Source organism: Gemmobacter lutimaris, assembly GCF_003570715.1.
Taxonomy (GTDB): domain Bacteria; phylum Pseudomonadota; class Alphaproteobacteria; order Rhodobacterales; family Rhodobacteraceae; genus Gemmobacter; species Gemmobacter lutimaris.
In genome coordinates this window covers 111,888-156,974 of the sequence record NZ_QXXQ01000010.1, presented here as the reverse complement: position 1 = coordinate 156,974, position 45,087 = coordinate 111,888, and the positions used below count along the sequence as shown (strand labels likewise).

At 64.8% G+C, this 45,087-nt stretch carries 45 protein-coding genes and 1 pseudogene (1 of these 46 cut by a window edge); 27 read left to right on the top strand and 19 right to left on the bottom strand.

All coding sequences use genetic code 11. From position 1 onward, the window contains the following. A pseudogene (locus D2N39_RS16425) lies at positions 1-185 on the top strand (MBL fold metallo-hydrolase); the annotation flags it as partial. A 19-nt stretch (positions 186-204) separates the two neighbouring features. Here D2N39_RS16425 and D2N39_RS16420 read toward each other — a convergent pair. Then, positions 205-642, bottom strand: a complete 438-nt coding sequence (locus D2N39_RS16420) for a MarR family winged helix-turn-helix transcriptional regulator (protein WP_119135866.1) — start codon at positions 640-642, stop codon at positions 205-207. Positions 643-1,052: 410 nt separating this feature from the next. Between D2N39_RS16420 and urtA the strand changes: the two genes are divergently transcribed. The 5 genes from urtA (at position 1,053) to urtE (ending at position 7,126) form a co-directional block, all read left to right on the top strand. Beyond that, positions 1,053-2,351 carry an urea ABC transporter substrate-binding protein gene (gene urtA / locus D2N39_RS16415; RefSeq protein ID WP_119135876.1) on the top strand — a complete coding sequence of 433 codons (1,299 nt, stop codon included), beginning with the start codon at positions 1,053-1,055 and terminating at the stop codon, positions 2,349-2,351. Between the two features lie 52 nt (positions 2,352-2,403). Next, positions 2,404-4,341 carry an urea ABC transporter permease subunit UrtB gene (gene urtB, locus D2N39_RS16410; protein WP_119135865.1) on the top strand — a complete coding sequence of 646 codons (1,938 nt, stop codon included), beginning with the start codon at positions 2,404-2,406 and terminating at the stop codon, positions 4,339-4,341. Between the two features lie 102 nt (positions 4,342-4,443). Next, on the top strand, positions 4,444-5,667 hold the full coding sequence (gene urtC / locus D2N39_RS16405) for an urea ABC transporter permease subunit UrtC (RefSeq protein WP_119135864.1): 1,224 nt from the start codon (positions 4,444-4,446) through the stop codon (positions 5,665-5,667). Continuing rightward, a complete protein-coding gene (gene urtD, locus D2N39_RS16400) occupies positions 5,664-6,428 on the top strand; it encodes an urea ABC transporter ATP-binding protein UrtD (protein ID WP_119135863.1) in 765 nt (254 codons plus the stop codon). The genes urtC and urtD overlap by 4 nt, the downstream gene beginning before the upstream one ends. Positions 6,429-6,430: 2 nt before the next feature. Continuing rightward, the gene (gene urtE, locus D2N39_RS16395) at positions 6,431-7,126 is read left to right on the top strand and encodes an urea ABC transporter ATP-binding subunit UrtE (protein ID WP_119135862.1); all 696 of its coding nucleotides are present in this window, start codon (positions 6,431-6,433) and stop codon (positions 7,124-7,126) included. On the opposite strand, the gene D2N39_RS16390 is transcribed toward urtE, so the two are convergent. After that, a complete protein-coding gene (locus tag D2N39_RS16390; protein ID WP_119135875.1) occupies positions 7,127-7,849 on the bottom strand; it encodes a sulfotransferase-like domain-containing protein in 723 nt (240 codons plus the stop codon). 11 nt (positions 7,850-7,860) lie between these two features. Further along, positions 7,861-8,760, bottom strand: coding sequence for a D-amino acid aminotransferase (locus D2N39_RS16385; RefSeq protein WP_119135861.1), 900 nt, complete (start codon positions 8,758-8,760; stop codon positions 7,861-7,863). A gap of 142 nt (positions 8,761-8,902) precedes the next feature. On the opposite strand from D2N39_RS16385, the gene msrA reads away from it, so the two are divergent. Beyond that, positions 8,903-9,547 carry a peptide-methionine (S)-S-oxide reductase MsrA gene (gene msrA, locus D2N39_RS16380; RefSeq protein WP_119135860.1) on the top strand — a complete coding sequence of 215 codons (645 nt, stop codon included), beginning with the start codon at positions 8,903-8,905 and terminating at the stop codon, positions 9,545-9,547. Positions 9,548-9,568: 21 nt separating this feature from the next. Here the strand turns inward: msrA and D2N39_RS16375 are convergent, their stop codons facing one another. The 9 genes from D2N39_RS16375 to D2N39_RS16335 form a co-directional block, all read right to left on the bottom strand. Next, positions 9,569-9,877 carry an antibiotic ABC transporter gene (locus D2N39_RS16375; protein ID WP_119135859.1) on the bottom strand — a complete coding sequence of 103 codons (309 nt, stop codon included), beginning with the start codon at positions 9,875-9,877 and terminating at the stop codon, positions 9,569-9,571. Positions 9,878-9,977: 100 nt separating this feature from the next. Then, the gene (locus tag D2N39_RS16370; RefSeq protein WP_119135858.1) at positions 9,978-11,930 is read right to left on the bottom strand and encodes an oxidoreductase; all 1,953 of its coding nucleotides are present in this window, start codon (positions 11,928-11,930) and stop codon (positions 9,978-9,980) included. A gap of 162 nt (positions 11,931-12,092) precedes the next feature. Beyond that, positions 12,093-13,187 carry a flagellar basal body P-ring protein FlgI gene (locus tag D2N39_RS16365; protein WP_119135857.1) on the bottom strand — a complete coding sequence of 365 codons (1,095 nt, stop codon included), beginning with the start codon at positions 13,185-13,187 and terminating at the stop codon, positions 12,093-12,095. Continuing rightward, positions 13,184-14,188 carry a flagellin gene (locus D2N39_RS16360; protein WP_119135856.1) on the bottom strand — a complete coding sequence of 335 codons (1,005 nt, stop codon included), beginning with the start codon at positions 14,186-14,188 and terminating at the stop codon, positions 13,184-13,186. The genes D2N39_RS16365 and D2N39_RS16360 overlap by 4 nt, the downstream gene beginning before the upstream one ends. Then, a complete protein-coding gene (gene flgK, locus D2N39_RS16355) occupies positions 14,189-15,622 on the bottom strand; it encodes a flagellar hook-associated protein FlgK (RefSeq protein WP_119135855.1) in 1,434 nt (477 codons plus the stop codon). Positions 15,623-15,628: 6 nt separating this feature from the next. Further along, entirely contained in the window at positions 15,629-16,930 is a 1,302-nt protein-coding gene (locus tag D2N39_RS16350) for a flagellar hook protein FlgE (RefSeq protein WP_119135854.1), read from the bottom strand. Positions 16,931-17,014: 84 nt separating this feature from the next. Beyond that, complete coding sequence (locus D2N39_RS16345) at positions 17,015-17,827, bottom strand: flagellar motor protein MotB (RefSeq protein WP_119135853.1); 813 nt, start codon at positions 17,825-17,827, stop codon at positions 17,015-17,017. Between the two features lie 91 nt (positions 17,828-17,918). Further along, positions 17,919-19,094 carry an acetyl-CoA C-acyltransferase gene (locus D2N39_RS16340; protein ID WP_119135852.1) on the bottom strand — a complete coding sequence of 392 codons (1,176 nt, stop codon included), beginning with the start codon at positions 19,092-19,094 and terminating at the stop codon, positions 17,919-17,921. Then, positions 19,091-20,203 carry a 3-hydroxyacyl-CoA dehydrogenase gene (locus D2N39_RS16335; protein WP_119135851.1) on the bottom strand — a complete coding sequence of 371 codons (1,113 nt, stop codon included), beginning with the start codon at positions 20,201-20,203 and terminating at the stop codon, positions 19,091-19,093. The genes D2N39_RS16340 and D2N39_RS16335 overlap by 4 nt, the downstream gene beginning before the upstream one ends. 134 nt (positions 20,204-20,337) lie before the next feature. Between D2N39_RS16335 and D2N39_RS16330 the strand changes: the two genes are divergently transcribed. From D2N39_RS16330 to D2N39_RS16290, 9 genes are all read left to right on the top strand, one after another. Further along, the gene (locus D2N39_RS16330) at positions 20,338-22,623 is read left to right on the top strand and encodes a bifunctional salicylyl-CoA 5-hydroxylase/oxidoreductase (RefSeq protein ID WP_119135850.1); all 2,286 of its coding nucleotides are present in this window, start codon (positions 20,338-20,340) and stop codon (positions 22,621-22,623) included. A 10-nt stretch (positions 22,624-22,633) separates the two neighbouring features. Further along, complete coding sequence (locus tag D2N39_RS16325; RefSeq protein ID WP_119135849.1) at positions 22,634-23,371, top strand: SDR family NAD(P)-dependent oxidoreductase; 738 nt, start codon at positions 22,634-22,636, stop codon at positions 23,369-23,371. After that, complete coding sequence (locus D2N39_RS16320; protein ID WP_119135848.1) at positions 23,368-23,829, top strand: MarR family winged helix-turn-helix transcriptional regulator; 462 nt, start codon at positions 23,368-23,370, stop codon at positions 23,827-23,829. Before D2N39_RS16325 ends, D2N39_RS16320 begins: the two co-directional genes overlap by 4 nt. After that, entirely contained in the window at positions 23,826-24,644 is an 819-nt protein-coding gene (locus D2N39_RS16315; RefSeq protein ID WP_119135847.1) for an enoyl-CoA hydratase family protein, read from the top strand. The genes D2N39_RS16320 and D2N39_RS16315 overlap by 4 nt, the downstream gene beginning before the upstream one ends. Positions 24,645-24,695: 51 nt before the next feature. Further along, positions 24,696-25,832: an acyl-CoA dehydrogenase family protein gene (locus tag D2N39_RS16310; protein ID WP_119135846.1), complete on the top strand. Its 1,137-nt coding sequence runs from the start codon at positions 24,696-24,698 to the stop codon at positions 25,830-25,832. A gap of 14 nt (positions 25,833-25,846) precedes the next feature. Further along, positions 25,847-26,299: a cupin domain-containing protein gene (locus D2N39_RS16305; protein ID WP_054304338.1), complete on the top strand. Its 453-nt coding sequence runs from the start codon at positions 25,847-25,849 to the stop codon at positions 26,297-26,299. Further along, positions 26,299-26,709, top strand: a complete 411-nt coding sequence (locus D2N39_RS16300) for an acyl-CoA thioesterase (protein WP_054304337.1) — start codon at positions 26,299-26,301, stop codon at positions 26,707-26,709. Before D2N39_RS16305 ends, D2N39_RS16300 begins: the two co-directional genes overlap by 1 nt. Next, entirely contained in the window at positions 26,706-27,107 is a 402-nt protein-coding gene (locus D2N39_RS16295; protein WP_119135845.1) for a RidA family protein, read from the top strand. Before D2N39_RS16300 ends, D2N39_RS16295 begins: the two co-directional genes overlap by 4 nt. Before the next feature lie 70 nt (positions 27,108-27,177). Further along, entirely contained in the window at positions 27,178-28,800 is a 1,623-nt protein-coding gene (locus tag D2N39_RS16290) for an AMP-binding protein (protein WP_199725276.1), read from the top strand. Between the two features lie 15 nt (positions 28,801-28,815). Here the strand turns inward: D2N39_RS16290 and D2N39_RS16285 are convergent, their stop codons facing one another. The 4 genes from D2N39_RS16285 to D2N39_RS16270 form a co-directional block, all read right to left on the bottom strand. After that, the gene (locus D2N39_RS16285) at positions 28,816-29,271 is read right to left on the bottom strand and encodes a DoxX family protein (RefSeq protein ID WP_119135843.1); all 456 of its coding nucleotides are present in this window, start codon (positions 29,269-29,271) and stop codon (positions 28,816-28,818) included. After that, the gene (locus D2N39_RS16280) at positions 29,268-30,041 is read right to left on the bottom strand and encodes an HvfC/BufC N-terminal domain-containing protein (protein WP_158589857.1); all 774 of its coding nucleotides are present in this window, start codon (positions 30,039-30,041) and stop codon (positions 29,268-29,270) included. The genes D2N39_RS16285 and D2N39_RS16280 overlap by 4 nt, the downstream gene beginning before the upstream one ends. Next, positions 30,025-30,882 carry an MNIO family bufferin maturase gene (gene bufB, locus D2N39_RS16275; protein WP_119135841.1) on the bottom strand — a complete coding sequence of 286 codons (858 nt, stop codon included), beginning with the start codon at positions 30,880-30,882 and terminating at the stop codon, positions 30,025-30,027. The genes D2N39_RS16280 and bufB overlap by 17 nt, the downstream gene beginning before the upstream one ends. Before the next feature lie 91 nt (positions 30,883-30,973). After that, entirely contained in the window at positions 30,974-31,249 is a 276-nt protein-coding gene (locus D2N39_RS16270; RefSeq protein WP_199725273.1) for a BufA1 family periplasmic bufferin-type metallophore, read from the bottom strand. A gap of 174 nt (positions 31,250-31,423) precedes the next feature. On the opposite strand from D2N39_RS16270, the gene D2N39_RS16265 reads away from it, so the two are divergent. From D2N39_RS16265 to D2N39_RS16235, 7 genes are all read left to right on the top strand, one after another. Next, positions 31,424-31,996, top strand: coding sequence for a sigma-70 family RNA polymerase sigma factor (locus D2N39_RS16265; protein WP_199725272.1), 573 nt, complete (start codon positions 31,424-31,426; stop codon positions 31,994-31,996). Next, positions 31,993-32,628 (top strand): NrsF family protein, encoded by a 636-nt coding sequence (locus tag D2N39_RS16260; protein ID WP_119135839.1) that lies wholly within the window; start codon positions 31,993-31,995, stop codon positions 32,626-32,628. Before D2N39_RS16265 ends, D2N39_RS16260 begins: the two co-directional genes overlap by 4 nt. 63 nt (positions 32,629-32,691) lie before the next feature. Then, entirely contained in the window at positions 32,692-34,080 is a 1,389-nt protein-coding gene (locus tag D2N39_RS16255; protein WP_119135838.1) for an FAD-binding oxidoreductase, read from the top strand. Between the two features lie 321 nt (positions 34,081-34,401). Then, positions 34,402-35,376: a TRAP transporter substrate-binding protein DctP gene (gene dctP, locus D2N39_RS16250; protein ID WP_119135837.1), complete on the top strand. Its 975-nt coding sequence runs from the start codon at positions 34,402-34,404 to the stop codon at positions 35,374-35,376. A 141-nt stretch (positions 35,377-35,517) separates the two neighbouring features. Continuing rightward, on the top strand, positions 35,518-36,030 hold the full coding sequence (locus D2N39_RS16245; protein WP_158589856.1) for a TRAP transporter small permease: 513 nt from the start codon (positions 35,518-35,520) through the stop codon (positions 36,028-36,030). Beyond that, positions 36,030-37,340: a TRAP transporter large permease gene (locus D2N39_RS16240; protein ID WP_119135835.1), complete on the top strand. Its 1,311-nt coding sequence runs from the start codon at positions 36,030-36,032 to the stop codon at positions 37,338-37,340. Before D2N39_RS16245 ends, D2N39_RS16240 begins: the two co-directional genes overlap by 1 nt. An 11-nt stretch (positions 37,341-37,351) precedes the next feature. Next, entirely contained in the window at positions 37,352-38,038 is a 687-nt protein-coding gene (locus D2N39_RS16235) for an EthD domain-containing protein (protein ID WP_119135834.1), read from the top strand. Positions 38,039-38,041: 3 nt separating this feature from the next. Here D2N39_RS16235 and D2N39_RS16230 read toward each other — a convergent pair whose 3' ends face one another. The 3 genes from D2N39_RS16230 to D2N39_RS16220 are packed head-to-tail and all read right to left on the bottom strand — an operon-like array spanning position 38,042 to position 40,677. Continuing rightward, entirely contained in the window at positions 38,042-38,968 is a 927-nt protein-coding gene (locus D2N39_RS16230; RefSeq protein WP_119135833.1) for an NADP-dependent oxidoreductase, read from the bottom strand. After that, a complete protein-coding gene (locus tag D2N39_RS16225) occupies positions 38,968-39,726 on the bottom strand; it encodes an HpcH/HpaI aldolase family protein (RefSeq protein WP_119135832.1) in 759 nt (252 codons plus the stop codon). Before D2N39_RS16225 ends, D2N39_RS16230 begins: the two co-directional genes overlap by 1 nt. 33 nt (positions 39,727-39,759) lie before the next feature. Next, positions 39,760-40,677 (bottom strand): LysR family transcriptional regulator, encoded by a 918-nt coding sequence (locus D2N39_RS16220; protein WP_158589855.1) that lies wholly within the window; start codon positions 40,675-40,677, stop codon positions 39,760-39,762. Between the two features lie 96 nt (positions 40,678-40,773). Here D2N39_RS16220 and D2N39_RS16215 point away from each other — a divergent pair, with 96 nt between their 5' ends. The 4 genes in view from D2N39_RS16215 to D2N39_RS16200 are tightly spaced (at most 17 nt apart) and all read left to right on the top strand, a layout consistent with a single transcriptional unit that may run on beyond the window. Continuing rightward, a complete protein-coding gene (locus tag D2N39_RS16215) occupies positions 40,774-42,381 on the top strand; it encodes an AMP-binding protein (RefSeq protein ID WP_119135830.1) in 1,608 nt (535 codons plus the stop codon). Positions 42,382-42,398: 17 nt separating this feature from the next. Beyond that, on the top strand, positions 42,399-42,824 hold the full coding sequence (locus tag D2N39_RS16210) for an organic hydroperoxide resistance protein (protein WP_119135829.1): 426 nt from the start codon (positions 42,399-42,401) through the stop codon (positions 42,822-42,824). Between the two features lie 4 nt (positions 42,825-42,828). After that, positions 42,829-43,998 carry a thiolase family protein gene (locus D2N39_RS16205; RefSeq protein ID WP_119135828.1) on the top strand — a complete coding sequence of 390 codons (1,170 nt, stop codon included), beginning with the start codon at positions 42,829-42,831 and terminating at the stop codon, positions 43,996-43,998. Next, a protein-coding gene (locus tag D2N39_RS16200; RefSeq protein WP_199725271.1) for an SDR family NAD(P)-dependent oxidoreductase crosses the window boundary here: on the top strand, positions 43,998-45,087 show its 5' portion. 146 nt of this gene lie beyond the right edge of the window; the window shows 1,090 of its 1,236 coding nt (coding positions 1-1,090); it begins with the start codon at positions 43,998-44,000; the stop codon falls past the right edge of the window. Before D2N39_RS16205 ends, D2N39_RS16200 begins: the two co-directional genes overlap by 1 nt.

Below are 45,087 nucleotides of genomic sequence, written 5' to 3'. Positions count from 1 at the left end.
CCCTCAAAGAAGCATGGGACGCCGTCCGCGCCGCCTGCGACCCCAAATTCGCAAACTACGCCATCTACGAACACTGCCTCCCCTTCAACGTCGCTCGCGCATACGACGAAGCAAAAGGCATCGACACTCCACGCATCTGGACCGCAATCCGAGATCAACAAATGTGGCAAGAACTCCAAGCCTGAAGTGGCCTGAAACTGCCGGTCAGGCCTTGGCCTGACCGGTCACCGCGCGATGCAGGGCGGCAAGCCCCGTTTCCAGGGCCGCGCGTTCTTCGACAGACATGGCGCCAAGAATGGCATTCGCCCGTGCCTCGACCTGCCTGAAAGCCTGCGCAAATGTGCTCCGGCCCAGCGGCGTGATGGTGTAAAGCCGCAGCCGCCGATCCGTGGCGGGGATTGACCGCAGGATCAGCCCCTTGTCTTCAAGCCGCTGGGTTGCACGGCTTACCTGCACCTTGTCCAATGTGGTGCGCCGGGCCAGTTCCAGCGAATTGATCTCTTCCGCACCCTCGATGAGGAACAGAAGCCGCCATTCCTCGCGCGTCAGGCCATGGGCGTGGCCGTAAACCTCGACCAGCTGGCGGGAAAAGGCTTCGGCGACAACCGCCAGACGATAGGGGAAGAAGGATTCCAGTTGCATGGACTGCCATTTTGCTGCTTCTCCCCTCATTGCATATGTAATGAACCGGATCAAATGCTGCGTGCGACGCGGCGCTGCCGGAAAAACCGGCAACGGAATCATTCAAATTCGAAGCATTTCCGTGCAAAACCGCCATATTCGTTCGGCGCCCGCATAAATCTGTGGCGTGGGATGGCAGTCTGCCGTTTTTTTGACCGGAATTTCTGCATCGGCGAAGGCGAAGTTTCTGCGATGCGGCGTACGGCTTGCCGGAGGGGTGCCCCTGCGGCTTAGTTTCTCATGTGGCAGCATACCGCAGGCCCGGACGGCCGCGGACTCTGCCGCAAACGGACAAGAACAAACGTCGGACCGGCATTGCCGCGCCCTGTTCGCAGGCGCGGCCCGATCCCGGCATGCAACGGGGAATGGATATGAATCTGACACGTCGCTCGCTTCTGGCCACGGCCGCAGCCGCCCTCGCCGCGCCGCTGACCGCGCCGCGCTTTGCCTTAGCGCAGGAAGGGCCGATCAAGATCGGTGTCCTGCATTCGCTGTCGGGCACCATGGCGATTTCGGAAACCACGCTGAAAGACACCATGCTGATGCTGATCGAGGAACAGAACGCCAAGGGCGGCGTGCTGGGCCGGCAGCTTGAGGCGGTGGTGGTCGATCCGGCCTCTGACTGGCCGCTGTTCGCCGAAAAGGCGCGCGAGTTGTTGACCGTGTCCAAGGTGGACGTGATGTTCGGCTGCTGGACCTCCGTCAGCCGCAAATCGGTGCTGCCGGTCATCGAGGAGCTGAACGGCCTGCTGTTCTACCCGGTGCAATACGAGGGCGAGGAGTCCTCGAAGAACGTGTTCTACACTGGCGCGGCGCCGAACCAGCAGGCGATTCCGGCGGTGGATTACTTCCTCAACGAGTTGGGGATCGAGAAATTCGCGCTTCTGGGCACCGATTACGTCTATCCGCGCACCACGAACAACATTCTTGAAAGCTATCTGAAGTCGAAGGGTATCGCGGCCGAGGACATCTTCGTCAACTACACCCCGTTCGGGCACAGCGACTGGTCGAAGATCGTGGCCGATGTGGTGGCGCTGGGGGCCGATGGCAAGAAGGTCGGCGTGGTTTCTACCATCAACGGTGACGCCAATATCGGTTTCTACAAGGAGTTGGCGGCGGCGGGTGTCACTGCTGACAAGATCCCGGTTGTGGCCTTCTCGGTCGGCGAGGAAGAGCTTTCGGGGCTGGATACCACCAACCTCGTCGGCCATCTGGCGGCATGGAACTATTTCATGTCGGCCGATACGCCCGAGAACAAATCGTTCATCGAGGCGTGGCACAAGTTCATCAAGGATGACAAGCGCGTCACCAACGACCCGATGGAAGCGCATTATATCGGCTTCAACATGTGGGTGAATGCGGTGACAGCGGCGGGGACCACGGCGGTCGATCCGGTGATCGACGCCATGGTCGGGCAGAAGTTCCCCAACCTGACCGGCGGCATGGCCGAGATGCTGCCCAACCATCACCTGACCAAGCCCGTGCTGATCGGCGAGATCCGCGCCGATGGCCAGTTTGATATCATCAGCCAGACTGAGCCGGTGCCCGGCGACGCCTGGACCGATTTCCTCCCGGAATCGGCGGTTCTGGAGTCGGATTGGAAAGACCTGAAATGCGGCATGTATAACACCGAGACCAAGACCTGCGTGCAGCTGACCTCCAACTACTGATCTGATTCGCGGGGGGTGCCGTGGCGCCCCTCGCCCCATCGAAGGGGTTGGAATGTTCCGCTTCCTGCTGCCGCTTGCCATGGCGGTCTGTCTTGCCTTGCCTGCCCTCGCGCAAACCCTGCCCGAGGTGGTGGAGGCATCGCGCGCCCAGATCGAGAAACCCTCGCGCCAGACCATCGGCCCGGTGATCGACGCCATCGCCGCGACCGGCGATCCGTCGGCGGCGGCGATGCTACAGGCCTGGGCCGACCGCAAGCTCGGCGTGCGCAAGGCCGACGGCGCGATGTTCCTGCTGGAAAAGACGCCCGAGGGTTGGGCGTTGACCGGGCTGGACGGCCATGCTGCCGGAACTGCCCCGACCTCCGACATCACCGACCTCAAACCCAATGCCGGTGTGCGCGAGTTGATCGGCGCGGCACTGGTGCAATTCACCCTGACCGACCCAGATCCGGTGCAGCGCATGCGCGCGCTGGATGCCATCGCGCGCTCGCCCGCCAAGTCGCAGCTCGCCCCCTTGCGCGCTTCGATCGAGGAGGAGGCCGATCCTGTGCTGAAGGCGCGGAAGGAACGGCTCGCCAATTTCCTGACCCTGCAATTCGGAGACGACAGTGCCACCCGTGTCGCCGCCATAGAAAGCCTTGCGGGGGATACCGCGCTGGATGTCCGCGCCGCGCTGAACCCGCTGCTGGCCACCAGCCGCAAGGTCGCCGTGGCGCTGCCGCAGGGCGTGAACATTGCGGCTACCCTGACGCCGGGCAAGGACATCCCGCGCGAGGCCGCCTATGACCTGCTGGTCACAGCGGGTCTCGCACCCGCACGGCTTACGTTGGCCGATCAGAAGACCGCACTGGCCGCCCATGTGGAAAACGGGGCTGTCGGTGGCGTGCCGCTGGCTGAACTGGCCAGCCAGCCGCGTCGTGACGCGGCCTATGAGGCGCTGGAGAAATCGGGCCAGGTGCCTGCGGCCGCTACCGACGCCGAGGTCGCCGCTGCTCTGGCCGCGCATGTCTATTACGATCAATATGCAGAACCCGACCCGGCCGTCACCGATGCGGCCCGACGGACGCTTGCCAGTATCGAAACCCGCGTGGGCCTGATGACGGCCGCCGATCTGGGGCTCGATGCGCTCTCGCTCGCCTCGATTTACTTCCTTGCTGCTATCGGTCTCGCTATCACCTTCGGCGTGATGCGGGTCATCAACATGGCGCATGGCGAGTTCATCATGATGGGCGCCTATACCGGCTATGTCGTGCAGCAGATGATCCCGAACTATACCGTCTCGATCCTCGTCGCCCTGCCGCTGGCCTTCGCCGTCACCTTTGCCGCCGGTGTAGCGATGGAGCGGCTGGTGATCCGCCATCTCTACAAACGCCCGCTGGAGACACTGCTTGCGACCTTCGGCATCTCCATCGCGCTGCAACAGATCGCCAAGAACATCTTCGGCACACAGGCCCGGCCCCTGACCGCGCCCGCCTGGCTCGACGGTGCGCTTAGCTTCAATGACATCATCTCGATCAGCTATATCCGCGTCGCCATCTTCCTTCTGGCCCTGTTGTTCCTCGGTTTCTTCCTCTGGCTGATGAAGCGCACGCGGCTGGGGCTGGAGGTCCGCGCCGTGACCCAGAACCCCGCCATGGCTGCCAGCATGGGTATCGACCCCGACCGCATCAACATGCTGACTTTCGGCATCGGCTCGGGCATCGCCGGCATCGCGGGCGTCGCCATCGGGCTTTTCGCCAAGGTCACTTCGGAGCTTGGCTCGGATTATATCGTGCAAAGCTTCATGACGGTCGTGGTCGGCGGCGTTGGCAATATCTGGGGGGCACTCGCGGGCGCCGCCATGATCGGCGGCTTCCAGAAGGTGATCGAATGGCTGAACCCGTCGAACACGCTGGCCGCACAGACCTACATGATCCTTTTCATCATCCTGTTCATCCAGTTCCGCCCCCGCGGCATCATCGCCCTCAAGGGCCGCGCGGCAGGAGATTGAGCCGATGTTCAGACCGCCGCTGTCCTTCCCTTCATCTTGGCCCAAATATCCCACGGGGGTGCGGGGGTGTGAAACCCCCGCTGCAATGCCGGAGGCCCCGCAATGACCCGGACATTCCTGACCCGCAACCCCTCGACCCTGTGGTTCCTGCTGCTTCTGGCGCTGTTCACCCTTGGCGTGACCCTGCTGGCCGAGGGCTTTGGCATCGGCCTCATCCCCACCGCCTTCGTCAAGGTGCTGGGCAAGACCTTATGCCTCTGCCTCGTTGCCCTGGCGATGGACCTGATCTGGGGATACACCGGCATCCTTTCGCTGGGCCACATGGCCTTCTTCGCCCTTGGCGGCTACATGACCGGCATGTGGCTGATGTATGCCCGCACCGAAGAGATCGTGGTGCAGGCGCTGGCCGGATCGCCCATCCCGCCCACGCTCGAAGAGGTGGCGCAGGGGGTTGCCACACAGATCTTCGGCGTGGTCGGCGGCTCTGACCTGCCCATGGTCTGGAGCTTCGCCTACAGCGCCTTCCTGCAATTGCCTTTGGTACTGATCGTGCCGGGCGTTCTGGCGCTGATCTTCGGCTGGCTGGCGTTCCGGGCGCGGGTGAACGGGGTTTACCTGTCGATCCTGACGCAGGCCATGACGTTGGCGCTGGCGCTTTACCTGTTCCAGAACGACAGTGGGCTGCGCGGCAATAACGGGCTTTCGGGTTTGCAAAACCTGCCTGGCCTTGCCGAGATGCCGCAATCCACCCTGTCGATTCTGTTCTTCCTCGCTTCGGCCCTGTTGCTGGCGGCGGGGTATCTGTTGCTGGCCTGGGTCAGCTCGGGCAAGTTCGGCAGCGCGCTGCGCGCGATCCGTGATGATGAACAGCGGCTGCGCTTCCTTGGCTACCCGGTCGAGGGGTACAAGCTGTTTGTCTTTACCCTGACCGCGATGGTCGCCGCCGTGGCGGGCGCTTTCTATTACCCGCAGGCCGGTATCATCAACCCGGCCGAGCTTGCGCCCATTGCCTCGATCTACCTCGCCGTCTGGGTCGCCATTGGCGGGCGCGGACGGCTTTACGGCGCGGTGATCGGCGCGGCGGTCGTCTCGCTGTTATCCTCGTGGTTCACCGGGGGCATGGCGCCCGCAATCCCGCTCGGGTTCTACACAATCAACTGGGTGGACTGGTGGACGGTGCTGCTGGGTCTTGCCTTCGTTCTTGTGACCCTGTTCGCACCGCGCGGCATCGGCGGCCTGTTCGACCGGCTGCCCAGCCCGCGCCGCCATGGCGCCCAGCTTGGCCCCGATGACGGCGCCCTGCGCGAGAAGGAGGCCGACGCATGACCCCTTTCGCCCCGGCCCGCACAACCTCGCTGCTGGAGGTTTCCGGCGTCTCGGTCACCTTTGACGGATTCCGCGCCATCAACAACCTGTCCTTCGCCATCGGCCCGCAGGAACTGCGCGCAGTGATCGGCCCGAATGGGGCGGGCAAGACCACCTTCATGGACATCGTCACCGGCAAGACCCGGCCGGACGAGGGCACAGTGACCTTTGGCGAGGTGCCACGCTCGCTTCTGCGGATGTCAGAGGCGCAGATCGCGCGTGCGGGCGTCGGCCGCAAATTCCAGCGCCCCACAGTGTTCGAGGATCAGAGCGTTTCCGAAAACCTGATGCTGGCGCTAAAGGCCGCGCGCACGCCCTGGCGGGTGCTGTTCTGGCGCGAAACTGCGAAAGACCGCGCCCGCGTGGCGGAGCTTGCAGCACAGGTGGGCCTTGCCGACCACCTGCCCCGCAAGGCGGGTGAGCTGTCGCACGGTCAGAAACAATGGCTGGAGATTGCCATGCTGCTGGCTCAGGAACCGCGCCTGCTGCTGGTCGATGAACCTGCGGCGGGGATGAGCTTTCTGGAGCGCGAGCAGACCACCGCTTTGCTGGTGGAGCTGGCGAAAACCCGTGCCGTCGTCGTGGTGGAACATGACATGGAGTTCATCCGGAGGTTGAACTGCAAGGTGACGGTGCTGCACGAAGGCTCGGTCCTGGCCGAGGGCAGTCTGGATCACGTCACCAAGAATCCGCAAGTCATCGAAGTCTATCTGGGGCGCTGAACATGCTGACAACCGAAGGGCTGACCCTGCATTACGGCGGCAGCCAGATCCTGAACGGCATCGACCTTGAGGCCAAGGCCGGCGTGGTGACCTGCGTCATGGGCACCAATGGCGTGGGCAAAACCTCGCTTCTGAAGGCGCTGGCCGGCACGCATCCGCGCTCGGGCGGCACGGTCACGCTGGATGGCGAGGCGCTGCCGGTCCTGCCCGCGCAACAGATGGCCCGGCGCGGGTTGGCCGTGGTGCCGCAGGGGCGGATGATCTTTCCGCTGCTGACGGTGCGCGAGAACCTTGAAACCGGCTTTTCGCTGCTGCCGAAGGCGGATCACAAGGTGCCCGACGAGATCTATGACCTGTTTCCGGTGCTGAAGGACATGGGCCACCGGCGCGGCGGTGATCTGTCGGGCGGGCAGCAGCAGCAGCTTGCCATCGCGCGGGCGATGATCATGCGGCCCAAGGTGCTGTTGCTGGACGAACCGACTGAGGGCATCCAGCCCAATATCATCCAGCAAATCGGGCGGGTGATCGAATATCTGAAGGCCAAGGGCAATATGGCCATCATTCTGGTCGAACAGTATTTCGATTTTGCCTTCGATCTGGGCGACCAGTTCTATGTGCTCAAACGCGGCGCGGTGAACCTGTCGCATCCGAAAGAGGGCCTGACGCGCGAGGCGCTGCAAGCCGCGCTGAGCATCTGATTACGCCCCAAGCGCGTATTGGCGCAGCCGGTCGTAATGCGGCAGCGCGGCCTCGACCAGCCGCGCATATTCGGGCGCAAGGTCGGGCAGCGGGCCTTCCGGAGCATCAAAGCCGGTGGAGGCGTGAACCGCATTATACCAATGCGGCGCCCAAGCCCCGTCAAAGGGCTTCGGCCCCGCAGGCCAGCGCAGCATGTTTTCGGTGAACGGTATATTCAGGGCCGCGCAAAGGGCGCGCAGGCTGGTCGCCGGATTGGCGCGGATGTCCTCACTGTCCACCACAACCGGCGTCACGCCGGTCATGTCGGCTACCTGATCGAAAAGCTCGGTCTGCTGGGCAAAGCCAATGTCGGCCAGCGTCGGGCTTTCGCGCTTCCTGGAATAGCTTGCCACCACCCGCGCCGGATGGCGGATCAGGAAGACATTGGTCAGCCCGCGCAGGAAGCCGCGATCAAAGCCGGGGATCATGTGAAGCGTCATATGCTTTTGATACCACAGCGGTTTTCCGTCAGGGTTTGGCCCCAGACAGGCAGCGGCGACCTTTGCCGGATCGGTCTTGCCCGCCGCGATCACCTCTGCCGACATCGGATGGTCGATGCCGGTGGCAGCCAGATAGGCGGCATAGAAGGGTTCATCCCAGACCGCGCAATCACCGCGCGCGGCGAAGGCATACATCATGGCGGTCGAAAGATTGCGCGGGCCGCTCCACATCGCGATTTTCATGGTGCTGACCGTCATGCCAGCACGAGTTGCTTGTAAAGGCCGCGCAGGCGTTCGGTCATCGGACCCATCTGACCATCGCCGATCTGCCGTCCGTCGATGCTGCCGACAGGGGTTTGCGCGCCGAAGGTGCCGGTCAGAAAGGCTTCATCCGCCGAATAGGTATCGACGAGGCTGAAATTCCGCTCGAATACCGGAATGGCATTGGCCCGGCACAGGTCGATCACCTTGCGGCGGGTGATGCCGTTCATGCAATAATCGCCTGTTGAGGTCCAAACCTCGCCTTTCTTCACGATAAAGAAGTTGCAGGCATTGGTCGTGTTCACGAAGCCATGCACGTCCAGCATCAATGCCTCGTCCGCCCCGGCCTTTTGCGCGGCGATACAGGCGAGAATGCAGTTCAGCTTGGAATGCGAATTCAGCTTAGGGTCTTGCGTCATCGGCAGCCCGCGCAAATGCGGCACGGTGGCCAGCGTGATCGGGCGCGGGATTTTCGGGCGCGAGTGTTCCATGATAATGGTTACTGTCGGCCCCTGCTGCGACAGTTGCGGATGCTGGAACGGCCGGGTCTTCACCCCGCGCGTCACCATCAGCCGCGCATGGGCGTCGGTGGTCATGCCGTTCGCGGCCTGCGTGTCGCGCAGCGCCTGTTCCAGCTCTGCCGCGGTCATGCCGATGTCGAGGTCGATGGCCTTCGCCGCCTCGAACAGCCGGTCCAGATGTTCGCCAAGGAAGGACCAGCGCCCGTCGTAAAGCCGCATCCCCTCCCACACGCCGTCACCCATCATGAAGCCGGAGTCGTAAACCGAAACCACCGCCTCGGCCTTGGGCACGATGCGACCGTTCAGGAACAGCATCAGGTTTTCGTTGCGGGCGTCGTCTTCGGCCTGATGGGTGGAAACGTGATCGTTCATGGCGCTCTCCTGTTCGCGGCCCACGCTAGGGCGGCGCCCGACGGGGTTCAAGATGCCATGCCCTTGTCCGATCACGCAGGCTTGTGTTGTCCTGCGCACCTTCATCGGGCGAGCCTGTCTGAAGATATGATCGGAGGGGGCGATGCGACGGATCTATACGATTCTGGCGGTGGCTATCGTGCTGACGGCAGGTGCGGCTGTTGGCGCAGCGCGTGCGGCCGAGGAAAAGGCCGTGGTCGCCGGGGGCTGTTTCTGGTGCGTCGAGGCCGATTTCGAAAGCGTCAAAGGCGTGAAATCGGTCATTTCGGGCTATACTGGTGGAAAGGTGCAGAACCCCAGCTACAAGCAGGTTTCGGCCGGTGGAACCGGCCATTACGAGGCGGTCGAGATCAGCTTCGACAACAGCGTCATAAGCTATCACGACTTGATTGCGATGTTTCTGCGGTCAGTCGATGTCACGGATGCGGGTGGGCAGTTTTGCGATCGGGGCGACAGCTATCGCACGGCGATCTTCGCACGCGGCGGAGAACAGCAGGCGGCGGCAGAGCAGGCAGTGGCCGAGGCACAAGTCGCGCTGGGACAGAAGATCGTGACTCCCGTTGTGAAGGCCGGGCGGTTCTGGCCCGCCGAGGAGTATCACCAGAACTACTATCGGTCGTCCGACATCGTGCTGACACGGGCGGGCCCGAAGCAAAAGAAAAAAGCCTACAAGTTTTATCGCAAGGCCTGTGGCCGCGATGCACGGGTCCGCGCCCTGTGGGGCGAAATGGCCTTTCGCCACCCCTGAGCTTTCATCCCGTCTGATACGTCAGGCGGTGCGCAGGCCCTGTGTGCCAAGACGTTGAACATTGTCGCGGGTGCGGTCGCGCACAGGGGCCAGCGCAGCCATGGCAACCTGACCAGCACCCTGCCCACCCATGAGGGCCTGCCCCGCGGCCAACAGCGAATGCACCGCCGCTTCGGCCTTTTCCTGCACCATGCGGACAGGTTCGTCCGAGGTGACATTCCAGACCCCTGCCATCCCCCAAAGCCGCATCGCCACAACCATCTGCGCCTCTGCCAGCATCAGGCCGGTTTCCATCGACAGCAGCGTTGCCTCTTCCGGGGTAAAGAACATTACGGGTCTCCGGTTACACGGCTTTCATCAAGCCGTCACATCAGAATGACCGCATGTGATTGCGGCGCAAGCATGACGCTAGGTCAATGCGACAAAAGTCTTAATCCAGGATACCGCATTTCAGGCCCTCCAGCACCGCATCCTCGGCGCTGCGCGGGGTCAGCGCATCGCCGATAACCTCGATACGGCCGGGCCAACCGGCCAACGCCGCCGCCAGATCACGGTTGCTGTCATGACCCTGCACCAGCACCAGCGTATCCACGTTTTCCGCCAAGATGGCGTCGCCGCTGGCGGAATGGGTGAAATAAACGCTGTCTGTATCTGCCCCGAACAACCGCGCATAGGGCCGGATTTCAACACCCAGCCGGTGGAGTCGCGCGGCCATTTCGTCGCGCACATAGAAGGGGAGGGTTTCACCGGGCGCAATGCCCTCGACAAACAGGCGCACGGAACAGCCGTCACGGGCAAGCTTTTCCGCGAGCCCCATGCCAATCCAGTCGCCGCGCCAGTCGGCGATCACCACGCGACCGCCCGGATTGCCCTCTCCTCGCAGAACTGCCCAGGCATCCAGCACATGCGCCCCTTCGGTGTCGATCGCGGGCCAGCGTGGGCGGGCGCCGGTGGCGAGGATGAGCCTCTCCGGCGCCTCGGCCACCACCAGATCGGCTGTAACCGGCGTGTTCAGGCGAATTGTCACGCCCGCCTCACGCGCCTCGCGCAGCAGGTTGGTGACGATGCCACCGAACTCGGCCCGGCCCGGCAGCAGTTGTGCCAGAAGGGCTTGCCCCCCGGCCTGCGGCCCGGCCTCGCACAATGTGACCATATGACCCCGTGCGGCCAGAACTGCCGCAGCCTTCAGACCCGCCGGACCCGCCCCCGCAATCAGCACACGCTGCGGTCGCGCTGTCGGCGTCTTGCGCGCAGCCAAGGTGGTTTCCCGCCCGGTTTCCGGGAACTGGATGCAGGAAATCGGATAACCGCGGTGGAAATGCCCGATGCAGGCCTGATTGCAGCCGATACAGGCGCGGATCGTATCAGGCTTCCCGTCCCGCGCCTTGGCGGGCATCGCCGGATCGCAGATCATCGCGCGGGTCATCCCGCAAAGGTCGGCCTGACCCGCCGCAACGATGGCCTCGGCCTCCTGCGGCTGGTTGATCCGGCCCGTCACGATGACCGGGCGGCTGACCACAGCTTTCACCCGCGCCGACAGTGGTGCGGTATAGCCCGCAGCATAGAACATTGGCGGCACGATATGAATCGCCCCCGAAAGCGAGGCGGAATTTCCTGCGGTGATATGGAAGCAATCGACCAGACCTGCCGCATCAAGACGGCGGCATATCTCGACCGTTTCGGCCTGATCCAGCGCCTCGACATCGCGTTCGTCGCCGCTGATCCGCAGGCTGATCGCAAAGTTCGGCCCGTTGGCCGCCCGGACCGCGGTTGCGATTTCGGTCAGGAACCGCATGCGGTTGTCCAGCGACCCGCCGTAGTCATCGGTCCGCAAGTTGACGGCAGGGTTGAGGAATTGGGCTGGCAGATAGCCGTGCGAGGCCACGATCTCGCACCCGTCAAAGCCCGCCTTGCGCATCCGCGCTGCGCTTTCGGCATAGCCCTGCACGATTTCGGCAATCATGCCGGGGTTCAGCGGGATCGGCATGACACGGAAGCGCGAATTCGGCACGGCAGAAGGGGCGTAGGCGATGGCGGCGGTGCCATCGTCCGTTTCCATGATTTCGCGTCCGGGATGAAAAAGCTGGCCGAAGATCCGGGTGCCATGCGCCTGAACCGCCTGTGCCAAGCGGGCATAGCCCGGAATCGCGTCATCCGATGTCGCCATAAGCATATGCGAGGTATAGCGCGCCGTCTCATGCACACCCGACACCTGCACGACGATCAGCCCGGCCCCGCCTTCGGCCCGCGCGCGGTGATAGGCAATGAGCCGGTCCGTGACATGGCCGTCGTCAGCCATCACCGTGTCATGCCCGGTCGAAACGATACGGTTCGCAATTTCGACCATGCCGATGGGGATCGGGGAAAAGAGGGTCTCAAACATGGCTGGCTCCGGCTGCGTCAGGCCGAGCATCGTGCGTCAGGCCACCCTCGGCAAGCATGGAGCCGACACCGGGCGCGATAAATTGCGACCAAAAGCAATGCAATGTCGCAACGGATCGCGCATCCGGGCTGACCCCCCCCGAGGCAAGGGTGCCGGACATCGCTATTGCACGATGAATTCTGCATGCAGGGCGCCAGCCGCATTGATGCTTTTCAGAATGTCGATCATGTCATGCGGCGCCACCCCCAGTGCATTGAGGCCTGAAACCACCGATGACAGGCTGGTGCCTTCGGTCAGTTCGGCCAGTCCGGTGCCGGGTGCCTTGGTGACCGAGGCCTGGCTGCGCGGCACGACGACGGTTTCGCCCTGGCTGAACGGGTTGGGTTGCACCACCATCGGAGCCTCCTCAACCGTCAGGGTCAGGTTGCCTTGCGCCACCGCCACGCTGCTGATCCGCACATCCGCCCCCATTACAATGGTGCCCGACCGTTGATCGACAATCACGCGGGCACGGGTTTCGGGTTCGACCAGCAGGTTTTCCAGCCGTCCGATCACATGCGCGGGCGAGGCCATCCGGCTGCGCCCGAGATCCAGCGCGACCGTGCCCGCATCGGTCATCAACGCGACATTGCGGCCGAATTCGCGGTTGATCACATTTTCAATCCGTGCGGCTGTGGTGAAGTCTGGTTGGCGCAGGGCCAGACGGATCGCCGTGACCGAGGTAAAATCGAACTCCACCTCGCGCTCGACCCTCGCGCCGGAAGGGATCACGCCTGCCGTGGGCACGCCCTGAACCACCCGTGCTGCCTGTCCCTCGGCCGCGACTCCGCCTGCGATGATCGTGCCTTGGGCCACGGCGTAGATCTCGCCATCCGCACCGTTCAGCGGCGTCATGATCAGTGTCCCGCCCAGAAGGCTTTTCGCATCGCCGATGGCCGAAACCGTCACATCGATGCGCCCGCCGGATCGCGCAAAAGGCGGCAGCGCCGCCGTCACGAATACGGCGGCGACATTCTTGGGCCGAAATTCCTCGCCCGTGACATTGACGCCCAGCCGTTCCAGCAGGTTGGCCATGATTTCTTCGGTGAAAGGGGCATTGCGGATGCCATCTCCGGTACCGTTCAGCCCGACGACCAGCCCGTAGCCCACCAGATCATTGCTGCGAACCCCGTCAAATTCCACAAGATCCTTGATGCGGACAGGGGCCGCCTGAAGCGGCGCCGCCAGCGCGATCAGCAGAAGGAGTATGCGGATCATCCGAGATAATCCGCAAGACGCAGACCCGAAAGCCGGGCGGTAAGGGCGTAGATCAGCTGCAACTGGGTTTCCGCTTCCTGCACGCGGCTTGCGGCCACGTAGGGGTCGGCAGCGCGTATCCGGCTTTCGGCCAGCTTCAGTGCCGTGGTTTCCGCAGCGTTCCGGGCTTGCGCGTCGGCAATGCGCTGCTCGGTCACGCCGAGGTCGGCGGAAAGCCCGGCGCGGGCGCTGCCGCTTCCGATCAGCACATCCGCAGCTGCAGTCAGCATCGCCGCTTTTTCGTCGCCACCGGAACCGGGCAGGTCGCGGCCTGCCAATGCTGCAAGAGAGAGACCTTTAAGCGTCTCGCGCAGGCCATCCGACAATGCCGTCGGACCAAGCTGTGCGGTTTCGCCTTGCGCGATGGCAACGGGTTCCAAAGGCGCTCCGCCTTGCCATGCGACGGTTTCGAGACCGCCCCCCGCAGCAAACCAGCTGTCCAGCCGGTCGCGCAGTTCAGCCACCGTGGCAGAGCCGTCCACCGCCAGGGCGATTTGATCAAGCAAATCCTTCCCGTTCGGAAGGGGCGGGTGATCCGTCACCGTGCCGCCAAAGAGGGCGCGCCCGTCCAGCGAGGTGTTCAGATAGCCGACAACGGAGGCAAAGGCTGCCTCGGCATCACTGGACAGGGCTGCAAAGGTCGTCTCCTGTCGGGCCGACGCGGCAGAAAGCAATTGTGGCGCCAGCTCCGTTGCGCGGCTGTCGATGGCCTGCAACGCCGTCTGCATCGTGCCGGACCACAGTTGCATTTCCGAAGTCACCGTTGCGAAAGCGTCAAGCCGGGTCAGGGACGCCGAAATCGCGGTCAAGGGGCCAAGATCGGCGTGGGTCTGGTGCACGATGTCGGCGGCGAGGCCGGTTGTCATTTCCTGTGTGTGACGGGCCAGATCGGTCTTCACGAGACCCATGTGTCGCCGCAACATGAAGCTTTGGGCCATGTCGCCCAAGGATACGAGGCTCATCTAGATCTCCATCAGTCGGGCCAGAAGATCATCCAGCACCTGAAGCACACGGGCATTGGCCGACCAGGCATTTTCGATGGCCAGCAGCGATTGCATTTCCTGATCGGTATCCACGCCACCCGCGAGTTCCTGCTCATTCAGGGCGGTTGCGCGGGCGCTGGCAAAGCTTTGCGCTGTATCGGCCGAGAGGCGTTCAGCGGCGCTGGCAGAGCCAAGATCCGACACGCGAAGGGCAAGGCTGCGCGAACCGCCGGGCAGTGCGGCGGAATCCGCCGGAAGCGCGGTTGTCATGGCGCCCTGCAAGGCAATAATGCGACTTGCGTCCCCGGCAGGGCCGAGCGTGGTCGCGCCAAGGCCATCGCGCAGCCGCCATGTGGCGCCATCAAGCGCTCCATTGACGGCAAGCCGCGCGGCAAGCCCGGTTTCATCGCCTGAAAAGGCCGTCTGCCCGTCCGTGAACAGACCGGGCGCGTCGGTCGGCAGTGTATCGTCCAGCCCGGAAAACCGCTGGATCAGATCGCGCGCCAAACCGTCAAGACGCGCTTGGGCGGTGGGGGCAAGATCATCGCGGATGGCGAATTGCGCCGAGAGACTGCCGCCTCCGATCAGGCTGTCCGCGCCGGTCGTGATCATGCGGCCGTTCAGGGTAAGACCTGACAGCGCACCGCCGTCCTGTGTCATTCCGGCTGTAATCACAGGATGCGATGTGAAAGCAAAGACGGAGCCTTTTCCTTCTACAAGCGATGCGCCACCCGGCGTGAAAAGCGCGATTGCGCCATCGGCGCGGGCAACTTCGCGGATGGGCACGAGTTCGGCCACGGCATCAATCTGCTGTTGCCGCAGGTCAAACAGGGCGGATGTATCCTGTCCGGCGATCACACTGATCTGGATGCGCGTGTTCAGATCGGCGATCTGCGCAAGACCATCGTTCAGCCTTTCAACCTGCGCCGCGATACGAGTGTCGGCATCGGATCGCGCGGCCTGAATCGTGGCGCTGGCAGCCCCAAGATGCGCAGCCAATGCGGTGGCCGCCTCGACAGCAGAACCAAGCCGCACGTCTGACTCGGGGCGGCTGGCGGCGGCAAGCAGCGCGGCATCCAGCGTATCGACACGAGCAGAAAGTGATGTTGCGGAACCGGCGGTTCCGATGGCTTGTTCGACCCGCGAAAGAAAGTTTGCAAGCGCTTCTGTGCCGGCTTCTGCGGCCTCCGCCGTTCGGCGCTCGGTCAGAAGATGCGTGTCTGTGTTGCGCAACACGGCCGCCAGCCGGACTCCCTGTCCCTGCCCGCCCAGTTCGCGCGCGGCAAGTTCTGCCGTGCGGCGCACATAGCCCGGTGTCATCGCATTGGCGACGTTGGAGGACACAAGCTCGGCCATCCGGGCGCTGACCGTCAGGCCCGAAAGGGCCGCATTCATGGCAGAGGACAGGCTCATGGCGTGTTACCGTTTGATATTGGTGGTTTCCTGCAACATTTCGTCCACGGTCTGAATGACCTTGGCATTCGACGAATAGGCGCGTTGCGTCTGAATCAGGTTGGTGAGTTCGCCGGCCACATCAGTCGTGGAGCCCTCGCGTGCATAGCCGGCGACCGAGCCGGTGGGCCCGTCCCCGGCATTCCACAGGAAGAACGACCCGGAATTGGGGGAAATGCCGTAGGTCTGATCGTTGTAAGTGGCAAGGCCGTTCAGATTGGGCACATCCACCAGCGGGATCTGATAGAGGGTGCGGGTGAAACCTGTGTCATAGGTGGCGCGCAGCATGCCGTGTTCATCCACCTCGACTTCCATCAGATTACCGACGGGAGAGCCGTTCTTGGTGATCGAGGTCGGCGCGAAATTGTCGGAAAGCTGGGTGAGGCCAGTCGCATCACCCAGCTTTCCGATCGTCAGTTCCAGCGGGCCGCCCGCGACCGAAAGCACGATTGCGCCGGTTGTGGCGTCGTAACTGCCGCCCGAAACGGCGGTGACATTGGCCAACGTGCCGCCATTGGCGCGAGTGTCATCGAAGGTCAGCACATATTCACCGATCACTGCCCCGTCCTGTGCGGAATCCGCGATGGTCATCGTCCACTGGTTCGAACGGCCGCCGGTTCCCGGTGTGGGGATGAAGGTCACGTCCAGCGTTTCCGAAGTGCCCAGATTGCCGAAATACTCCACGGACAGCGGCAGCGGATCGCCTGTGGCCGTTTCATCTGTGGCCGTGGCGGGCAGGTTGACGCCGAGGCGCACCGTCGTCGTCGGATCGCCCGCCTGCTGGTTGGAGTTGACGACAACCGGGCTCAGCCCTGTCATCGTGTCGCGCGGCATCACCGGGATTGTGCCATCGGCGTTTGCGGGCCAGCCCAGCAACACCAACCCGGTGCCCGTTCGCAGCACACCGTTTTCATCGGGACGGAAGGCGCCCGTCGTCGTCATCAGCAATTCGCCGGTGCCGCCATCCATATCGACCGATCGCATCACAGGCAGCATGCCGCGCCCGGAAACCGCAAGGTCCAGTGCGCTGGACGTGGAAACGAGCGAGCCGCGTTCGTCGATCAGGCGCGAGGAATTGGCACGTACTCCGCCAGCGGTATAGCTGCCCGCATTCTGTGCCCCACTGAGCACCAGAGATTCGAATTCCGTCCAGGCACGTTTATATCCGTAAGTGCCGGAATTTGCGATATTGTCAGAAATGGAGGCCAGACGGGTGGCATTGGCGTTCAGCCCGGCCACCCCGGCATTCAGGGCAGAGGAAATGGTCATTCGGATGGGCACCTTTCTGCGTGTCGATTCCACCTGGAAACCGACCCTGCGCCCTTGCGCTTAAGATTGCCCTAACGCCGTAACTTATCTGTCGCGGCGCAGCAGGACGACATCGACTCGGTTGTTGCGGCTGGCCATCGGATCGGACGTCACCGGCCTGCGGTCGGCATGACCGGAAATACGCCGCAACCGTGTGGCGGGCACCCCCGCGCCTTGCAACAGTCCGCGCAGCGCATCGGCGCGCGAGGCAGAAAGCTCCCACATCGGGTTGCGGGCCAGCGCCATCGGGTAGGAGCGGACATGACCGTTCACCGCCAGTTCGTTGCGCGTTATGCCCAGAACCTCGGCCAGCATGGCGGCAATGCTGCGCAGCACGGGCTCGGGCGTTGCAGTTTCGGGTGCGAACAGGGGGGCGCCTTCAAGATCGAATATCTCGATCACCAGTCCCTCGTCGGTCACTCGGGTCACCACATGGCGCAGGGCACGCTGCATCGTCATGCTTTCGCCGCTGAAAGCGGTCAGATGCTTGTCGATCTCGGATTTGATCTCGCGCAGTTCACCCGCCGCGCCGTCGCCGGTTTCCGAGGGTGAGCGCCCGCCCGCCAGTCCGGTGCCGGACCGCGCACGGGCCTCCTGTGCGAATTGTGAATCCCCGCCAAGCACATCGACTCCGCCGCCTGACGGCGAAATCGAGGCGGTCGGGGCGAAATAATCCGCCACACCCTTGCGTTGTTCTTCGGTTGTCGCGCCCAGCAACCACATCAGCAGGAAAAACGCCATCATGGCGGTCACGAAATCGGCGTAGGCGACTTTCCACGCCCCACCGTGGTGACCCTCGCCCCCGACAATCTTTTTCCGTTTGATGATGACTGGCGCGGCAGAATTCTTGCCGGCCATCACACACCCATCCTTTTACACCCATGCCCAGACTAGCCCCAGCGGGGTGAACCGGCGGTTAAAGGATAAAAGGCGCAGGATTTTTCGGGAGTCAGACTCCGTGCAGCACCAGCGCAACGCCCTGCCCCACGCCGACGCACAATGTGGCCAGCGCAGTCTGGCCGCCGGTTTCCGCCAGTTGCCGTGCGGCGGAAAGTGCGATGCGCGCGCCTGACATGCCAAGCGGATGCCCCATCGCGATGGCGCCGCCATAACGGTTCACCTGTGGTGCATCATCGGGGAGGCCCCATTGTCGCAGACAGGCCAGCGCCTGCGCGGCGAAAGCCTCGTTCATCTCGATCACGTCGCAATCGGCGGGGCGCAAGCCGGTGCGGGCGGTGATGCGTTCAACGGCTGCAACCGGACCGATGCCCATGATGCGCGGCGCGACGCCCGCGCTGGCGGCGGCACCGATTCGGGCAAGCGGGGTCAGGCCATTCGCTTTCACCGCCGCTTCCGAGGCCAGCAGCAGCGCACAGGCGCCGTCATTCACGCCCGAGGCATTGCCTGCCGTCACGCTGCCCCCCTGCCGGAAGGGCGTGGGCAAGGCGGCGAGTTTCTCCAGCGTCGTCGCACGGGGGTGTTCATCCGCGGCCACCACGGTATTCCCCTTGCGGCCCGGAATGGTGACCGGCGCGATGTCGCCCGCATGCCATGCGGCATCGTAGCGGCTTTGGCTGCGCAGGGCAAAAGCGTCCTGATCGGCGCGGGACACACCGAAATCGGCGGCGACATTCTCGGCGGTTTCAGGCATCGACTCGACGCCGAACTCCGCCGCCATGCGCTTGTGGATAAAGCGCCAGCCGATTGTCGTATCGTAAACCGCATTCGAGCGCGAAAAGGCGCTGTCAGCCTTGGGCATCACGAAGGGCGCGCGGCTCATGCTTTCGACGCCGCCTGCGATCACCAGATCGGCGGCGCCGGTGGCGATGGCGCGGGCACCGAGGATGACGGCATCCAGACCCGAGGCGCACAGCCGGTTCACCGTGACTCCCGGTACGCTTTCGGGCAGGCCGGACAGCAGGACGGCCATGCGTGCGACATTGCGGTTGTCCTCGCCCGCCTGATTGGCGCAGCCGAGGATCACCTCGTCCACCGGCAGGTCACGGCCTGCCAGCGCGGCGGTGATGGCGTGGGCTGCCAGATCGTCGGGCCGCACCGCAGACAGGCTGCCGCCGTAACGGCCGATGGGGGTGCGCTTGCCGGAGCAGAGGTAAACGGCGGTCATGCAAGGGCCTCCAGCGCGGGGGATGCGTCATAGCGGGGTTTCAGCGCGTCGGGTGCGGCGGCGCGCAGGCGGGCGAGTTCGGCCCGGATCGCAGGCAGGCCACGGGCGCGGGCGCTTTCAAACGGGCCGCGCGGGAAGTTCAGCCCCAGCTTCAGCGCGGTGTCGATGCCTGACATATCGGTGCCGCCTTCGGCCAGCAGCGTTGCGGCCTCATTGGCCAGCATCGCTTCGATCCGCAGCGCAATCGCCGCCGCATCGGCGGGGGCGGCAGGAAGCGGGTCGGGGTGGAGGAAACCCCGACCCGTCTTGCGGCCAAGATGGCCGCTTTCCACCTGCGCACGCAGCGCGGGGAACACATGATAGCGCGGGCTGCCGCCCATTGCGGCCAACAGGCTTTCGGTGGCGGCAAGGTTGATGTCGGCCCCTACAAGGTCGATCAGCTGGAACGGCCCCAGCCGATAGCCTGCCGCAACCATGGCCGCGTCGATCTCGCCTGCGTTGCGGCCTTCGTCCAGCAGCGCCAGCGCCTCGCCGTAGTAAGGCCGGGCGCAGCGGTTGACGATGAAGCCGGGCGTATCGGCGCAGGGGACGACGGTCTTGCCGGTCGCTTCGGTCAACCGGCGGGCGGTTTCGGCTGCGCCGGGCGTGGTTCCGGGCAGGGTGATGAACTCCACCAGCTTCATCACCGGCGCGGGGTTGAAGAAATGCAGCCCGACCAGACGGCCCGGATCGGTCAGGCCAACTGCAATCGCCCCCACGGACAGCGACGAGGTATTGGTGGCCAGAACCGCGTCGGAAATCCGTTCAAGCTCTGCGAACAGCGCCTGCTTGGCCTCGATCTTCTCGGCAATCGCCTCGATGATCAGGGCGCAAGGGGCGAGGTCAGCCATATCGCAGACCGTTACCTGGTCCAGCAGCGTCTCCATCTCTGCTGCGGACATCTTGCCCGAGGCGACGCGCGGGGTCAGGCCATCACGCAGGCGCTGCATGGCGCTTTCACGCGCGGGCGCCCAGGCATCCGTCACGCGCACTTCGTGACCCGCTGTGGCATAGACCTGCGCAATGCCAAGGCCCATCACGCCCAGACCGACGACTCCGATAACCGCCATTCTCGCCCTCCTGCTTTGGATCCCATGCTGAGCCTTTGGCAAAAAGATTTCAAGTCAGAAATTTCAAGCTTGAAATAACGGCGCGACGGTGGCAGCATGATTGCAAGGAACGCGAAAACCGCGGGAGGTTTACGATGAAAGTGCTCTGCCTTGGGGGCGGCCCGGCCGGTCTCTATTTCGCCATCTCGATGAAGCTGCGCGACCCGTCGCATCAGGTGACGGTGCTTGAACGCAACAAGGCCAACGATACCTTCGGCTGGGGCGTTGTGCTGTCGGATGACGCGCTGGGCCGGATGCAGAAGAACGACCCCAAATCGACCGAGGCGATCCGGTCGAACTTTGCCTATTGGGATGACATCGCCACCGTGCACAACGGCGTGCGCACCGTCTCGGGCGGGCATGGGTTCGCCGGGATTGGTCGCAAGGCTATGCTGGTTCTGTTGCAGGAGCGGGCGCGCGAACTGGGCGTAGACATGCAGTTCGAGACCGAGTTCAAGACGGCCGAGGAATATCGCAAGGAATATGACATCGTGGTCGGCTGCGACGGCATCAATTCGCTGGTGCGGCGCGAATACGAAGCCGACTTCAAGCCCGATATCGACGTGCGCAAGTGCAAGTTCATCTGGCTGGGCACGCATCAGAAATTCGACGACGCCTTCACCTTCATCTTCGAGAAAACGAAGCATGGCTGGGTCTGGGCGCATGTCTACCAGTTTGATGACAAGACCGCGACCTTCATCGTCGAAACCCTGCCCGAGACCTGGGACAAATGGGGTTTCGAGACGATGAGCAAGGAAGAGATCATCGAAACCTGCCGCCAGATCTTTGCTGCCCATCTGGGTGGGCACGAGCTGATGTCGAACGCCAATCACCTGCGTGGATCGGCGGTGTGGATGCAGTTCCCGCGCGTGATCTGCGAGAAGTGGTATCACGAGAATGTCGTGCTGATGGGCGATGCGGCGGCGACCGGGCATTTCTCGATCGGTTCCGGCTCGCGTCTGGCCTTCGATAGTGCGATTGCGCTGGCCGAATACCTGCACAGCGAACCGACGCTGGAACGCGCCTTCGAACGCTATCAGGACGAACGCCGCGTCGAGGTGCTGCGCCTGCAATCGGCGGCGCGCAACAGCCTTGAATGGTTCGAGGAGGTCGAGCGTTACCTCGACATGCACCCGACCCAGTTCGCCTATTCGCTGCTGACCCGCAGCCAGCGCATCAGCCACGAAAACCTGCGCCTGCGCGACCCGGAATGGCTCGCCTCGGCCGAGGACTGGTTCCAGGAGCAGGCGGGGGGCGAAAAGGGCCGCCGCCCGATGTTCGCGCCCTTCACGCTGCGCAACATGACGCTGAAAAACCGCATCGTGATGTCGCCCATGGCGCAATACAAGGCGGTGGATGGCTGCCCGACCGACTGGCACTTCACCCATTACGCCGAACGCGCCAAGGGTGGCGCGGGTCTGATCTATACCGAGATGACCTGTGTGTCGGATACCGGCCGCATCACCCCCGGCTGCCCCGGCCTTTACAAGCCGGAGCACGAGGCCGCGTGGAAACGGCTGGCCGATTTCATCCATGCCGAAACCACGGCAAAGCTCTGCATCCAGATCGGCCATGCCGGGCGCAAGGCTTCGACCTGTGTGCCGTGGGATGGTGGCATCGACAAGCCGCTGCCCTCGGGCAACTGGGAGATCATCGCCGCCTCGGCAATCCCCTACCGGCCCGAAAACCAGACCCCCCGCGCCATGACCCGCGCCGATATGGACGAGGTGAAGGCGCAGTTCGTGGCCTCGGCGCAGATGGCCGACCGCGCGGGCGTCGACATGATCGAGATGCACGCGGCGCATGGCTATCTTCTGGCCACCTTCATCAGTCCGGTCACCAACAAGCGCGAGGATGACTACGGCGGCAGCCTTGAAAACCGCATGCGCTATCCGCTGGAAGTGTTCGAGGCGATGCGCGCGGTCTGGCCTGCCGGCAAGCCGATGTCGGTGCGGATCAGCGCACATGACTGGATCGACGGCGGCGTGACGCCCTCCGAGGCGCTGGAAATCGCCCGCATGTTCCGCGCGGCGGGGGCCGACATCATCGACGTTTCCTCGGGTCAGACCGACCCGGCGGAAAAGCCGATCTATGGCCGCATGTTCCAGACCCCGTTCTCGGACCGTATCCGCAACGAGGCGGGCATGCCCACCATGACCGTCGGCAATATCTCGGACTGGGATCAGGTGAATGGCATCCTGATGGCAGGCCGGGCCGATCTGGTCTGCCTGGCGCGGATGCATCTGGCGAACCCTTACTGGACGCTGCATGCTGCGGTCGAGCAGGGCGATACCGCCGCCGAATGGCCGGCGCCCTACAAGGGCGGGCGCGATCTGCTGTATCGCCTGCGCGAGCGCCAGCAGGAAACCATCCGGGTCTGAGGAGACGGGCATGAGCATCGAGGGCAAGCGCGTTCTGATCACCGGCGGCGGCACCGGCGTGGGGGCCGACCTTGCGCGCGGCTTCGCGGCGGCGGGCGCCGAAGTGGTGATCGCCGGGCGCCGCCTTGCCCCGCTGGAAGATGTGGCCGCGCGGGTCGGTGCCCGCACGGTGACGGCCGATGTGACGGATGAGGAGTCGGTTGCGGCGATGTTTGCCGCTGCCGGTCCCTGCGACATTGTCATCGCCAATGCGGGCGCCGCCGAAAGCGCCCCCTTGGGCCGCACGACGCTGGCGCAATGGAATGCCATGATGGCGGTCAACCTGACCGGCGTGTTCCTGACCTTCCGTGCTGGCCTTGGTCAGATGAAAGGCTGGGGGCGGCTGATCGCCGTCGCCTCCACCGCCGGGCTGAAGGGCTATGCCTATGTCGCGCCCTATGCGGCGGCGAAGCACGGGGTGGTCGGCCTGACCCGCAGCCTCGCACTGGAGGTGGCGCGGAAGCCCGTGACGGTGAACGCGCTTTGCCCCGGTTTTCTGGATACCGAGATGACCGAGCGGTCCGTCGCCAATATCATGGACAAGACCGGCATGGATGCGGCGGCGGCGCGCGCCTCGCTGGAGGCGACAAACCCGCAAAAACGGCTGATTCAGCCCGCCGAAGTGACCGCCGCGGCACTTTGGCTCTGTGCAAACGGGTCCGAGGGGATAAACGGTCAGGCAATTGCGATTGCCGGAGGAGAGACATGACCGACCCCGCGAAGCCCGATCCGCTGTCGAAGCGCCGCCTGAAAAGCTGGATCCGCCTCTTGGGCGTGACCCGCGCCGCCGAAAACCACCTGCGCGAATTCCTGCGGGTGAACCATGACACCACGCTGCCACGCTTTGACGTGATGGCCGCGCTCTGGCGTCGCCGCGACGGCGTCACCATGAGCGAGCTGAGCCGCATGCTGCTGGTGTCGAACGGCAATGCGACGGCGGTGGTGGACCGGCTGGAAAAGGACGGGCTGGCGAAACGCACGCAAAGCGCCACCGACCGGCGCACCGTTTATGTGGCCCTCACCGAAGAGGGCCTGCGCCAGTTCGAGCAACTGGCAACAGATCACGAGGGCGAGGTGAACAAGCTGTTCGCCAGCCTCACAGAAGACGACCTCGATGCGCTGACGGAAATCCTGAAGCGCGCGGGGCAGAGGGGAGAGACGGCATGACCGAACTGGAGCTGGCGGGGCTGAAGCCCGAACATTTTCTGTGGGAGGTGAAGGACCGCATCGCCACGGTGCGGCTGAACCGTCCCGACCGCAAGAACCCGCTGACCTTCGACAGCTATGCCGAGCTGCGCGACACCTTCCGCAAGCTGGTTTACGCGACCGATGTGGATGTGGTGGTCTTTGCCTCGAACGGCGGCAATTTCTGCTCTGGCGGCGATGTGCATGACATCATCGGCCCGCTGGTCGGCATGGACATGAAGCAGCTTCTGGCCTTCACCCGCATGACCGGCGATCTGGTCAAGGCGATGATCGGCTGTGGCAAGCCGATCATTTCGGCGGTGGACGGTATCTGCGTGGGGGCTGGCGCGATCATCGCCATGGCCTCGGACCTGCGGATCGCCACGGCGGAGGCGAAGTGTGCCTTCCTGTTCACCCGCGTCGGTCTGGCGGGCTGCGACATGGGCGCCTGCGCCATGCTGCCGCGCATCATCGGGCAGGGTCGTGCAGCGGAGCTGCTGTATACCGGCCGGGTGATGCATGCCGAGGAAGGCGCCGCATGGGGCTTCTGGAACGCGCTGCATGGCGCCGGGGCGCTGGAGGCCGAGGCGCAGAAGCTCGCCACCCGCATCGCCGCCGGGCCGACTTTCGCCCATGGCATCACCAAGACACAGTTGAACCAGGAATGGAACATGGGGCTGGAACAGGCCATCGAGGCCGAGGCGCAGGCGCAGGCGATCTGCATGCAGACCCGCGATTTCGAGCGTGCCTATCACGCCTTCGTCGCGAAGGAAAAGCCGGTGTTTCAGGGCGATTGAGTGCGGACCGGGGGCCAGCCCCCGGACCCCCGGGATATTTGAGGACAGAAAATGGCAGACCGGACTTTCCTGAACTGGCCCTTCTTCGACGAGCGTCACCGCGAGCTGGCGGAAGCGGTTGACGCATGGGCGGCGGCGCATCTGCCGGTGGACCATGGCGATGCCGATGCGGCCTGTCGCGGGCTGGTGGCCAGTCTGGGCGCGGCGGGGTTCCTGCGCCATAGCGGTGCGGCCGAGGGCGAGGCGCTGGATGTCCGCTCGCTTTGCCTGATCCGCGAGACGCTGGCGCGGCATGACGGGCTGGCGGATTTTGCCTTTGCCATGCAGGGGCTGGGCATGGGTGCGGTCAGTCTGTTTGGCAGCCCTGAACAGCGGGCCTGGCTGGACCGGACGCGGGCGGGCAAGGCGATTTCGGCCTTCGCGCTGACCGAGCCGGGTTCCGGGTCTGACGTGGCGCATACCGCGACAACGGCTGAGCGCGTGCCGGGCGGGTTCCGGCTGAGTGGCGAGAAGACCTATATCTCTAACGGCGGGATCGCCGATGTCTATGTGATCTTCGCCCGCACCGGCGAGGCGCCGGGCGCGCGCGGGTTGTCGGCCTTTCTGATGCCAGCCGATGTCGCAGGGCTGGAAATCCTTGACCGGATCGACGTGATCGCGCCGCATCCGCTGGCGCATCTGCGGCTGAACGAGGTGTTCCTGCCGGACAGCGCGCTGATCGGGCAAGCCGGATCGGGCTTCAAGATCGCCATGTCGGTGCTGGATGTGTTCCGCTCGACCGTCGGGGCGGCGGCGCTGGGCTTTGCGCGCCGCGCGCTGGATGAGGCGCTGGCGCGGGTGCAGGTGCCGCGCGTCAGTGGCGGGACGCTGGCCGATTACCAGATGGTGCAGGGCCATATCGCCGATATGGCGCTGGAGGTCGATGCCGCGGCGCTGCTGATCTATCGCGCGGCATGGGCCAAGGACAGCGGTGCCGCGCGGGTCAGCCGCGAGGCGGCGATGGCCAAGCTTTACGCCACCGAGGCGGCGCAGCGGGTCATCGACACCGCGCTGCAACTGCATGGCGGCGATGGCGTGCGGCACGGGTTCGCGGTGGAAAGCCTTTACCGCGAGATCCGGGCGCTGCGCATCTATGAAGGCGCGACAGACGTGCAGAAAGTGGTCATCGCGCGCTCGGTTCTTGGCTGATCAGGGAGGACGGCATGAGCAAGGCACTGGACGGCGGCATCACCCGCAACGGCACGGGGATCGAAGGTCTCGAATGGAACATCCTCGGTCAGCGGTATTTCCCGAAGGCCGATTGCGACGCGGCTTTCGCCTTTGAAACCAACAGCGAACCGGGCCAGTTCGTGCCCGTGCATATCCACCCGACGCAGGACGAGTTCATCCTCGTGCAGGAGGGAGAGCTGCATCTGAAGCTGGACGGCGTGTGGTCGGTGGCGAAGGCGGGCGATCTGGTGCGGATGCCGCGCGGCGTGCCGCATGGCTATTTCAACAAATCCGACAAGCCCGCGCGAGCGCTGTTCTGGGTCTCGCCCGCAGGCAAGCTGCGTGACCTGTTCGAGGTGCTGCATGACATGACCGATGTCGATGCGGTGGTGAAAGCCTCTGCCGAACACGATGTGGATTTCCTTCCGCCGGAGGCCAACGACTGATGATCTACGAGCGGCTCATCCAGATCGAGTTCAATCACTGCGATCCGGCGGGGATCGTGTTCTATCCCCGCTATTTCGAGATGACCAATTCGGTGGTCGAGAATTTCTTCGCCGATGTGGTGGGCCGCAGTTTCGCGCAGATGCATCTGCAAGGCGGGGCGGGGGTGCCTACCGCGCGGCTGGAGGCGAATTTCCGCGCCCCCTCACGGCTGGGTGAGAAGGTGACCTTCGGGCTGGAACTGCACCGCGTCGGCGGCAGCAGCGTCAACCTGACGATCACCGCCCGGCTGGGCGACGAGGTGCGGATGGTGGCGGAGATCACGCTGGTCTGGGTGGAAGGGCTGAAAGCCGCCCCCTGGCCCGAGGACATGCGCAGGCGCATGGTGGAATTCATGGAGGCAAAGGCATGACGATCGAGGCACTGCACCCGAAAGGGTGGAAGGCGACACCGGGCTATTCCAACGGGATGGCGGCAACCGGGCGGATGGTGTTCACCGGCGGCATGATCGGCTGGAACGACCAGCAGGAATTCGAGACCGATGATTTCGTGGGGCAGGTCGAAACTGCGCTGAAAGGCATCGTGGCGGTTCTGGCAGAGGCCGGGGCGAAGCCCGAACATCTGGTGCGGCTGACCTGGTATGTGACGTCGAAACACGAATACCTCGACAGCCTCAAGGATTTGGGCCGCGTCTACAAGGCGGTGATCGGGCGGCACTATCCGGCGATGGCGCTGGTGCAGGTGGTGGCGCTGGTCGAGGACCGCGCGAAAGTCGAAATCGAGGCCACGGCGGTCATTCCGCAGGGCTGACACATCCGGCAGAGGCGCGCAGAAGACGCGCCCTGCCATCATCACATGGGAGACTGACATGCCGGAACCGATCCTCGGGCCCACTGGCCATATCGACACGTTCACACGCGACAACCTGCCGCCTTTCGATCTGTGGCCCGAGATTGAACTCGGCCCCTATCGCTATCCCGACTGGCTGAATGCGGCGGTGGAACTGACCGATGCGATGGTCGCCAAAGGCTTTGGCGACAATGTCGCGCTGATCGGCAATGGCCGGATGCGGACCTACAAGGAACTGACCGACTGGACCAACCGCATCGCGCATGCGCTGGTCGAGGATTACGGGGTGAAGCCCGGCAACCGCGTGCTGATCCGGTCCGCCAACAACCCCGCGATGGTGGCCTGCTGGCTGGCCGCGACCAAGGCGGGGGCGGTGGTGGTGAACACCATGCCGATGCTGCGCCATGGCGAGTTGAACCAGATCATCGACAAGGCCGAGATCACTCATGCATTGTGCGATACCCGGCTGATGGAAGAGCTGGTGGTGGCGGCCAAGAACAACCGTTTCCTGAAAACGGTGGTGGGTTTCGACGGCACGGCCAACCACGACGCCGAGTTGGACAGGATGGCGCTGTCGAAGCCGGTGAAGTTTGATGCGGTGAAGACGGGTCGTGACGACGTGGCGCTGCTGGGTTTCACCAGTGGCACCACGGGTGAGCCGAAGGCGACGATGCATTTCCACCGCGACATCCTGATCATCGCGGATGCCTATGCGCGCGAAGTGCTGAACGTGCAGCCCGAGGATGTGTTTGTCGGCTCACCCCCCTTGGCCTTTACCTTCGGACTAGGCGGACTGGCGGTGTTTCCGCTGCGCTTTGGCGCTTCGGCCGCACTGCTGGAAAACGCCTCGCCGCCGAACATGATCGAGATCATCCAGAAATACCGCGCGACGGTCTGTTTCACTGCGCCGACCGCTTATCGCGTGATGCTGCGCGCGATGGAGGAAGGCGCCGATCTGTCCAGCCTGCGCGCCGCGGTTTCGGCGGGGGAAACCCTGCCCGGCCCGGTCTATGACGACTGGATCGTCAAGACCGGCAAGCCGATGCTGGATGGCATCGGCTCGACCGAGATGCTGCATATCTTCATCACCAACCGTTTCGGCGACAGCTTCCCCGCCTGCACGGGGCGGCCCGTGACCGGCTACAAGGCGATGATCATGGCGCCCGACGGCTCCGAAATGCCGCGCGGTGAGATGGGGCGTCTGGCGGTGAAAGGCCCGGTCGGCTGCCGCTACATGAGCGCGCCGGACAAGCAGCGCGCTTATGTGAAGAACGGCTGGAACCTGACGGGCGACAGTTTCTGGCAGGATGAGGCGGGTTATTTCCACTTCGCCGCGCGGACCGACGGGATCATTGTCTCCTCGGGCTACAATATCGCGGGACCAGAGGTGGAAGCAGCCCTGCTGGCGCACCCGGATGTGGCCGAATGTGCGGTGGTCGGGGCGCCGGATGCGGAACGCGGCCAGATCGTCGAGGCGCATGTGGTTCTGGCGGCGGGTGTGCTGGCCGACCGCGCCACGATCAAGATGTTGCAGGACCATGTGAAGGCGACCATTGCGCCCTTCAAATACCCGCGCTCCATCGTGTTCCGCGAGGCTCTGCCCAAGACCGAAAGCGGCAAGATCCAGCGTTTCAAGCTGCGTGACGGGATGTAAGGCCCGGCGGGGCGGTCAGTCGCGGCGCCAGAGCAGCGCATCCAGCGACCACCGCCCCGGCCCCCGTGCGATCAGCGCAAGGAAACAGGCCGCCCAAGTGCCATGCACCTGCCATGCCTCGGGGTAGACGAAGATCTGGATGGTCAGCGTCATGCCCAGCAGCGCCAGTGCGGATAGGCGTGTGGCAAGACCCAGAACCAGCAGGATGGGGAACAGGTGTTCCGACACCGTGGCCAGCACGGCGGCAAGGTCCGACGGAATCAGCGGCAGCGCATATTCGTTCCTGAACAGGAACCATGTGCTGTCCTTGATGCTGAACAGTCCTTCGACCTTTGTCCGACCCGAGGTGAAGAAGACGGCCGTCGGAAAGACCCGCAGCGCAAGCCCGGCGATGTCCCACAGCAGGGGGGCAAAGCGGGCTTCGGCTGTTTCAAGGCGAGTTTGCAGGCGGGGGGAGAGAAGCGCGGTCATGGGGTTTCTCCGAAGGTGATCTGGGTGATGGCGCCGTGGCGGATCAGCCGCATCAGGAACGGCCCGGCATCGTGCTGCGGTTCGGCGCGGCTGCCCGCTTCGGCGGCGACAAGCAGGGGATGACCCGCCATCAAGCTGGCAAGAAAGGTATCATCCCCAAGGCCAAGCCGTTCGACCTGCACCAAGTCCTGACGGTCGCGCAGCACCAGTGCGGCCTCGGTGCGGTCGGCGTCGATCTTGCCGGGCGCGGCGCCGCCGGGCTGGTTGGCCTGCCAGATGGTGACAAAGGCCCAGGGCGCCACCAGCCGCTGCACCGACGGATGCAGGGTCAGACGCGCGCGATCCGCCCCGGCAGCCGCAGCCGCCACAGCCTCGGGCGGGGCAGGTGCTGCATCGGCTGCGTGATAGGCGCGGCCGCGCGCCAGTTCCAGCCGGGCGACATCGGGCAGGTAGGGCAAGCCAGCCAGCGGCGGAAAGGCCGCGAGGAAATCGGGGAAGGTCTCGCCCCATTGGAACAGGATGGGCGAAGACGGCGGGCTGTCTTTCCAGTAGACCCCGGCCATGGCGGCGAAGAATTCCGCCCCCACCAGCCGCTCCACCACCGGGAAGCGCGCCTTCAGCGCCTCGGCCAGCGAATGTGCCACATTGTTGCGGTAGACAGCGAAGCGGCGCTCCGCCTCCTCCGGCGCGGTCGCGGTGACACCGGGGGGGAGGCCCCCCGCTGCGATGGCCTGCCCGAAGGCGGCAATGAACTCAGGATGCGAGGGCACGGCGGGCCTCTTGCGCAAGGGTCAGGATGGCGCTGGCGCGGTCGGCCTCGGCCATCAGATCGGCAAAGGGCGGCACGTCATTGTCCCATTCGATCAGCGTCGGCAGCGGGCCGCTGCGCATCACGGTTTCAGCAAACAGCGCCCAGACCGGATCGGCGACCGGGCTGCCATGCGCGTCGATCAGCAGCGGACCAGAGGGCAGTTCCTCCTCGGCATGGCCGCCCAGATGAATCTCGCCCACCAGATGCAGGGGGAAATCGGCCAGCCAGGCGCGCGGGTCCATCCGGTGATTGGTGCAGGAGACAAAGACATTGTTTACATCCAGCAACAAACCACAGCCGGTGCGTTGCGCGATCTCGGTCAGAAACGCTGTCTCGGGGATCACCGATTGTTCGAAGATCACATAGGTCGAGGGGTTTTCCAGCAGCATCCGCCGCCCGAGCGCGGTCTGCACTTCGTCGATATGATCGCAGACGACGTTCAGGGTTTCCGGCGTATAGGGCAGGGGCAGCAGGTCGTTCAGGTAATCGGTGCCATGGCTGGACCAGGCCAGATGTTCGGAAAAGCTCTCGGGTTGATAGCGATCTACAAGCGCACGCAACCGGGCCAGATGATCGGCATTCAGCCGCCCGGCGCCGCCGATGGACAGGCCCACCCCATGCAGCGACAGCGCATAATCCTGCCGCAGGGCGGTCAGCATCCGATGCGGCGGGCCGCCTGCGCCCATGTAATTCTCGGCATGCACCTCGAAGAACCCCAATGCAGGGCGGGTGTCACGGATGGCGGGAAAATGTTCCGGCTTGAAGCCAAGTCCGGCGGCGGCGGGAAGGGCGGTCTGCATCTTGTCCTCCTCAGGGCGGCAGGGTGGCCGGGGCTGTGGACGCCCCGGCCGGTCGCCTTGCCGGGACCATGCAAGGCCCCGGCGGTGGCGATCACATGTTGACCGGCTCCAGCGAACCCATGCCATGCGGGGTCTCGATGCTGGCGCAGGTGCCCGCGGGAACGTATTTCCATGCGTTGCCCTGATAGTCTTTCGTCGCGGTGCCGGCGCAGGTGGTGCCAGGGCCTGCCGCGCAATCGTTCTGGCCCGCCATGGCGACGCCATAGCATTTCTCCATATCGCCCTCGGCCTGCGCCTGCGCGGCGGCCAGTGTCAGCGCGGTGGCCAGCGTGGCGGTCAGCGACAGGGTCTTGGTCATCATGGTCATCGGGTCATCCTCCGTTGGATCAGAAACAAGGGCGCGTCCGGCCCTCGCAGTGCATTTCGCCGGACAGGCCGGGGGCGTTACGCACATCACGCTTGTGTGTTCACCCGTGATCCATTGCAGAAATGTCGTGAGCGGCTGTAACAAGGTCAGGCTGGCGGCGTAATGCAGGACAGTATGAGAGACAGCGAAAGCGAATGGTCGGTGCTGATGCGGGCTGCGATCGGCGGTGACGGGCGTGCCTATGCGCGCCTGCTGACCGAGATCACGCCGGTCCTGCGCGGGATCGTGCGGTCGCGTGGTCGCGCCCTGTCGCCGGACCGGCACGAGGATATCGTGCAGGACGTGCTACTTGCGATCCACGAGAAACGGCACACCTGGCGCCCTGACAGTCCGCTGAAGCCGTGGCTCTATGCCGTGACGCGGCACAAGGTGGTGGATGCCTTTCGGCGCCGGGGCGCTTCGGTGCATCTGCCCATCGAGGATTTCACCGACTTCCTCGAAAGCGAGCCTGGCCCCGACCCGCTTGCGCGGCGCGATACCGACCGGCTGCTGGCCGGGATCGACGACCGTTCCGCTGCAATCGTGCGGGCGGTGGCGATTGACGGGGAAGAAACCGGCGCCGTGGGCGCGCGGCTGTCGATGACCGAGGGTGCGGTGCGCGTGGCGCTGCATCGGGCGATGAAGAAATTGGCTCGTCTGGGCGCCGGGAACGGTGGCGACGGACCGGGCCGGGGACGTGACGAATGAGAACCGAAGATCTCATTTCCCGACTGGTGGCAGAGCCGCCGCGTCCGCCGCTTCGCGCGCTGGCGATGGCGCTGGCCATGCTGGTCGCGCTGGCGCTGCCGCTGGGGTGGTTTCTGGGCAGCATGGGGATGCGGCCTGATCTGGAGGCCGCGCTGCTCGCGCCGGTGACGGCGGCGAAATCGCTGCTGCCCTTCGTGCTGAGCGCTACGAGTTTCGCGCTGGCGCTGCATCTGGCGCGCCCCGAGGCGCGGGTGGGGCGGCGTCTGGTTCCGGCCGCGCTGGTGGCACTGGCCGCGCTGGGGCTGTGGCTGGGCTTCTGGATGCAGACGCCGACGCAGGCGCTGGGTGCGGCGATCCGTGGCTCTACCCAGGTGAAGTGCCTGACGACGATCACACTGATGTCGCTGCCGCCGCTGGCGGTGGGGCTGCTGATGTTGCGGCGCGGGGCCAGCTCTGCGCCCGCGCTGTCTGGTGCCGTGCTGGGCTTGGCTTGCGGTGGCATGGCGGCGGCTGGCTATGCGCTGCACTGCACAGAGGATAATCCGCTGTTCTACGTCACATGGTATGGCACCGCGATCCTTGCCGCTGGTGGCATCGGCGCGCTTCTGGGCTGGCGTTTGCTGCGCTGGTAAGGCTTGCCGCTTCGGGCGTTATCGTTTTAACCTTGAAGCATCAGCGACAGCGGAGATTTGGCGATGCAGGATATCGTGACGGGACTGGAAGAGCTTCTGGGTCCCGAGGTGGTCACCCGTGCGGGTGATGTGCCCGAAGCCTATCGCCATGACTGGTCTGGCCTGACCCCGGTGGAGCCGCTGGCGCTGTTGCGGCCGCGTGACACGGGGGGTGTGTCGGCGGCGCTGCGGTTCTGCAACGCACATGGCGTGGGCGTCGTGCCGCAAGGCGGGCGCAGCGGTATTTCCGGCGGTGCGATGCCGGTGGCGGGGGCGGTGGTGCTGTCGCTCGACCGGCTCAACCGGATCGAGGAGGTCGATCCGCAGATGGCCACGCTGACCTGCGGTGCGGGTGTGGTGCTGGAAAAGGCGCAGCAGGCGGCGGTCGAGGCCGGGCTGATGCTGGCGGTCGATCTGGGCGCGCGGGGGTCTTGCACTGTGGGTGGCGTGATTTCCACCAATGCCGGCGGCAATCAGGTGATCCGCTACGGCATGGCGCGCGAGCATGTGCTGGGGCTGGAGGTCGTTCTGGCCGATGGCACCGTGGTCACCGCGCTGAACAAGATGCTGAAGAACAACGCCGGGCTGGACCTGAAGCAAATGTTCATTGGCACCGAAGGGCTGTTGGGCGTGGTCACCCGCGCCGTGATGCGCTTGCAACCGCGCCCGCCGCATACCGCCACCGCTTTCCTTGGCCTCGCCGATACGGCGGCGGTGATCGACATGCTGGCGCGCGCCCGCGCGGCGCTCGGGCCGCAACTGACCTCTTTCGAGGTGATGTGGCCGAGCTTCTTTCACCACATGTCCGAAGGCACCGGCATCGGCAGCCCGCTGACCGGGCGCCACGGGGTCTATGTGGTGATCGAGGCGAGCGGCTTTGCCGAAGGCGGCGCCCGCGCGGCGCTGGAAGCCTGCCTTGAGGCCGCGCTGGAGGCGGGAACGGTTGAGGATGCGGTGATCGCCGCCAACAGCCGCGAGGAGCGCGGGCTTTGGGCGGTGCGCGAAAGCGTGGCCGAATTTGCCCGCGTGGTCGGCCCGATCATCGCCTTTGATGTGGGCATCCCGCTGATGCGCATGGACGAGGCGGTGCGCCGCTGCGAAAGCGGCATCGCCGCACGCTGGCCCGGCGCGCTGGCGCTCAGCTATGGCCATATCGGCGACAGCAACCTGCATCTGGTGGTCTCGGTCCCCTCAGCCGGGAAGAACCAGCCCGAGACCGAGGTGAAGAAGCTGGTCTACGGCATCGTGCGCGAGATGGCGGGCACGATTTCCGCCGAACACGGCATCGGCCTGATCAAACGCGATTATCTGGCCTACAGCCGCAGCCCCGAGGAAATCGCCACCATGCGGGCGATCAAGGCCGCGCTGGACCCGAAGGGGATTCTCAATCCTGGCAAGGTGCTTTCTTCCTGATTGAAAGCGCATGTGTCTGCAACCTTCCCATGGGCGGCCCCGTTGACGCGAGGCCGCCTATTCGTTTGGCGAATGGTTTAGAATTTTAATATTTTTCAATGCCTTGATATATTCTTTTTGGAGGATGGATTTCGCTTTCCGGATATTTCAGGTTTGAACTTGTTTTATTTGCATATGCATGTTTTAATCCGATTCATGAGAGTTTCGGCCGGGGTCCGGCGGGCATAGCCCGCACCGCCCCCGGTGACCGGAAAAGGTGGACGACAGAGCCACTGCCGGTCTTGCGATCCAGACAGAAAAGACATCCAACGGAGGTTAGATATGCGAATGTTCAAGGCCATCGCCGCAGCGGCCCTTATCGGCTCGTTCGGCACGGCCGCCGTAGCGGAAGACGTGATCGAAGCGGTCCACTTCACGCCGACCCAAGTGGGCTTTGCCCAGAGCTTCCTGAAATTCGTTGATCGTGTGAACGAGCGCGGCAAGGGCGTGGTGCAGATCAACGTGCGCGGCGGCCCCGAAGTGGTGCCTAATCCGCAGTTGGGCACCGCGCAGCAAAGCGGCCTGATCGACATGATGAACGCCCCGGCGGGCCTGTATCTGGAAATCGTGCCGGAAGGCGAGGTGTTCTCTGCCTCGGCCATCAAGCCCTGGGAAGCGCGCGAAAATGGCGGCTGGGATGCGATTGACAAGATCTATCAGGAAAAGGGCAATGCCAAGCTGCTGGCCCATGTCGATGCGGGCGCCGGTTTCTGGCTGTGGACGGTGGACGAGCCGAAGCTGACCGAGGATGGCCTGCTGGACTTCAGCAAGCTGGTGATCCGGGCCTCCCCGCTTTACAAGCAGTTCTTCGAAAGCCTTGGCGCACAGATGATCGTGCAGCCGGCCGGGGATGTGTATACCTCGCTGGAGCGGGGCGTGATCAACGCAAACGCCTATCCTTCCATCGGCTACAAGGCATTCGGCTGGGACAAGTTCACCCGCTACCGGGTCGAACCGGGGTTCTTCCACCTCGACGTGCTGATCTCGATGAACCTCGACAAGTGGAACTCGCTGTCGGATGAATCCCGGAAGATTCTGAACGAAGTCGCCATCGAATATGAACGCGAAAGCTATGACGCGATTGCCAAGGAAGACGAGGAATCGCGCGCCGCGATGGAAGCCGAGGGCATGAAGGTCGTGGAAATGACCGGCGCCGGCCGCGACAAGTTCCTCGCCGAAGCCGCCAAGGCAAGCTGGGACCGCATGAAGGACCGCGATCCGACCCATGTGGAAGAGCTGCGCAAGCTGTTCCCCTGAACCCTGCCGGGCCGCACCTGAAGTGCGGCCCTTTTCCTTGCAACGGGGTGCGTGACGCAGGTCCGGCCCCCTTGCGCGCCCGGATGCCCGCACAAGGCGGGTTGGCGCAGGCCCGGACGGGCCGCTTTGCGGATGGAGCGGATGACGACCTTCTTCGATATTGTCGGCCGGGTTTCCTGGCTGCTGGCTGTTGTGGCCAAACTGCTGATCGGGATGCTGATCCTGTTTGTCGTGTCGGATGTGCTGGCCCGGAACCTCGGGATGCGGGCGCTGACATGGGCGATTTCGGCCTCGGAATACAGCCTGCTGTATATCACCTTCCTGTCGATGCCCTGGTTGGTGCGCATCAAGGGCCATGTCTTCGTGGTCTTCCTGCGTGGCCTTCTGCCGCCTGCCGGGCGGGCTGCGCTGGAAAAGCTGGTCTATCTGGCCTGCATCGTGCTGTGCCTCTACCTCGGCTGGATCGCGGCAAGTTCGCTGTCGGTGGCGCTGGCGAAGGGCACTTATGAAACCCGCACCTTCGACATGCCGAAATGGGCGGTGTTCCTGCCGATCATGCTTGGCTTTGGCCTGTCCGCGCTGGAATGGCTGCGCTACCTGCTTACGCCGGTGTCAATGTATGACATCGACCCGACCGAGATGGAGGGCATGTGATGGATTGGCTTTATCCCTTCGCCGTTCTCATCGGGTCGATCATCACGCTGATGGGGCTGGGCCTGCCGGTGGCCTTTGCCTTCTTCGCCACGAATATCCTTGGCGCGCTGCTTTACTTCGGCGGCACACGCGGCATCACGCAGATGGTGGCCAATTTCAACGATGCGGTGGCGACCTATGCGCTGGCGCCGCTGCCGATGTTCCTTGTGATGGGCAGCCTGTATTTCCGTTCCGGTCTGGGTGAAAAGGTGATCCACGCACTTGATCTTGCCATCGGCAACCTGCGCGGGCGACTGTCTTACGTCGTGCTCAGCGCCGGGGCGATCTTCGCCGCGCTGTCGGGGTCAAGCCTTGCCAATGCCGGGATGATGGGGTCGCTGATGGCGCCCGAGATGCTGAAGCGGAAGTACAAGCCGCATATGGCCTATGGCCCGATCCTTGGCGCCGGCAGCCTTGCCGTCATCATCCCGCCCTCGGCGCTGGGGGTGCTTCTGGGTTCGCTGGCGCAGATCGACGTGGGGGCGCTGCTGATTGCCGGGGTGCTGCCGGGGCTGCTGCTGGTGTCGATGTATGCCGTCCTGATCTGGGTGCAGACCCGCATCGACCCCGAGGCCGCGCCGCAATATCCGGTGCCGCAGGTCACAGGCCGCGAAAAGCTGAAGGCCGTGCTGGTGAACATCATCCCCATGGGCTTTCTGGTGTTCATGGTGGTCGGCACCATCATCCTTGGCATCGCCACGCCGACGGAATCTGCCGGTCTGGGGTGCGCGGGCGTCGTGCTGCTGCTGATGGTCTATCGCAAGTTCAGCTTCTCGGTGCTGTGGAAGTCGCTGGACGATGCGATGAAGGTCACGGCGATGACCTTCCTGATCATCTCGGCCTCGATGACCTTCTCGCAGATCTTCGCCTTTTCCGGCGCCTCGAACGGGTTCATCCAGTATATCACCGGCTTCGATCTTGGCCCGCATGGCATCGTGCTGATGATGGTGGTGACGGTGCTGATCCTTGGCATGTTCATGGATCAGGTCTCGATGATGCTGATCACGCTGCCGCTGTTCATGCCGATCGCCAGCCAATACGGGTTCGATACGGTCTGGCTGGGTCTGATCCTGCTGCTGGCCTATGAGGTGGGCTTTACGACGCCGCCGTTCGGCATGTTGCTGTTCGTCGTGCTGGGTGTCGCGGAACCGGGAACATCACTGAAAACCATCGCCATGTCGGCACTGCCCTATGTGCTGCTGACGCTGGTGTTGATCGTGATCATCGTGATCTTCCCGCAGCTTGCGCTGTTCCTGCCGAGCCTGATCTGAGGAGCTGACCGATGACCTTCGCACTGGTGATGTTCTGGCAGGGCGGTGACGCCCTGACCGAGGCGGGGCGCGGCAAGCTGCGCGCCTTGCTGGGTGGATTGCCGGGGGTGGAGAGGTCGATCCTCTACACCCCCGCCAAGGCCAGTGATCTTTACACCGACGATGGCGCAGGCCCCGGTTTGGGGGTGCAGATCGAGGCACCGAGCCTTGAGGCGCTGGAGGCGGCTTGCGCCGCTGACGGCGCCTTGCAGGCGCTGGCCGATCCCGATTTCCTGCCGGAGCTGGCGGGGGCTCAGGCGGATCAGCAGATGTTCGTGCTGCGCCGCTATCCGGTGGATGAGGCGCAGATGCAGACACCTGCGGGCGAAATAGCCTGTTCCTATGTCGTGCATTATCCCGGCCCGGCGCAGGACTATAACGCCTGGATGACGCATTACATCGCCGGACATCCGCCGATCATGCGCCGCTTTCCCGGTATTCGCGGCATTGAGATCCTGACGCGCTGCGACTGGATTTCGGCGCTGCCTTTCGCCCGTGCCGGTCACATGCAGCGCAACCGTGTGCTGTTCGACAGCCCAGTCGCGCTGACTGCCGCGCTGCATTCGCCGGTGCGCCACGAGATGCGGGCGGATTTCCATACCTTCCCGCCCTTCGAGGGCGGGAATTATCACTTCCCGATGTCAACCGAGGTGGTCTGAGCGTTATGGCAACAGGATCAGCCGCCCGCGGCTGACCTCGCCAGCCGCGAGCCTGCGCTGCGCATCTGCCGCCTGATCCAGTGGCAGGCGGTCCGCAATCTGCGCTTTCAGCACGTCCTGCGCGGCAAGGTGCAACACCTCGGCCACCACACTTGCGTCGTCGGCGATCATGGCACGGGTGATGCGGACGCCGTATTCTGCGCCGCGATCTTCGAACGGGGCGGCGGTCAGCCAGACCAGATGCCCGCCGCGTTTCAGAACCGCGTAACTGGCCGCGTGGGTGGTGCCGCCCATCAGGTCGAATACCACATCCTGCGACGGCAAGTCGGACAGCGCGTCGCGGTCATAGGCGATGATCCGCGTGGCCCCCAGACCGCGCACATAATCGGCGTTGCGGCTGTGGCAGGTGGCGCTGACCTCGGCTCCCAGATGGGCGCAAAGCTGCACCAACAGCCCACCCACCGCGCCCGCGCCGGAATGGACCAGAACGCGCTGGCCCGCCGTCACCCCCGCCGTGCGGCAGGCGATCAGCGCGGAAAGGCCGGAATTCACCAGCGCGGCGCCTTCCTCCATCCCCACCGTATCGGGTAGCGGCACGGTCAGGGCTGCATCGGCGGCAATCATACTGGCATAACAACCCGCCGCACAGGCGGGCGGCGCCATGACGGCAACGCGCTGGCCGGGCGCAAAGCCGGTGACACCCGGCCCGCAGGCCAGAACCCGGCCCGTGCCATCCCGACCGGGGATCTTGGGAAATTCGGGCGTGAAATGTGCGGCCAGCATCCCGGCGCGCAGTTTCCAGTCCAGCGGCGCGACGCTGGCGGCTTCCAGCGCGACCAGAACCTGACCGGGGCCGGGCTCCGGGTCGGGCAGGGTGCCATGTTCCAGCACTTCGGGGCCGCCATAGCCGCGATAAAAGATCGCCCGCATCAGAACCCCTCCCGCGCGCGTGCCACGGCGGCACCCGCCGCATCGGCCAGATGGCGCGCATCATTGCCGATCAGGAAGAAGGTGATGCCCAGTTCGCGCCAGCCCTGCACCTCGTCAGGCGAGGCGCAGAACATGCCCACCGCCTTGCCCGCCGCGCGTGAGACCTTGGTGATACGCGTGATGGCTGCCATCAGCTTTGGCCGCCCCTCCGGCCCCAGCGCGCCCAGCGTTACCCCCAGATCGCCGGGGCCGATGAAGATGACATCCACACCCTCCACGGTCGAGATTTCCTCGATATTTTCAAGCGCGCCGGGGGTTTCGGCCTGAATGGCCAGCAGGATGCGGCTGTTCGCCGTCGCCAGATAATCGGGGATGCGATAGCCAAACCCCGCCGCGCGCCCTGGCCCGACCCCGCGCACCCCGACCGGCGGATAGCGCGTGGCGGCGACTGCGGCGCGCGCCTCGTCGGCGGTGGAGACGCGGGGCACCAGAACCCCGTCGGCGCCGCTGTCCAGCGCACCCGCGATGCTGTCGGGCAGATGCCCCGGCACCCGCATGATGACCGGCACCCGATGCAGTTGCGCGGCGCGGATCATTTCCTCGGCCCGTTCGCGGTCGATAGGGGCGTGTTCGCCGTCAAGGCACAGGAAATCCGGGCCGGTGGCGGCGCAGATCTCTACCCCCGTCGGATGCGGGATGGCGCAGAACAACCCGGCCAGCGGCTCGGGGGCGATACAGCGGCTGCGGAAATCGGTCATCTGGGCCTCGCGCGCAGGAATGATATTTCAGGATTAAAGTATTTCCGCGCCCGCGCCGCAAGCCCCCTCGCGGGCCATGGCCTGCGTGAGTTCGGCCAGACGGTCACGCGCGGGCGAGGGCGTGCCGCGATGCCAGACCAGCGCCAGATGCAGCCGCACCTCCATATCGATGACCGGCAGGAAGCGCACACCGGGCGGGGGGCGGTGCCGCTGGTTTTCATTCACGAAGGCCATGCCCAGCCCGGCATTCACGAGTGCGAGGATGTCGGCCTCGCTTTCCGTCTCGGCGATGCGGCGCGGGGTGACACCGGCGCCGCGCAGGGCGGCGGTCAGGTCATCCGACAGGCGCGGGCTGGCACCGCGACGAAAACCAATCATGTCCTGCCCCTCCAGATCGGCCAGCCGCACCCCAGTCCGCGCGGCGAAAGGGGCGCCAGAGGGCACGGCGAGGATCATCCGGTGATGCCCCAGCGCCAACTGCCCCAGTGCCGGATCGTCGGGCGGGTTATACAGGAACCCCGCATCCAGCGCGCCGCCCTGAATGGCGGCAAGCTGTGCAGGGGAGGACATGGCGCTGAGCGCGAGTTCGACCTGCGGAAATTCGGCGCGGAAGCGGCGGATGGTTTCGGGCAGCAGCCCCTGCCAGGCCGCCACCTCGATCAGCCCCAACCGCAACCGCCCGCCGGTGCCGGCCGCCGCCGAACGCGCCGCTGCCACGGCGCGGGCAAGCTGTGCCTTCACCTCGCGCGTCTGTTCCAGAAACACCCGTCCTGCCGGTGTCAGCCGCACCCCGCGTGGCAACCGCTCGAACAGGTCGATGCCCAGTTCCGCCTCAAGAAGCTGCATCTGACGGCTCAGCGCGGGTTGCGCGATACGCAGACTGGTCGAGGCGCGACCGAAGTGTTCGGTCTCGGCGATGGCGATGAAATAGTGAAGCTGTCTCAGTTCCATGAGTTTTGATAGTAAACTGCTATCAATCCGACAAGGCAATTGAATTGGAACGATGGGACAACGGCCCCTAAGCTGATCGAAAGAACAGAGGTGCCCATGCTGCTGCCGACGCCCTTTCATGCCTTCGACCGCAAGGCGAAAACCCGCCCAGATCTGCCCTTCGTCATGGCCCCGGCCAGCGCGGGCCTGCCGTATGCGCCGGAAGGGTTCAGCTATACTTACGGCGCGGCGGCGGAGCAGATTGCTGCCCTGCGCGCGGGCTATGCGGCGGCGGGTTACGGCCATGGGTCGCGCGTCGCGTTGATCTTGCAGAATCGGCCGGAGTTCCTGTTTCACTGGCTGGCGCTGAATGCGCTTGGCGCCTCCATCGTGCCGGTGAATGCCGATATGCGCCCCGACGAGCTGCGCTATCAGATGGAGAAATCGCAGGCAGAACTGATGGTGGCGCTACCCGAATTCGACGCGCTGGTGCTGGCCGGGTGCCCCGAGGATATGCCGCGCAGCCATCCCGGCGCAGCCATCCCGCCTGCGAAGGCAACCCGCCCCGCCGCCGAAGGCCAGCCGGGCGACGAATGCGCACTGCTGTTCACCTCGGGCAGCACCGGGATGCCGAAAGCCTGCATCCTGTCGAACTACTATTTCATGAATGTCGCCGACTGGTATGTCTCGACCGAAGGGATGGGCGGGCTGGCGGAGGATTGCGAGGTTTCGCTGACGCCGCTGCCGTTCTTCCACATGAATGCGCTGGGCTGCACGGCGGTCGGGATGATGGTCGTCGGCGGCTGCATCGTCGCGCTTGACCGCTTCCACGCCTCGCGCTGGTGGCAGACGGTGGCCGACAGCGGCGCGACCATCGTGCATGCTCTGGGCGTCATTCCGGCGATCCTGCTGCAACTACCGCCCCACCCGGCCGAAACCGCGCATAAGGCGCGCTTTGCCTTCAGTCCCGGCGTCGATGCCGCGCACAAGATTGAATTCGAGCGGCGCTATGGCCTGCCGATCCTTGAAGGCTGGGCGATGACCGAAACAGGCGGCACCGGCGTCACCTGCACCTTCGGCGTCGATTGCCCGCCCGGCCAGCGCTGCATCGGTGTCGCGCGCAGTGGCATGGACTGGCGGCTGGTGGATGACGAGGGCCGCGATGTGCCCACCGGCACCCCCGGCGAATTGTGGGTGCGGGCCAAGGGCGACGACCCGCGCAAGGGGTTCTTCACTGGCTATCTGGGCGATGAAAAGGCCACGGGCGAGGCCTGGGAGGGCGGTTGGTTCCATACCGGCGATGTGATGAGCGTCGATGCCGAAGGCCGGTTCTATTTCGTCGATCGCAAGAAAAGCATCGTGCGGCGGTCGGGTGAGAATATCTCGGCGCTGGAGGTGGAGATGGCACTGATCGCCGATCCGGCGGTGAAAACCGCTGCCGTCACGCCGGTTACCGATGACACGCGCGGCGAAGAGGTGTTTGCTTTCGTGGTGACGGAAGCTGCCGCCGACGCTGCCGCTGCAAATGCGCTGCTGGAACGTCTGGCGGCGAAGCTGAGTTACCACAAGCTGCCCGGCTGGCTTGCCTATACCAAGGCTCTGCCGGTCAGCTCGACCAACAAGCTTTTGCGCGGCGTGCTGAAATCTGATGCGGCCGAGGCGGTGGCATCGGGCCGCGCCTTCGATCTGAGGTCGGAAAAGACCGCGCTGCGCAAGAAGGCATGACAGGAAAGGACACGCGAATGACCCCCGAGAAAATCCTCTATACGGCTGAAATGACCTCGACCGCCGGACGTCAGGGCACGTCCAGCCGCCCTGACGGCAGCTTCCCGCTGGCGCTGACCATCCCGAAGGAACTGGGCGGTCCGGGCGGCGAAGGCACCAACCCCGAAGAGCTGTTCGCGGCGGGCTATTCGGCCTGTTTCATCGGCGCGCTGAAGCTGGTGGGGCGGCAGAAGAAAGTCAGCCTGCCGGATGACCTGAAGGTGACTGCCAAGGTCGGAATGGGGCCGGTGCCCACCGGCTATGGCCTGACGGTGGAACTGATCATCCACCTGCCGGGTGTCGAGCCGGCGCTGGCGCAGGAAATCGTGGAGGGCGCGCATCAGCGGTGCCCCTATTCCAATGCGACGCGCGGCAATATCGACGTGACGCTGACGCTGGTCTGACCGGATGGCGCGGCGCGGGTATGAGGATGTCGTGCTGACGGTGCCGGTGACGGTGCCCTATCAGCGCTATTCGGTCGAAAGCACCGCCTGGTGGGCCGGGCGGGCGCTGGCTGCGCTGGCTGCGGGCGCGGGGATGAGCCATCGGGACTTCGACGGCTTTTCCTTCGCCAGCTTTTCCGCCGCGCCGGACAGTGCCATCGGCCTGACCCAGCATTTCGGCCTGTCGCCGCGCTTTCTGGATTTCGTGCCGCTGGGCGGGGTGGCGGGGGTTGTCAGCCTCCGCCGCGCTGCGCGGGCGGTGCAGATGGGCGATGCCGATGTGGTGGCCTGCGTCGCCGCCGAAACCAACGGCGTGCATACTTTCCGCTACGGGCTGGAGAATTTCAGCCGCTTCTCGCAGGATGCCGTCTATCCCTATGGGGCGGGCGGGCCGAATGTGTCTTTCGCGCTGATCTGCCAGAACTACATGGCCCAGACCGGCGCAACGCGCGAGGATTTCGGCAAGCTCTGCGTCGCCATGCGGGACAATGCGTTGAAGAACCCCAATGCGCTGATGAAGAAACCGCTGACCCTGGCGCAATATCTGGAGGCCCGCGCTATCGCGCCGCCGATCCACCTGTTCGATTGCGTGATGCCCTGCGCGGGGGCCGAGGCGTTTCTGGTGATGCGCGAGGCAACCGCGAAGGCGCAGGGCCTGCCCTATGCGCATCTTCTGGGCAGTATTGAACGGCACAATGCCTTTGCCGAAGACCCGGTGCAGATGCGCGGCGGCTGGGCGAAGGACATGCCAGAGCTTTACGCCATGGCGGGCACCACGCCAACGGGGATCGACGTCGTGAACACCTATGACGATTACCCCTTCGTCTGCATGATGCAGTTCGAGGATCTGGGCTTTTGCAAGAAGGGCGAGGCGTCCGATTTCGTGCAGGCGCATGATTTCACCATCGCCGGGGATTTTCCGCATAACACCTGTGGCGGGCAGTTGTCGGCCGGGCAGGCGGGTTGCGGTGGCGGGCACATGGGCATTGTCGAGGTGCTACGGCAGGTCACCGGACAAGCCGGGCCGACGCAGGTTTCGGGTGCGAAACGCGGTCTGGCCTCGGGCTTTGGCATGATCAACTTCGACCGGGGGCTTGGCTCGGGCGCAGTGATCCTTGGCGGGGAGGGCGCGTGATGGCTCCGCTTCAACCACCGCGTCGCAAAGATCCGCTGAAACGCACGCGGCTGCCGCTGTTGCCGCCGGGCCAGCGCAGCCGTGCGGCGCATCACCTGACCGCTGCCGCCGCCGAGGGGCGCTTTGCCCTGCCGCGCTGTGCCGCTTGTGGCACCTTCCACTTCCCGGTGCGCGAGGCCTGTCCCGACTGCCTGTCGGCGCGGATCGAGATGGTAGAGGCACCGGCGGGTGCCACCGTCCTGTCACAGACCACCGCCGAGGTGCCCGCCGACAATTACTTCCGCGAGCGCGCGCCCTGGCGGGTGGGGCTGGTGAAAATGGATGCCGGGCCGACTGCGCTGGTGCATCTGCATCCCGAAGGCATTGCCGGGTCGCGGGTGCGGCTGGCGCTGATGCTGGACCGTGCCGGGCAGGCGGTGCTTTATGCGGGGCCGGAACAGAAGGGGGCCGATCCGATGACCGATCCGCAATGGCGGGAAATGACCGCCGATCCCCTGCATCGCCGGGTGCTGATCACCGATGCGCGCAGCTTCGCCGCTCCGGCGCTGGCAAAGGCGCTGGTGGCGGCGGGCGCGCGCGAGGTGCGGCTGGGCCTGCCCGAGGCGTGGAAGCCCTTTGCGGCGGAGAAGCTGACCGCCCTGCCGGGCGTGAGCGTGGTGCCGCTGGATCTGGGCTCGGAACGGTCTGTCGCCGATCATGTGCGCGACTACGGCGGCAAGACCGAGATCGTGATCAATACCGCCGATCATATGCGCCCCGGTGGCGCGCTGGGGGGCAGCCTGACCGCCACGCGCGACGCGATGGAGGCGGTGGTCTTTGACCCGATGCGGCTGGCACAGGCGCTGGCCCCCGCGATGATCGGGCGCGGCGCCGACGGGCCGACCGGGGCGGCGGCCTGGGTCAACCTGCTGTCGGTGCATGCGCTGGCGCCTTCGCCGGCGCTGGCCGGCTGGTCGGCGGCGCAGGCGGCGGCGCTGGCCTGGTCGCACAGCCTGCGGGCTGATCTGGCACAGGGCGGAGTGAAGCTTCTGAACCTGTTTTGTGGCCCGACAGACAGTGACTGGTTCCAGACCTGGCCGCAGCCGAAGG

Coding starts and splice junctions, on each gene's coding strand:
- urtE (WP_119135862.1), top strand. CDS start 6,431: ATGCTGACAACCGAAGGGCTGACCCTGCATTACGGCGGCAGCCAGATC.
- D2N39_RS16225 (WP_119135832.1), bottom strand. CDS start 39,726: ATGACCGATTTCCGCAGCCGCTGTATCGCCCCCGAGCCGCTGGCCGGG.
- D2N39_RS16340 (WP_119135852.1), bottom strand. CDS start 19,094: ATGACCGCCGTTTACCTCTGCTCCGGCAAGCGCACCCCCATCGGCCGT.
- D2N39_RS16265 (WP_199725272.1), top strand. CDS start 31,424: ATGAGAGACAGCGAAAGCGAATGGTCGGTGCTGATGCGGGCTGCGATC.
- D2N39_RS16240 (WP_119135835.1), top strand. CDS start 36,030: ATGGATTGGCTTTATCCCTTCGCCGTTCTCATCGGGTCGATCATCACG.
- D2N39_RS16325 (WP_119135849.1), top strand. CDS start 22,634: ATGAGCATCGAGGGCAAGCGCGTTCTGATCACCGGCGGCGGCACCGGC.
- urtD (WP_119135863.1), top strand. CDS start 5,664: ATGACCCCTTTCGCCCCGGCCCGCACAACCTCGCTGCTGGAGGTTTCC.
- D2N39_RS16245 (WP_158589856.1), top strand. CDS start 35,518: ATGACGACCTTCTTCGATATTGTCGGCCGGGTTTCCTGGCTGCTGGCT.
- D2N39_RS16315 (WP_119135847.1), top strand. CDS start 23,826: ATGACCGAACTGGAGCTGGCGGGGCTGAAGCCCGAACATTTTCTGTGG.
- msrA (WP_119135860.1), top strand. CDS start 8,903: ATGCGACGGATCTATACGATTCTGGCGGTGGCTATCGTGCTGACGGCA.
- D2N39_RS16360 (WP_119135856.1), bottom strand. CDS start 14,188: ATGAGCCTCGTATCCTTGGGCGACATGGCCCAAAGCTTCATGTTGCGG.
- D2N39_RS16320 (WP_119135848.1), top strand. CDS start 23,368: ATGACCGACCCCGCGAAGCCCGATCCGCTGTCGAAGCGCCGCCTGAAA.
- D2N39_RS16300 (WP_054304337.1), top strand. CDS start 26,299: ATGATCTACGAGCGGCTCATCCAGATCGAGTTCAATCACTGCGATCCG.
- D2N39_RS16295 (WP_119135845.1), top strand. CDS start 26,706: ATGACGATCGAGGCACTGCACCCGAAAGGGTGGAAGGCGACACCGGGC.
- D2N39_RS16230 (WP_119135833.1), bottom strand. CDS start 38,968: ATGCGGGCGATCTTTTATCGCGGCTATGGCGGCCCCGAAGTGCTGGAA.
- D2N39_RS16215 (WP_119135830.1), top strand. CDS start 40,774: ATGCTGCTGCCGACGCCCTTTCATGCCTTCGACCGCAAGGCGAAAACC.
- D2N39_RS16375 (WP_119135859.1), bottom strand. CDS start 9,877: ATGTTCTTTACCCCGGAAGAGGCAACGCTGCTGTCGATGGAAACCGGC.
- dctP (WP_119135837.1), top strand. CDS start 34,402: ATGCGAATGTTCAAGGCCATCGCCGCAGCGGCCCTTATCGGCTCGTTC.
- D2N39_RS16350 (WP_119135854.1), bottom strand. CDS start 16,930: ATGACCATTTCCTCTGCCCTGAATGCCGGGGTGGCCGGGCTGAACGCC.
- flgK (WP_119135855.1), bottom strand. CDS start 15,622: ATGAGCCTGTCCTCTGCCATGAATGCGGCCCTTTCGGGCCTGACGGTC.
- D2N39_RS16305 (WP_054304338.1), top strand. CDS start 25,847: ATGAGCAAGGCACTGGACGGCGGCATCACCCGCAACGGCACGGGGATC.
- D2N39_RS16330 (WP_119135850.1), top strand. CDS start 20,338: ATGAAAGTGCTCTGCCTTGGGGGCGGCCCGGCCGGTCTCTATTTCGCC.
- bufB (WP_119135841.1), bottom strand. CDS start 30,882: ATGCAGACCGCCCTTCCCGCCGCCGCCGGACTTGGCTTCAAGCCGGAA.
- D2N39_RS16345 (WP_119135853.1), bottom strand. CDS start 17,827: ATGGCCGGCAAGAATTCTGCCGCGCCAGTCATCATCAAACGGAAAAAG.
- D2N39_RS16260 (WP_119135839.1), top strand. CDS start 31,993: ATGAGAACCGAAGATCTCATTTCCCGACTGGTGGCAGAGCCGCCGCGT.
- D2N39_RS16390 (WP_119135875.1), bottom strand. CDS start 7,849: ATGAAAATCGCGATGTGGAGCGGCCCGCGCAATCTTTCGACCGCCATG.
- D2N39_RS16370 (WP_119135858.1), bottom strand. CDS start 11,930: ATGTTTGAGACCCTCTTTTCCCCGATCCCCATCGGCATGGTCGAAATT.
- D2N39_RS16220 (WP_158589855.1), bottom strand. CDS start 40,677: ATGGAACTGAGACAGCTTCACTATTTCATCGCCATCGCCGAGACCGAA.
- urtC (WP_119135864.1), top strand. CDS start 4,444: ATGACCCGGACATTCCTGACCCGCAACCCCTCGACCCTGTGGTTCCTG.
- D2N39_RS16210 (WP_119135829.1), top strand. CDS start 42,399: ATGACCCCCGAGAAAATCCTCTATACGGCTGAAATGACCTCGACCGCC.
- D2N39_RS16270 (WP_199725273.1), bottom strand. CDS start 31,249: ATGACCATGATGACCAAGACCCTGTCGCTGACCGCCACGCTGGCCACC.
- urtA (WP_119135876.1), top strand. CDS start 1,053: ATGAATCTGACACGTCGCTCGCTTCTGGCCACGGCCGCAGCCGCCCTC.
- D2N39_RS16365 (WP_119135857.1), bottom strand. CDS start 13,187: ATGATCCGCATACTCCTTCTGCTGATCGCGCTGGCGGCGCCGCTTCAG.
- urtB (WP_119135865.1), top strand. CDS start 2,404: ATGTTCCGCTTCCTGCTGCCGCTTGCCATGGCGGTCTGTCTTGCCTTG.
- D2N39_RS16285 (WP_119135843.1), bottom strand. CDS start 29,271: ATGACCGCGCTTCTCTCCCCCCGCCTGCAAACTCGCCTTGAAACAGCC.
- D2N39_RS16385 (WP_119135861.1), bottom strand. CDS start 8,760: ATGAACGATCACGTTTCCACCCATCAGGCCGAAGACGACGCCCGCAAC.
- D2N39_RS16255 (WP_119135838.1), top strand. CDS start 32,692: ATGCAGGATATCGTGACGGGACTGGAAGAGCTTCTGGGTCCCGAGGTG.
- D2N39_RS16420 (WP_119135866.1), bottom strand. CDS start 642: ATGCAACTGGAATCCTTCTTCCCCTATCGTCTGGCGGTTGTCGCCGAA.
- D2N39_RS16310 (WP_119135846.1), top strand. CDS start 24,696: ATGGCAGACCGGACTTTCCTGAACTGGCCCTTCTTCGACGAGCGTCAC.
- D2N39_RS16205 (WP_119135828.1), top strand. CDS start 42,829: ATGGCGCGGCGCGGGTATGAGGATGTCGTGCTGACGGTGCCGGTGACG.
- D2N39_RS16235 (WP_119135834.1), top strand. CDS start 37,352: ATGACCTTCGCACTGGTGATGTTCTGGCAGGGCGGTGACGCCCTGACC.
- D2N39_RS16335 (WP_119135851.1), bottom strand. CDS start 20,203: ATGGCGGTTATCGGAGTCGTCGGTCTGGGCGTGATGGGCCTTGGCATT.